The following is a 57,671-nucleotide window of genomic DNA, read 5'->3' as shown; positions in this document are numbered from 1 at the left end:
AGAAGTATATCGTTATTATTGTCAATTCCTCCGATTGCAAAGCAATTACGAATAATGAAAGATTATGTGCAGAAGAAAAGAGATGGTGAACAAGGCATTCCTGGAGGTGAAGATTCTATATTTTTCGATATTACCAATTACCGTGCGCATGTACAATATTATAAAGTCCAACAAAAAGCATTCTTATATTTAGATAAGTATATAAGTAATCATCTTTCTGATGCTAAGGTAAAAGCAGTAAAACAAGGACTATACTTACCGTCATTCGAAAGTAGAAATGTCAAGATTGATGGTAAATGTGCAGGAATAACCCGAATGGTATCACAGGGTTTATTTTTTGGAGGTATAGAGGATTATGGAAGGGCACATAAATTATTCCTAAACAACCTGAAAATTTCAGTAGAACTATATGAGCGATTGGCACAAGGAAAGCAGATATCTGAGAGGGAAGAGAAAGAGATCTTTGCATTAAGTCGATTACTTGATAATGCTGAACAGGAATTAACCTCACCTACAAGTAGCTTACCTTCAACTCTTAGCCATATCAAAAGCTATAAAACACTTGATGATCTATCTCATTATGTAAGTGGACTTACTGAAGACTTTGCTATTCATTTAGTGACCAGTAATCACGTAGTTGCAATTTACCGCACTGGTGACACTTACACATATTTTGATAGTAACGTTGCGCTGGTGTCTGATTTAAAGAGTGTTGATCAACTAATGAAGGTTGTAAAAAAAGGAGTAGCATATGCTGGATACGCGCTGGCTGAAGAAGGATTTTTAGTAGAACATTTTGATGTTACAGAAGCGAATAATGCATTAACAACTGAGCAAAAAGAAATCTTAGAAAGACCAATACAAACCGAACGTCATCTTCTTTCTCTACAAGATCAAGAGCATGGTTTGATCGATGTTGATGGTGAGAAGATATCTCGAGTAACATTGTATGACATGGGAGCTAAATTGTATTCAGATGGTAGTGCCTCTGTACTTATTAATTCTGAAATGAGTAGTGAAGATTTGGCAGAAAATTTAAATTCAGGAAAAATAAAGATCACAGCTCGTGAGTATCTGCAAAGCCTTAAAGGTAATAAGAAGGAAATAATACAAGGCTTAGTACAAAAGACTTCTACTCTTTCTTTTGATGGATCAATTGGAGAAATTAAAGATGCTAAAACGGTTAAGGATTTAGTTCTCTCTGAAGATGGCCAAATGTTAGATTCTTATCAATTGAATAAAATTTTGAAAGGACCAATTGAACAGTCAATTAAAGCTCTTCCTTACTATCTTGAAGTTGCAAATACTAAACACTGGCCAAATAGACTCACCAACGCTGCTGGTAGAATCAGTATGGCTAAAGGGTTATATGATATTGCTCATTGCAAATTATTAAACAGATGAAACATGGTATTTTCTTAACAAGAGGATTTGCTGGCCTGATTTCAAGTCCATTTGATATCTATGATTTAGTCAGTTCATCAATTGACTTAGCCAATAGCAAAAAAGGCACTAAAGAATGGCGAGATAGTATTGCTGGAGTTGTTTTCTCTGGCTCATCAGTTGCAACAGGTGTAGCATTTACTGCTCTTGGAAAGCCAGGAGTTGGAACTGTAGTTGGACTTGGAATCATTATTGGCCAAGGGCTTTATAGTGGCACTAGTATGGTAATTGAATATAAAAAGTACAAACTAACAACTAATCAAGAGTTTAGGCTCTTTTGGCATACATTTGCTCTACAATTACCACCTGAAGATGTTCAATACCTTGCAGCAAGAAAAGATGTAGTAAATAAGTTAGCTGAGCAAGCATGGGAATATCTGCAGAACAATACTCATGTGGCTGCGTACGGTATGGGACTTGGAGAGATTAGATTTGTCGATGATACTCATTCTCGTTCTAAAAGAATGATAGATGACATGGAGCAATCTATGACAGGTGCCAAATTAAGAAACGATGTTTATGTTCATAATCAAGAGGATCTGGAAGAAGCAATCAAAGAAATATTACCAAAACCAAAAACAGTAGTAGTTGAGCCAAGCAGTAGCTCTATTGGCATGAGTAATCCAAGTAACGAAAGAAATGGTCGAAATTTATCACGTATTGTTCCAGTATCTCCTTCTTCTGAAGCAGAAATGCTTTGTCTTCCTCAGTTTACTCACCGTGATTACGAATATGGCAACAGCTTCATTGGTAGAAAACCAGTGTACACTGTTCCTCATAGTGATTTTCTTGTCCCTCATTGGGATAGTGGGTATGGCGATAGCCCTGCATTGTACAGCAATTCTTCTACAGCTATTTATCATTGTCACAATGCTATAATAGTTGGCCGTAAGAATGATACTATGGAAAACCCAACTATGGTGTTTGATTTAAGTTTGGTAAATGGAAATGGTCTGATAGTAAGTAGCAGTAAGTATAATAATCAATTCAATATTGCCCAAGGTGGAACAAAAATATATGGCAGCAATCATACCAGCAATGTCTTTACTTTAACCGATGATAATTTCTTTGGTAGGGTTTCTGGTGGCACAGCAAATGCAACTAATGTACTTGATGTGAGCCAGTTAAAAAGTAAAGGATTATCTTATGAAAATAATATCGTCACCACTCAAGAAGCCCAAATGACTGCTGAAAATATTAATCATTTTATTGGTAGAAAGGCAGAAGCAGAACATGTTGATTGTCAGAACATGAATAATAAAATAGTAATAGATAGTCGTGGTGGTAATAGTGGAAATAGCGATGTTGTAAGTAACTGCAGAAAGGTGATAGTTACAGGAAATACTAAGGTAGTAAGTAATGAATCTGACAATACTTTTTACATTAAACCAAGTGCTGGTCATGCTGAAATAAGGGGTGAAGGCAAAGGATTTGTAATATTTTCTGATACTGCATTATTACAAAGAGCTTCAAATATTAGTTATTCATCTACAAACAATACGTTATCAATTGAGATTCAAGGTAATAGTGGAAATAGTGGTACATTTACACTTGATGTTCAAAATTATTTAGATAAAGAGAATAATCATCATTATCTACTGATCGATAAGTATGGCAGTGTTATTGAACCTATCATTCAGCAAAATTCCACACATTTCAATTTAAAAGCAGAAATTAATTTGACCAATAGAGATGATGTTGCTCAGCGCTACCAAGAAATTTCCCAGGTTAATGGCAACTACACAGTCTATGGAGTAGTGAGAGATTTAGCAGGAAACAACATGATCTTTGGCTCTGAAGGTAGTGATGTAATACCGCTAACTCAAAATGTCACTTTTGCTCAAGGTAATGAAGAAAGTGATGTTTATAGTCTGATTTCAGGTGAGAAAGCTAATGTTACAATCAACAACTACGATGAGAAAAAAGCTCTTGATATACTTTACTTACCTACAGATTCAATTGAAACCAATAGAGTTGAAGATGATTTGCATATAGCTACAGGCAACGTAACAGCAAATATCAAAGTAGAAAATTTCTTTAGAAATAGCAGTTATAGACACTTAACAATAATAGATAAAGACAAAAACACATTTTTACCATGGCCAAGTAAACAGTCTTATGTGCAGCTAGTACCTTTCTTCCATGCGACAAAAGGTCAGTACATGTTTTTATTATCGGCAGAAAAGGTGCAAAATAATCCAGAAGTTATAGTGGACGCTAAGCTAGATGACATAAGGTTTTATAGATATGGAAATGACCTCATGTTAATGGATGATCAACCGCTAATAGTTAAGGTAGAAAACTTCTATGGCAACCAATATGGAAACTTTACATTAAATTTTCGTAGTAAAGAAAAGCTAAGTTCTAAGCAGTTATCTGAATTAGCCAAAATTGCAATAAATTATCAAGATGAGATAAGAAGTAGCTATTATGACAGTTTTAGAGAATATAGGATGTCTACTTTTAACTCTACTATTTATCACAACCAAAAGTTTGTTAATGGTAGTTTAACTACAGTAGAGCCAGATGATAAACGAGTAGGAATATTGCTACTTAAAGACCCTGCAGATATTGAGGTGTCAGCTGATAACAATGATCTTGTCTTTGCTCAAAATAATGCCACGTTTGTCATAAAAAATTGGAACGAAACAGATCATAGAATTTCAATGTTGAGGTTTGGTCAGGAAGATAAATCATCAATAGAAGTCAGAAAATTAGATAAATTTGATTTGTCAGAAGTTGCAGAAATTCAGGCTGTAATCAACAAAGCTGCTCAAAGTAATGCTTTGGATGAACAATTAGAAAAGTTAAACGGCAAAATAGTAAATGGCCTAAAATACTTATTTGCAAGTAATGGAATAGCAAATGGTATTGATACTTATAGCTGCCTAGGTTTTGATTCAATGGAAGATCAACAAGAGTTTGTTGCTGCGTATTCTACTCTTTATAACAAAGAGAAGTTAAAAGAAGTTTTACAAGATAGTCAGGTAGTAGAAGCGCTGACATGGCTAATAACAAAAGGCTACACTAATTTATCATTAAAAAATCCTGATAAAGAGAAATTAAACGATCTTGATCAATGTTTTGGCGCCAAAGATAATTTTACGATAGAGAATAGGAATAAAGTTTCTGTACTGAAGTTTAACCAAACAATAGAGGTAGATTTATCAGAAGTATCAGAGATTCAGCATTTAATAAGTAAATATGGTATAACCCAGCTAGAAGAATTAAGTGACGAAGAAGAATTTAAATACTTACTTGTAGGCATGGACATAAGAAATGGTATTTATAGTTGTGTAGCAGAGAAAGATACGCAAAAGATTTATAATCCTTATTACTATGAATGGATTAATTGGAATTTAATAAAAGATCTTATCGAGGAAGATAAATTTGATGTAAACAGAAAAGCAAATGACGGAAATACAATACTACATGAAGCAGCATCTTCTCATAATTTGGGTTCTAGTAAATTAGATGTAGTAAAATATCTAGTAGATGAGAAGAAAGATGATGTAAACAGTAAAGCAAATGATGGTAGGACTCCTCTTCACCATGCTGCATTTTCTGGAAGTTTGGATCTAGTAAAATATCTGATAGATGACAAGAAGGCTGATATTAACATAAAAAGCAATGACGGTAAGACTTCTCTTCACTATGCTGCTTATTCTGGCAATTTAGACCTAGTAAAATATCTTGTAGAGGAGAAAAGGGTTGATGTAAACACTAAAGACAATTATGGCAATACTCTTCTACACGAGGCAGCATCTTCTGGTAATTTAGATCTAGTAAAATATCTTATAGATAAAGGAGCTGATGTTAATGCTAAGACTAATGGTAATTGGACATCGCTGCATAAAGCTGCTGAAAAAGGTCATAAGGAAGTATCCCTAGCTTTATTGGACGAAGGTGCTGATATTAATGCGAAAACTAATGGTGGATGGACAGCTCTTCATTGGGCGGCATACAAGGGTAATACAGAGACAGTTTTAGCATTACTGAATAAGGGTGCTAATGTTAATGCTAGAACTGATAGTGGTGAGACAGCTCTTCATATGGCAGAACAGCACGGTAGAAGAGAAATTGTTGATTTATTAAAAAATACTACAACACATCAACGCAGCCGTCGTGCTATTAATACAAAAACTATTACAAGTAGTAATGTATCAGATGATCTTGAGTTTTTTGCTGCCCAAAATAATGCCACTCCTGTCATGGAAGATGGGAATCATAGTGTTGAGGAGAAAGCTACAAGCAGTGCTATAAGAACATCTTCGTTGATAAATGATTTATTCGGTTGGGTAAAAGGTTCTATAGGTGGGTTATTTAACTCTCGCACCATAGAATCAGAAAAAACATCCAGCTCTACAGCTAAGGACCTACCAAACATATCACAAGTAGATGTTGATGGTATAATACTGCTCTTGGATGTATTTATAAGAAAAATTACAGGTAAGAAGCCTATCTCTACAGAAGGTAAGTCTATGTTCTTACTAGAAGCACAGGGCCATGCATTAAATATCACTACAAAGTTCGAGCAAGTATTAAATGAAACAGCTGTTAAGTCAGGTATATCAGTAACGAATTTAAAGTTTAATCAAGTAGCCACAAGTTCAGCTATAGTTGGACAAATAAGAAATGGTAATTTTTCTGAAATATCAAAGACCTTATACTCATCTGCAAAAGAAGCTAGTCCAGAGTTTAAACAAACTGATAAATTCTTAGATCGTTTAAAGAATAACATAGAAGAGGTCTTGGCTGAAAAAGAAGTTGAATTGCTTGTAGGAAAACAAAAGCCAATAAATGTAGATAGATTACCTAAAGCTAAACCGGTACTTCAAGAAGATAAACCAAAAAGCTTATTGAGTGATCTAGCAATAGAAAATTCAAGTGCAAGGAGAATACAGTAATGGGGAGAAAATTCATTTTTATAAATAGATTTTTAAGTGAGGTATAAGATGCCTAATGGAAGAAAGTTTACACGAGAATTCAAGCTAGCAGCTATAAAATTATGTAAAAATACAGGGAAAACAGTTACGAAAGTAGCAAGAGAATTGGGTGTTGATTCTAGTGGACTGTATAGGTGGATAAGGAAGTATGACAAAAAAGAGTCAGCAGCACGAGATAATAGTAATGTGGCTCCTTGTGACAAAGAGAGATTTGATTTAAAGACAGAGTAAGGTACGGAAAGCTATATGGTCCTTTCTTTCTGTAGTTCCTTTACCTTGTCAACAGAGAGACCTGTTATTTGAGCTACAATATCCACAGATATACCAGCCTTAAGTGAATTTCTTGCTACTTCAATTTTCCCTTTCTCCGCACCTATTTGGATGCCTTCCTCTCTGCCTTCCTCTTTACCGATTTGTATGCCCTTTTCAGTAGCAAGATCAAGTTTATATTCTAGGATGGCTGCTTCTTTCTGTATATCCATAATTCTCTCTTCGTAAGCTGCTAGATCTTTTTCATTCCAGTGAAACTTATCTAACTCATCATATGCGAGCTTTATAATTGGTGCTTGTTCTGCAATTTTTTTTAGGTCTTCATCTGTAGTATCCTCTGCATACCGAAAGAAATAGCACCAACGTTCTATAGTGTTCTCTAGTTGATCTACTGTGCTTTTAAGAAATTTAGGCAATTCAATGAAAACAAACTGAAAGTCTTTTAAGTAATGTCCATTGGTTTTGATATCACGTATATTATGAGTGGAAATATAATGAACATCTATAGGAAATAAATTACAATTAGAAATGGCGATGAAGTAAACTTTTTGTAAATCAAAATAACTGCATGACTGTCTAGAATAAGCTTTAGCAGCATATAGTTGGGCACGTTTTTCAAAGCCTTTGTCTCTAGCGACCTGCATCTCGATTACGAATCTATTACCAATAGAATCTTTGCAAAGAATATCAACTATACTTTGTTTGTCAGAGGCAATCTCAGGATCCATGATAGTACTGAGGAATTCTACTTCTTGTATTGCACTTTTCTCAGTAAACCCTAAAATATCATTTAGAAAGTGGATAAGAATATTTTGATTTTTCTCAGTACCAAAGATTCGTTTGAACGTTAGATCACATTTTGGGTCTAAAAACTTGGAAATAGCCATAATTAAGACGTCTAAAAAAGCATTAGTGATTATACATTATTAGTCATCAAAGTTCAATTTTTTTATTTTCCAACTGCAATAGAAATCAAAAATCAATATATTCACCATTATTATTAATAAAAAAATATCAAAAAATATTCAAAAAAGATTTGACTTACTGAAAAATTGATGGCTCTATGTGCACCACTGCCAAAAAAGCAGAGTAAATAATTGAATTTGTTTAGTCGTTAATAAATAGGTAATTTTATGAATAATAGTGAAAACAAAAGAAAAACAGAACTGGAAAAAAGAGTATTAGCAAGCAAAGGTAGGTCGTCATTACTTGATCTTGAGCTGGTGGAGCTTATTTTATATTCTTCATTTAATAATGGGGAAAATAAAGAAGTTGCAGAAAGATTATTAGAGCTGTTCAAGAGTATTGGTAAGGTGATTAGCGCTGACTTTCATGAGCTGAAAAGTGTAACTGGTATGAACGATTCAGCAATAGCAAGTATTATGTGTGTGAGGGAAACAATTGAAAGAATGCTCAGAGAAGATCTGGAAGAACTGCCAATAATTGAGAATCAGAAAAAATTGATAGAATACTTAAGAGTAACAATAGGCCAATTAAGTATAGAAAACTTTCGTGTTATTTATTTGAACAAGAAATCTCGTATTATCGATGAGTACACTCAAGAGGGAACAGTAGATAAAACACCTCTATATGCGAGAGAAGTAATAAAAAGAGCACTACTAGTAGGAGCAACTGCAATGGTTATAGCACACAACCACTTAGGAAGTGCAAAACCATCACAGCACGATATAAGTTTAACCAAAATCCTATCATTAGCGTGCAGTAGCATGGAGATAGAGTTAATTGATCACATAATTGTGACAGAAAAAAATTACTTTAGATGATATGAATAGTTATTGCTCGGTTGAGAGCATGAGAAGATAATAACTTCTCAGAGTGGATAGGTAGCAGGTTGGGCAAAGCTTGAGGCTCCCTCTGCTTTTATATGCAGTGAAAGAAGACCTCGTACTTTAGATTAACCGCACCTGCCACCGAAAACCATCGTGCGGCCCATAAAATTCGGTGACCGCGTATAGGAGTTTGGATCAACCGGCAATATTCTACTCTGATATATTATTATGCAATTGGAGGAAAAAGTATGCGTTACATTGGAGTTGATTTACATACAAATAGCTTCACTGCCTGTTATTTAGAGCAAGAAAAACCAGAATATATTCGCACGTTTCGCTTGCAGGATATAAACAATTTTATTGAGAATCTTCAGCCAACAGATGAAGTAGCTTTAGAAGCAACAGGTAACAGCTGTTTCTTTTATGATGAAGTGTTACCTTACGTCAAGCGTGTGGTAATAATTGCTCCTTTGCAATTCGAAGTTATTCGCCGTTCTGTACACAAGACAGATAAGCATGATGCAAGAGCTATTGCTTTTTTTCTAAGCAAGGATATGCTGCCTGAAGCAAGATGCAAAAACACACAATATCAGCAATTAGTTTCTCTTCTTAAAACAAGAGAACAGTTAGTAAAATCACGGATATCTTTGATTAACAAAATGCACAGTCTTTTTAATTACCACGGAATAAAAATTAAAAAGGAAGCACTGACAACCAAAACGGGGTTTAAACGTGCTATTCAAAAACATAATTGGTGTCATTTGGAAAAAGTTGAAATTGAAGTGATCAGCTATCACCTAGAAGCTATACGAGAAAGCCTCAAGAAACTTGAAAAGGAAATTGAAACTTTTGTTAAACAGCTTCCTGGATTTTATAATCTCATTAGCATTAAAGGCATTGGTGTAATTTCTGCAGCTGTTTTTATTACAACAATTGGTGATATTAATGACTTTCGCGATCCTGAAAAACTCACTGCTTATTTTGGAGTTGTACCATATGTTTCTCAATCTAATCAACAGTGCACGATTGGAAGGATTACCAAACGAGGGTCGAAAATGGCACGCACTGCTTTAATACAGTGTACTTGGGTTGCTCATGGTTAGAATTAACTGCACCTAAGTCCAGTCGATATTCGGGATACGCTACTATTACTCATCCATTCCATCCATGGAAGGGGAAAAGTTTTCAAATATTATCAACAAAAAACTTTAATAATCGGGATATATTTAGTTTGAAAACGTTGACGCGTGGTACAGTAGGCATTCCACGTGATTGGACAGACAAAGCAGATCCTAATCTTTATCAAACCCTTACTGATTTATCGCCTATTTTATCGTTTTCCCATCTTCAGCAGTTAGTTAAATTAGTTACCAATCTTGATCAAGCTAAAAATAGCAAAGAGGTTGATTAATGACTAACACAGAAACGATTATAGGAAAGAAATTATGCCATTGGAAGGAAAAACCTCCGTAATATCAGTAGATGCTACCAGGATAGCTATTTGTATAGCAAACATGTTGCATGAGTATTTAATAGTGGAACAACAATTGATTAAAACGGAGGATATTAATAATGACAGCACACAAAATTCAGAACCACCATATATTAAAACCAGCATACGTTTATTTAAGGCAATCAACAATGGGACAGGTAAGGCTCAATCAGGAGAGTACTGAAAGGCAGTATAAACTGAAAGATAAAGCGCAACAAATGGGATGGTCTCAGAATGCCATAAGAGTTTTAGATGATGATTTAGGGATTTCAGGAGCTCAAGCTAATAATCGAGAAGATTTTAAAATATTAGTTGCTGATGTATCAATGGGAAAAGTAGGAGCCGTGTTTGTACTGGAAGCGTCGAGATTATCTAGATCTTGCAGTGATTGGCATAGATTACTGGAATTATGTGCTTTAACAGATACATTGATTATAGATGAAGATGGTTGTTACAATCCTAATGACTTCAACGACCAATTGGTACTTGGGCTAAAAGGAACGATATCACACGCAGAGTTGCATTTCATCCGTGCTAGACTTTTAGGAGGTAAGGTAAATAAGGCTAAGAAAGGAGAGCTTCGATTTCCTCTCCCAGTAGGATTTTGCTATGATGATGAAGGTAATACTAGATTTGACGATAATGAGCAAGTAAGAAGTGTGATTCAATTATTGTTTAAAGTATTTAAAGAAAAGGGCAGTGCTTATGGAGTAGTACATCATTTTGGTAAGAACAAAATACAGTTTCCAAAACGAGCATATGGTGGTATTTGGAAAGGAAAGTTAATATGGGGAGCACTGACACATTCTAGGGTATGTTCAGTATTAAAAAACCCTTCTTATGCTGGAGCTTATGTTTATGGTCGCTTTAAATATCAGAAAAAATTATCAAGTACTGGATTGGTCAAGACAACAGTAGTTCGCCTACCGACAGAAGCCTGGCATACAATGATAAAAAACCACCACGAAGGTTATATAACGTGGGAAGAATATGTAGCAAATAAAAAGGTTTTAGCAAATAATCAAACCAGTGGAGAAGAGAATATGCTACCTACAGCAGTACGAGAAGGATTGGGATTATTGCAGGGATTATTAATTTGTAGTTACTGCGGCTGTCGTCTTACTGTAAGGTATAAGAGCAAAGGTGGTGTTCTTGCTGTTTATGAATGTAATTGGAAAAAGAAGTGGGGAGAAGATAGTAAGAGTTGTTTTTCTGTTTATGGAAATCCTCTGGATGAAGCTATCGTAAAAAGAGTATTGGAAGTCATGGAACCTGCGCAAATTGAGATTGCCGTAAAAGCATTTGAAGAATTGGAGCAACGAGGTCACATGCTAGATAAACAATGGCAAATGCAGATAAAAAGAGCAGATTATGAAGTACAACTGGCACAGAGACGTTATGAAGAAGTAGACCCATCAAATCGCCTAGTAGCTGGAACATTGGAGAAACGTTGGAACGAAGCTTTAATAGCATTGGAAGAAGCACAGAATCAATATGATGAATATAAGAAAAATGATGTACTTACAGCTACAAAACAACAAAAAGAGAAAGTGTTGGCACTAGCTCAGGACTTACCACGCTTATGGAATGCAGAATCAACAAGTGCAAGAGATCGAAAGCGTATTTTACGACTTCTAGTTAAGGATATTACTGTTGAAAAACTACGTAGTGAACAAAAAGCAGTACTACATATACGCTGGCAAACAAATGCTATAGAGGACTTAGAGGTGCAATTGCCAAAAAAATCCTATGACAGATGGAGGCATTCAGATGATATAATTGATCGGATAAGACAGCTATCGAAAACAATGACTGATGAACAAATTATTAGTTTGTTAAACCAAGAGGGGCTGACAACAAATAAAGGTAATCCTTTTACTATAAAAAGTATGAAATGGATTCGATTTAAACATAAGATCCCAGCACTATGTAATCAAAAATCTGAAGAAGAGTTATCAGTGAAACAAGTTGCAGAAAAATTCAATGTCAGTCATTACGTAGTACGTTATTGGATTGAACGTAAGTTTATTAATGCACGACGTATTGGTGAAAGGTTCTGGATATCGATAAGTTTAGAACAAGAACTGGAGTTAAAAAAACGTATTGAGAGCTCTTCTAAAATAGCAATTGCAAGGTTGAAATCACAAAAACAAATTGAAGGAGGTGTATTATGAAGTTATCGTGCCATCAACAGAGGACAAGCTGGTACAGATAATGCTAAAGAAGATATTGGAAAATATTTATGAAGCTGATTTTCTGGACAACTCATATGGTTTTCGCCCTGGTAGAAGCTGTCATCAAGCGGTAAAAGCACTAGATAAAGCAGTTATGTACAAACCAATAAACTACATTGTAGAAGTAGATATAAAGAAATTTTATGATAGTGTACAACACAAATGGCTAATGAGATGTTTAAGAGAAAGAATAGCTGATCCAAATTTACTGTGGTTAGTAAAGCGATTTCTGAAGGCAGGAGTAGTCGAGGCTGGACATTATGAAGCAACCGAACTAGGTGCGCCACAGGGAGGAATAGTAAGTCCTATACTAGCGAATATATACTTACATTATGTATTGGATTTATGGTTTAAAAAGAAATTTAAACCACGATTCAATGGATATATGGAGCTGGTTAGGTACGCAGATGACTACCTGGTATGCTGCGAAAGCGAGGAAGATGCTAAAGAATTTCTAGAGTCAATGAAACAACGGTTAAGTAAATTTGGTTTGGAAGTATCTGAAAATAAAACAAAAATAGTAAAGTTTGGTAAGAAGGAATGGCAGCAAGCAATAAGGGAGAAACGAAAAACAGAAAGCTTCAACTTTCTAGGATTTACGCACTATTGTGCAAAAAGTCGGCATGGCTGGCTAATTATCTTACTATTACCCACAAATATGTGGTACATGAGCGAGCCTCCATCCTTCTGCTAAATCAAAGAGACGTTTCCACCCTTTCCAAAGAGCAGAAGGTCCTGGTTCTGGATCGTGTTTTCTTGCTAAGTAACCTCCTAATTGGGCAATCCATGACACAGCTTCTTTTATGGTAGGTGCTATATTTGGACATGGTTTTCTGTGTATTTTAACATATAAAATCTTCCATTCTTCTTCAGCTAATAAAGTAGTACATGGTAATGTTGGGTTAGTTCTTGCAATTGTTGTGATAAAGAAAATTCTCCAAGCAATAACACTCATAACTGTTAAATATCGCATTAATCTTTCTGCTGTTCCAAGTCTACATTCCTCAACTTTAAAACCAGATTTTAAAATTTTATGGAATATCTCTATTTTCCATCGAAGACAATACCAGCCAACTTTTTCAACAGCTTCATCAAAGGTATTGACTGGAAGATTTGTTAAAAGCATCCACTCTAGCGGATCTGTTTCAGTGGAAGAGTCTTTTTCAACAACATAAACTGCATACAATTGTAGATCAGGTAGTCTTTCTGTTCTATATCTGATGTTGTTTCTAGGTGGATTCATCATAAATTTTCCAAACCTAACCTCTAAACATGCTGTCCTCTTTGGCTTGTTATCTCTAGCAGGAATTTCAAGATCTATTGTCCCCATGCAAGGAAAGCCTTGAATAAGCTTCCATAGTTTTTGTTTGTTCTTTTCAGAATATCTAGATTTTTTATTTATTTCTCTATCTTGGGCGGCTCTTACTAAAACTGCTGAGTCAAGACTATGTGCAAGTTCAAAAAAATCATAAATATCTGCTTCTCTGTCACATACAGTTATAGCTTCAGTCTGAGTTGAATCTATAATACTGTTTGTTTTCTTTAAAGCTTCCAACCACTTTATGCTTTCTTTATCTTCAATACAAACAGCAATGCGATGGCTTCTTTTTATTAGATTTTTAATTTCTTCAGAAATAATTGGTCTAGAATAAATCTTTTGGTCTAATATTCCAAGCGCTAAACCTTCTGTACTAATAGCAAAAGCTGTATGCATTAAGCTAAACTGAGAGGACACTTCAACTACTTTGGAATTAGTGGAAACCATATGTGGTTGAAGAGATTCTACTATCTAATTGAAAAGCTAGTGTTTAAATGGATAAACCGACGTAGTCAAAGGAAAAGTATGAATTGGGAACAATTTAGACACTATCTACGAGTTAATCCATTACCAAAGCCAAAAATATGTTTTTCTTTGTACACATAGGAGCAAATATTGTGAACACTATTATTGGAGAGCCGTGTGCGGGAAAGCTGCATGCACGGTTCGTACGGGGAAGTTATAGAAATGAAACTCAATCGCGAGGATTAGGACTATGACTTCTACCAACCAGGCTTTGGAAGAGAGGGAAGATAAGTACTTTTCTAAAATTGCTGATGAGCGGCTTGCAAATGATACAGTAGTGCCAGATAGTGAGGTTGACTGGGAAAAACTTCTTTCTTCGCCTAGCACTAAGAAAAAACCTAAGAAAAAATGTCAATCTTAACACAATCAGGAAGAGCTGCTATTGCTGCAAGTATCAAAGAACAGCCTATTCATCTTGCTTGGGGTAGTGGTAATGCAAGCTGGGAAAGTAACCATAAAATCGAGAAAGTTTTTGTTGAGGGTGAAATCAAGCTTGATCACTATCCAGTTAAAGATGTGAAAGTTTTTCAAGGGCAAACAACTTATCAGCCAAGCGTTGATTATATAGTTGATAGCAATACTGGTGTTGTCAAATGTGTCGAAAATAGTGCTATTCCAGCTAATGGTACAGTGACGATAGAATACATCAAAAGCACACCACCAGAACTCATAACTTCTACAAAGCTATTAAAGGAAGTCGGACGTCGTGTTGTTGATGAGGTTCTTTTCTGTGCAGGTGATGAGAACGGAGAGCTTATTACTCCTTCCGGAAGGTTTAAACCCTCAAATGTACCAACCAATAATCTCTATCTCAAGTTTAACTTCGATTTCACGGATGCAGCAAATCAAGTGATACGGGAACTAGGAGTTATGGTTGGTACAAGGGTAAAAGAAGAATTGCCTGAAGGACAAAGATATTTTGAACCACAAGATATAGAGAGGCAAGGAATTTTATTAGTATTAGAGCACACTGTACCATTAATTAGAACTGCTGCAACCCGTGAAACATTCTCGTTTGTAGTTACGTTTTAAATGTAATCTTTTAAGATATAAACCTTTATTTAAGTAAAATGACATTAAATAGTTATTATAACCGCTTCAATCCTGACAAAAAGTACGAAAGAAGTTTGTTCTTAGCTGGTAGAGGACTTCAATCTGCAGAATTAAATGAAATGCAAGATTATGCTCTTTCCAAGCTCAAAGGGATAGGAGATGCAATATTTAGAGATGGTGATGTTATAACGGGAAGCGATTGTATTATAGACGTTGAGACTGGTAAAACCACACTTGAAGCGGGAAAAATCTATCTTCGTGGTGCAGTAAGAGAAGTGAAAGGGGAAAAATTTGTTATTCCAATTAATACTACCGTTCGTATAGGTGTTTTCTACGCTGAATCAACTATTACAGAGCTAGAGGATGACACACTTCGAGATCCTGCAGTTGGTACCAGAAATTATCAAGAAGTGGGAGCTGCAAGACTTAAGAGCACAATTACCTGGGGTTATCAGGCAGAAGGAATAACTACGATTAATCCTGAAAACGGTGAATTTTACCCAATTTATAACGTTGAAAATGGAGTATTAATTCAGCATTCTGCTCCCCCTCAGGCCAATTTAGTTACGACTGCCTTAGCTCGTTATGATCGTGAAGCTAATGGTTCTTATGTTGTAGAAGGCTTGGAAGTAATGTTTCTACACACTGAAGAAAAAGAAAGTCAAAAGAAACAGGTTTTTGTGGTGAATGAAGGCAAAGCTCATGTTGATGGTTATGAAATTGAGTTACCACACAGTCTTCGTGCTTATTTTGATGAAGACCCAGATATAAAATCAGTTGAATCAGAACCTCATACTTTTCAGCCAAATAGTCAAAAAATAATGGAGCTCAAAGTTAATGATTTTCCAATTAAAGAAATTAAAAAAGTAGATATCACGGTACAAAAAACTATCACTATTACTCATGGTTCATACTCTGGAGCTGTTGATCCTATACCTGATTCTGCAGTGCTCGAAATCATTCAAATTAAGCAAGGTAATGTTATTTATGAAAATACTGCAGACTATAAATTACATGCTGGAACTGTTGATTGGTCGCTACCTGGAAAAGAACCTGCGCCTGGAAGTAGTTACCAAATAACATATCGCGCTCGTACTCGTGCAACTCCAGAAGATATAAGTCAGCAAGGATGTAGGGTAAAAGGAGCTGTTGATGGTACTTTGGTCCTTGTTGATTATGATTGGAAAATGCCTCGCTATGATTTGATCACAATAGATGCAAAAGGCACAGTCAGAAGGATAAAAGGCATAGCTCACCCATGGCAACCATCAATGCCTAAAGCTCCAGCTGGACAATTGCTACTTTGTTACATTTATCAAACATGGAAAGAAGGGAAGGTGGGAAAAATTATAAATAATGCTATTCACGCTGTCCCGATGAATGATTTAGAAAGCATGAAAAAAGGAATAAATGATCTTTATGCTTTAGTTGCTACAGAACGTCTCCGTAATGATGCAAATTCAAGGGATCCAACTAGCAAAAAAGGAGTATTTGTTGACCCATTCTTTGATGATGATATGCGTGATCAAGGTATTTCTCAAACTGCAGCAATTGTGAATAAAGAGCTTACCCTACCAATTAACGCTACAGTTGTTGATGTTGATAAAAATAGTAAAAAGCCTCAACTACTCCCCTATGAACTTGAGCCAGTACTTGAGCAACTTTTACAAACCACAGAGATGAAAATTAATCCTTACCAAGCTTTTGATCCTATTCCAGCTAAAGTTACTATTAATATGAATGTTGATCATCGTGCAGAAGTAAAAACTAATTGGTCAAGTCCGGTAACCAGAGAGTTCAGTACTACAATGAATTCACAAACTTCTGAGCTTTTATCAACAACATCTAAAGATGCTGCATTTATGAGAGAAGCCACCCAAAACTTTGAGATTGAAGGTTTTGCAGCTAATGAAAAACTTAAGGAATTAAAATTTGATGGGATTGTTATTCAGCCTGCAGTTTAAATAAATATAAGTTTATAGAAAAGGAAATAATGTTGATTGCTGATCAAAATGGGAAAATAAAAGGAAGATTTACTGTACCAAGAAATATTCCTGCAGGGACAAAACTTGTGCAATTTTTTGGTGATAATGGAAGTTATGGCGAAGCAACTTATACTGGTAAAAAAACTATTAACATAGAAGAGCGAAGAAGAGTCTTTTCCAGCAAACGTATTGATCCTTTAGCACAAACATTCACGTTAAACGAAAATAGACATATTGGTGGTATAGATTTATGGTTTAGTAGTCGAGGTAAAAAACGTGTTGTTGTGCAGATTCGTGAAACAGCTATTGGAATGCCTTCCCAAACTGTTATTGCTGAAAGTCATATTGAATCAAACGACATCAATGTAAATGGTACAGCAACACGTATTACTTGGTCTCCGGTCTTTTGTGAAGCAGGAAGAGAATATGCGATTGTTTTACTTACAGATGATTCGGATACTGCAGTCAAAATAGCAGAACTTGGCAAATATGATAGCGTAAACAGCCGTTGGGTTACAAGTCAGCCTTATCAAGTAGGGGTATTACTTTCATCAAGCAATGCAAGTACTTGGACTCCTCATCAAAATTTGGATTTAACTTTTAGGCTTCTTGCTGCAAAATTCACTGAATTTTTTCACGTTTTTGACATCGGTAGAGTTACAGCTAGTCACACATCAGACTTAATTGTGCTGGCAAATGTCGAAAAAGCAGGTTTTGATACTAACGCTGAATTTATTTTAACAGATACACAAGGAGAAGAACATTTCCTAGCTGATAATTTGCCACTGGCGTTACGCTCAAGACTCTCTGGAGAATTAACAGTAAAAGCAGCTTTAAAAGGGTCAGAAAAAAGAAGTCCAGTGCTTTATCCAGGAATACAAATAGTTCTTGGTAATATTGGAGAAACCGCAGACTACATAACAAGGAGCATTTCAGCTGGTTCCAACACTAAAATCACAATTACATATGACGCTATTATTCCTGGTACTGCAGATATTAAAGTTTATGTACAGAAAAAGAAAGAAGAGTGGCAATTAGTTAATTTAACATCAGGAAAACCAATAGGCGAAGCTCTAGTAGAAAGAACTCATGTACTGACAAACTTTAATGCCAATGAGACCAGGGTAAAATTAGTGCTTAGTGGAACAGTTGTTTATCGCCCTAAAGTTAGAAATTTAAGAGTAATAGTAACTTAATTTTTAAAAAGGTAAAAAAGATGCCAAATGATAAAACAGAACGAGGATACCCTTTGCCTCATCCAGAGAATATTGCTGCTGAAGATGTTGTTCGTATCCGCAAAACAATTGAAAAAGTAGATGAGGATATTACTCAAAGAGAAAATGAACATATTCATCTTAAAAAAGCATTTGAACGGCTTAATTTTGAAACTTTTTTGAATTTTTGGGGAAATCAATGAGCATTACTAAAGAAGTAATTGATGCTTTACACCAAAGGATTAAAGATCTAGCTGCAAATAGCACACCTGACCAACTAGCATACCTTACGAAGTCACTTGAATCAATAACGGATAAACAGTCAATTTCCAACATTGTGCAAATGACTACAGTAAAAGAAATAATTGATGTTTTGCAGAGAAGACTAAAGGATTTAGCGGAAAATAGCACACCTGATCAGCTTGCATACCTTGCAAAATCACTTGAATCAATAGTAGATAAGAGTGCAGTTTCTGATATTGTCCAAATGACTGATGGAAAGTTAAGTGAGCTTCTGAATGCTGCAAGATCGCACTTAAATGATATAAATACTAATAAGACAAATTCCATCTCAGCGATAACTGCGACAAAAACAGAATCTATAAATGAAATCAATACACTAAAGACTAATTCTTTAAATGCTTTAAAAACCTCATCTGACTCACATATATCGGTACTTGATACCAGAAAAGATGCCAATATTGCTGCAATAAATAGTATTGGTAGTGATCATACTGAAGGTCTTAAAGGTTTAGTAGATAATTTTCGTACTGTTAATGATGTGCCAAATGGTTCTTCAATTATGAAAGAAGTAAAAAATCGAAATATGATTGAGTCTGGGTCATTACCATTTTTATTTGGTGTGCTAAGTAGAAAAAATAATTACTTTGGTCATGGAACTTTTACAACTGAGCTTGGTGAGTGGAGCAGTGATATAACAAAAACAGATTACATGTTGCAGCTACTTGCTGGTAGCCATACATACGATACAAGTTATGTTAGCTTTTATCGACCACGACAGTTGTGTTTCATAGAAGGAAACAAAGGCACATTTATCTACGGTGAGTCATATCCAGTATTCATATACGGTGGTTTTACAAATAATCTTCTGATACACAAGCACCCTTATGCTGCTCTTGGAGTAGTGTTTGTAAAAAATATTACCAATTTAAACATAAGTAAGACGATAAACTTTGTTGGATCAGCAGGAGAAGATGAAAAAGCAGGATTATTTATTGGAACGCCTGATAACACCAATGCAAATAAGTCAAGGATTTCAAGAATTACTTGGAAAAATACTTACAAATACACAAGTAAAAGTAATGAATTTGCAGCATCTGGTAATGTAGAAATTCCAGCTGGAAAAACAGTAGCAATATTGCTTTATACATCATCTAATCTACATTCTGGAGGTATGACAGTTGGTGAACCTCCTGAGTTTTTTCCGGAAGATTATATATATCACATGATCTATGGTCAATTTATACAGTGGGGTATTTATAACTTCCGTAGCAACTTTTTAACCACTGGACTTGTGGTTGACGTGGAGAGAACACTTAAAGCTTGGCAATGTCCAGGATTAGATACTACGTACAAACTTTGGCATTAAACAATGAGGGAAATCATGCCTGTATATATTCGTTTTGAAAACAACAAGCAAGTAGAAACAACAACTCTAGAAAATAAGCCAGGGGAAGGAAATTGGCAAGAAGCTCCAGAGGATTTTGACTGGCAAAAAAGTTATTGTCTAATTGAAGGAGGAAAAATTGCTGAGCGTAGTGAAAAAGATATTCAAGACGAGTTACTACAAAATACGAAATCTTCTGCACTTTCTGGTCTTCATATTTATTTTAATAACTATACTTACAAATACACAGGCCATTCTCATCAAAAGGCTAAGTCCTACGAAATCCAAGCCAAAGCCTCAGAGAACATTTTAGCTTCAGAGCCAGATAAATTAAACGAAAAAGATACACAGATTATTGAGCCGCTGGCAAGAGTACGTAATATTACAGTTATTGAAATGGCAAAACTCGTTCAAAGTAAAGCACAAAAAGCAGTAAAAGCAATAGCAAAGTGTGAAGAATTAGAAGATTTAGCTAAAAAAAGAATAAAAGAAGCAAAAACTCAAGAAGAACTGAAAAACTTTTTAGACAACTTTGAGCAACAAATAAAGAATTCTTTAGCCAATTTGTAAACAGCAGAAACACAGAAAGCAGCAAGAACACTTTTAACAAGAAATAAAAATTATCTAATCAATTTATATGACAGGAAAATTTCTCCATGGAGTGAATGTTATTGAAATAACCTCTGGCCCAAAAACAATCAGAACAAGTAAATCATCAGTAATTGGTGTGATCGGTACTGCTCCTGAAGCTAATGCGGAGAAATTTCCACTAAACAAACCAGTATTAATTGCAGGAAGCCTAAAAGAAGCAGCAAAACTAGGTAATAAAGGAACTCTTTTGCAAGCAGTGAATTCAATCTTTTCACAAATTGGTGCAACAGTAGTAGTTATCAGAGTTGAGGAAGGTGAAAATAGTGACCCAAAGCTAAAAGAAGGTGAAACAGTTAAAAATATCATCGGTGGAGTTGATTCGGAAACAGGCGAATACCAAGGCATAGAGGCTTTTTTAAGCAGTGAGAGTATAATACATGTTGCCCCAAGAATACTTATCGCACCTAATTTTACTCATCAGTTGCCTGAAACAGAGTTGGATGCTGAGAAGTCTAGAAATCCAGTGATTAGCGCTCTAATTCCTATAGCAGAGAAGCTGAGAAGCATAATAGTTGCAGATGGACCAAATACCAATGATGAAGAGGCAATCAAATGGAGAAAAAGTATTGGTAGTTCTCGTGTTTATACGGTTGATCCATGGGTTAAAATTTTTACGAGTGGAAAAGAGGAAATTTTACCTGCGAGTCCCTTTGTTGCTGGCTTAATTGCAAAAATTGATAACGAGCATGGATTCTGGTGGTCACCTTCAAATCAAGAAATTAACGGTATTGTTGGCACGAGTAGACCTGTTGATTTTACTCTAGGTGATGCAAATTGCCGTGCTAACTATTTAAATGAAAATGAAGTGGCAACAATTATTCATCAAAAAGGCTATCGTTTATGGGGAAATAGAACTTGTTCAAACGATGATAAATGGGCTTTTTTGTCAGTTAGACGTACAGCAGATTTAATTAATGATAGTCTTCTCAGGGCACATCTCTGGGCAGTTGATCGTAATATTACCAAAACCTATATAGATGATGTTATAGAGGGAGTGAATGCTTACCTGGCAAATTTACAAGCTCAAGGAGCAATTATTAGTGGTAAATGTTACGCATCACAAGGGCTAAATACTCCAGCTAATATTGCAAGTGGAAAAGTGTATTTTGACTTTGAGTTTACACCACCTTATCCAGCTGAGCAGATTACTTTCAGGTCTCATTTAATTAACAATGAATTAGTGTAAAAAAGGAGCAAAAATGTTACCAAAAATCCTAAAGAACTTTAATGTATTCGTTGATGGTCGTGGTTATGCAGGGAAAATTGATGAGATCACTCTGCCAAAGCTTACCATAAAAACAGAAGAATACAGAGCAGGAGGAATGGATATTCCAATTAGCATAGATATGGGGATGGAAAAGCTTGAAGCTGATTTTACTTTTGCAGAGTATGATTCAGAGCTATTTAGACTTTTTGGACTCATAGATGGGAGTTCAGTTTCTTTAACGCTCCGTGGTGGGATGCAAGGAAGTGGTAGTAATGATATTGAAGCAGTTATTATAAATCTCAGGGGAATATTCAGAGAATTTGATTTTGGTAGCTGGAAACCTGGCGAGAAAGCTACATTAAAATGTTCAGTTGCTGCTCACTATTATAAATTAACCATTAGTGGCAATGAACTCATTGAAATTGATGCTGAAAACATGATTCGCAGAATTAACGGTGTTGATCAAATGGCTTTGTTACAGACGGTGTTGGGAATATAGGCAATGGAAACATTTTGCCCAAATAACCCAACTGACCTAGCAAAACAAATATGGCAAGATGTGTGGAGTGTAAGTGGAGCGACACCAGAAAATTGCTTATATACTTTTGTTGAGCTATTTATATTTAAATATTTAAGCGATTTATCAATTTTGAAGGGAGATTTTGGCTTCGATGAGTTACTTAAAAAATACAATAACAATGAAACAAACGATGTATTGCAACATTACGCAAATATCATAAGACCAAAAATAAAGGAGTTATTTCCTGAAGGAGATGATAAAACAACTATCATAAATGGAACTATATTTATTAGTAAAGAGCAAAAAGCTGTAGAAGGGTATGGTACAGTTTTTAAAAAAGTTTTAGAAAAATTTAGAGATTATGGGAAGCTTGAACATATAGATCATGATTTTAAAAGCAAATTATTTGAGAGCTTCTTAAAGGAAAGTATAAGTAAAAAGAATTGGGGGCAGTTTTTCACACCAATTAAAGTTGTACGTGCTATAAACGAAATGGCAAGCAGTGAGCTCAAGGAAGAAATGATAGTTTGCGATCCAGCTTGTGGAGTAGGAAAATTTCCGTTGGAATTCATAAAGGATAAACTTGATAAGTTATTTACAATTGAAAATGGTGTAATAAACCAAAAAATTAAAATAGTAGGGTTTGATAAAGGATTTGATAAAGATGAGCAAAAAACCATTATTTTAGCGAAAGCCAATATGCTTATTTATTTTTGTGAGCTTATAAAAGATAATGTGGGGCTGACAAAAGAATTTGCAAAAATATTTAATGAGAGTTTTATTTTAAAAACAGATTCAATACTTGGCACGCTATCTGAGGCCTGTGAAGAAAAATATGATTTAATTTTGACAAACCCTCCTTATGTTACAAGTGGTAGCAGCAATTTAAAAGAAGAAATCGCCAAAACAAACCTAAAAACCCATTATAAGGTTAACGCAATGGGCGTTGAAGGTTTGTTTATGGAATGGATTATAAAAGCGCTGAAAAAGGGAGGAAAAGGTTTCATAGTTGTACCAGATGGAATATTTAACAGGTGGAATGATAAAAATTTAAGACAATATATATTAGATACTTGCTATATTAACGCAATAATTTCACTACCGATTAAGACATTTTTTACAACCCCAAAGAAAACGTATATTTTAGCAATAACAAAGAAATATGATATATCTGAAGAGCAAACAGACCCAGTATTCACTTATTTAGTAAGCGAAATTGGTGAAAGCCGTGATGTTTATAGATTTGATATTGAAGAAGATGACTTAAAAGAAGCAGTAAGTTTATATAATGCTTTTAAAGGTAGTAAAAAGTATTTTGCAAAAATAAATCATGATAAAAGATGTAAAATACAGCCCATAGAAGTTTTTAAAGCTGAAATTGATTGGTCAATTGAAAAATTATGGAACGAAAATGAGCGATTAGAATTGGGTTTGTTAACAAATGATAATGGCAATTCTCTTCAAGACTTTAAAAGTAGCGTGCAAAATCTTCTAGACAAAATATCCTCTATTTTATCGGAAATAGACGAAATAAAATCGGAACCAAATGTAATTTATAAAAAATTTAAATTAAGTGAGATTTGTACTCTAAGTGCAGGTAATGCGAAATTACAAAAAAGCTATTTAGAAGAGAACAAAGGCACTTATCCAGTTTATTCAGCGAATACGAAGCAGAATGGTATTTTTGGCTATATAAATACTTTTGACCACGATAACGAGTGTATCCAAATTACAACAAATGGTGTGTATGCTGGAACGGTTTTTTATAGAGAAAAGCATAAATTTAGTATAAATTCTGACGCTAGAATATACATTCCAAGAGATGAAAATATTGATTGCTTGTACCTTTCTTTCAAATTGCAAGAAATTTTAAACAAAAACAATTTTAACTGGGAATATAAACCAACAATTGAGAGAACAAAAAATTTAGTAATTAAACTTCCAACAACTAAAACTGGAAAATTTGATTTGCATAAACAAAAAGAAATTGCTGCAAAATACAGTAAAATTGAGGAAATAAGAGAAACTATAAAAACAGGATTTGAAAAAATTGAGAACATTAGAATTGATGTAGAATTGTAAATTTCAACTACTCAGAGAAAATTTGGCAGTTGGAACCCTGCAGAAAAAGCAACCCTAAAATGTTCCTTAGCTGCTCATTATTATAAACTTACCATTGGTGATAAAGAACTTATAGAGATTGATGCTGAAAATATGATTCGAAAGATAAACGGTGTTGATCAGATGGCTTTATTACAAACTGTACTCGGAATCTAAAACTTATTTGAAATTTTATTTTTTTAAGGAGAAAAAACTTATGCAAACAATAACGCTTAACAACCCAATAACAGTTGATGGAGTTTCTGTTTCAGAACTCACTATTAGGCGTCCAAAAGTTAGAGACTATCTGGCAATGGAACGTTTAAGTGGTAGTGATCTGAGTAAGGAAGTAGCATTAACTGCAAATTTAACATCTGTCACGAAAGAAGCAGTCGAAGAACTTGATATTGCCGATTATGCTAAAGTACAGGAAGTGTTAAAGGATTTTTTTTCACCGGTTATCCAAAAGACATAAGGTTAGAAGTAGTTATGCTCAGCTCTATTGTAGGCGGTGGGGTTGAGTCTTTACTTGATATGGAAATTAGTGAATTTATCTTATGGTGTAAAGCAGCGAGGGAAATAAAATGTCAACGTTATCTATAAAAATTGGAGCCGTATTAGATGGCAGTTTTAATGCTGTAATAAAGGGAAGTAGTGGTCAGCTCTCTAGTCTTGGTGAAAACATCAGAAGGCTTGATTCATCCTTAAAATCAGTATCTAAGTTCAAACAATTGGGTTCTGATGTTTTGGCTAGCAAGAAATCCTGGAAAAGCTTTGAAGATCAGGTAAAGTCCCTAGCTAAACAGATGAAAGCAGTAGAAAAGCCAAGCAAGACTTTAAAAGCAGAATTTGATAAGGCTAAAACTTCAGCAACAAAGGCAAAAGATGCATACTTGAAGAAGAGAGATGCTTTGCATTCATTCAATGAAGAAGTGAGGAAAAGTGGAAGAAATATAAAATCTTTAGTCAGTGATCAACATAGACTTGGCTCATCTATTGAAGCGTTAAAAGGTAAGTACGGTAAACTTGGATCTGTAATACAAAAACAGCAAAGCATGCTAGCCAAAAAAGCACATTATAAATCACAAGTAATGGAGACTATAGGCCTTGGACTGACACTTGCAGCTCCAATTAAAGTTGCTATTGACTTTGAGAGTGCTATGGCTGATGTGAAAAAAGTGGTAAATTTTAACAAGGAAACAAAGGAAGCTGATGAATTTGCTCAGAAGTTAAAAGAGATGTCACGTACTATACCGCTATCAGCAGGAGAGTTAGCTAAAATTGCTGCAAGCGGTGGTCAGCTAGGTATTGATAAAGAGAAACTCCTCTCGTTTACAGAAGTAGTGTCTAAAATGGCAACAGCATTTGATATGTCTGCTGAGCAGGCAGGTGAGTCTATAGCCAAACTTTCTAATGTTTATGGAATTGAAGTAGAAGGCATGGAGAATGTAGGTAATATTATAAACTACCTCTCCGATAACACCGCTGCTAAGGCAAAAGATATGGTTCAAGCATTAGCAATAGTTGGTGGTACTGCAAAACAATTTGGCTTAGATATTAAACAAACAAGTAGTTTAGTAAATGCTTTCATTAGTCTAGGTAAACAACCAGCAAAAGCAGCAACTGCAATTAATGCTCTACTTTCAAAACTTCAAACTGCAGAAGGACAAGGAAAAGAGTTTAAGGCAGCATTAGAAGACATTGGAATAACTGCAGAAGAAATGGCACAAAGAATAGGTCAAAATGGCCAAGAAGCACTGCTTTACTTTTTTGAAACTCTAGAAAAAGTAGATAACCAAGAGCGTTCTCAAATCCTTATGAAACTCTTTGGTCAGGAATATCAAGATGATATCGCACTACTGGTCGGAAGCTTAACAAAGTACAAAGAAGCAATAGCTCATTTAGCTGATGGAGAAAAGTATAACAAATCCATGGAAAAAGAATTCAAAAATCGTGCAGAAACTACAGCAAATAATTTACGATTACTTAAGAATACAATAGCAGAATTAGGAATGAACTTGGGCTCAGTCATGCTACCTACTTTAAATCGGATAAGTGGAGTTTTGAGGTCTGTATCCACAGGTATAGCTTGGTTTGCAGAGAAGTGCCCCATTTTGACTACTGGAATTATGAGCATAATTTCACTTCTTATTCTTGGCAAGATTGCGATGGTGAGTTTTGGTTATGCAATTGCTCTTGTTAAGGGCGGAGCTGCAACTTTATCAGTTATTTTGCATGGACCACTTGGATCAGCACTAGTGGCATTATCATCATATGTGATTCCTGCGGTAGTTACGGGCTTCAGAGTATTAACAGCAGCAATGATCAGTAATTCCATAGGAGCTGTTATCGCTTTACTTTCAGCCGGTGCACTTCTTGTTGTTACCAATTGGCAAACAGTAAAAGATTTCTTCGCTAGCTTTTGGGAATATGTTAAATCAATCATCAAACCCATTGGAGAATTTTTTGCATGGATTGGTGGTGGTATATATGGAAAAATCTTTGATGATAGTCCACTGAAAGAATTTGAGAAAAGGGAAAGTGTTGTTTCATTAACCGATGGACAAGTTGGTAGTGTGCTTTCTAAAAATAGTGTTTTTAATGGAGGGAACCATTTATTAAATAATAGCATTCTTAAGGAAATTTCTGAGAATAGTAAGAATAATATTGAAAATTCTAAAATCAAAAGTGTTATCGAAGAGAAAAGATCTGTAGAAAGCAATGATGATAAAGCATTCAAAGATTTTGCAAAAAATAAGTGTGAGAATAAAACTTTTAATCAAACTCAACATATTAACATAAGCATACAAGCAGCACCAAATCAAGATGTTCGTAGCCTTGCAGATGAAGTAATAAAAAGAATAAGAGAAAAATCGCGAGACGTTCTGTTTGATACTATGGATTCCATTTACTAATGTTATCCTTTGGGCCATATAAGTTTTCCCCGATAAGTTTGAGATATAGCAAGGAAAAGCGTTGGGGTATAGTTGAGTGTATTGGAAAAATTCCATCGCTTCAAAATATTGGACAAGGGGTGGAAAACATAGATTTAGAGGGAACTATTTACCTTCACAATTTTAACGGGCTAAACCAATTAAAGAATATGAAAGAAGCGGAAAAAGATCAGGTGCAACATACTTTGGTGGATAGCTTGGGCAATGTTTTGGGACAATTTGTGATTACACGATTAGAAGAAAAGCAGATGTATTTTTCTCCCAATGGACTACCGAAAAAAGTTGAATTTAGCTTAAGTTTGAAGAGGTATTCATGACAACATACTACACAACAAAGGAAAATGAAATGTTAGATTATATTTGCTGGAAACATTATGGTTCTACTGAGGAAGGAATAGTAGAATTGGTACTTGAAACCAATACAGGGCTTGCCGAATATGGTAGCTTCCTACCAGCAGGATTGAAAATTAAACTGCCTGTAATCCAAGAGCCGTTAAAAAGATCCACCTTAAAGATTTGGAAGTAAATGAAACCAGACTTTGATATTGAAGGAAGCAAGCTAATAAAGAACAACCTAATATCATTGCGCCTTACCGACGAATCTGGAACTATAGATGATGTAGTTGAGGTATACGTTGATTATAAAGATGAAAATATAGATATTCCAGATGAGCTAAATATTGCTTTGGGTTACAGAGAAACTGGAGTAGTACCAATGGGCATATATACGGTTAATGAGGTTACAATACAGAGCCCACCTAAAACTCTTCTAATCAAAGCCCATGCAACAAATTTAAAATTATCGCTAAAAGAGACAGTATCTAAGTCATGGGATCAAATAACTCTGGGCAACTTAGTTAAAGAAATAGCAGAAAAACATGGATATGGGTATAAAGTTGCAGAAGAATTTGAAAATGTGCTGATTTCACATATTAATCAAATTGAAGAAAGTGATATTAGCTTGCTAACAAAAATAGCAATGGAACGTGAAGCAATGGCAAAGCTAGCCGGCGGATATATAGTATTTATTCCAAAAGGTAAAGCAAAGTCAGCAACGGGAAAAGTGCTAGGGACAACAACAATTATACCTCAAAACGTAACAAATTGGAAAGTACACTTTACCGTTAGCAGATACAACTCAGTGATTGCAAAATGGCATAGCTATGACAAAGCTGAAACCATATCAGAAATAGCAGGTTCTGGTAGCCCAAGTTATACTATACAGACGCCTTACTCGAATGCAGAATCAGCACTAAGTGCAGCTATAGTAAAGCTAAAACAACTGAAGCGAAATAATGCAACACTAGAAATTACTATGCCTGGTAATCCTCAAATTTTTGCAGAAGCAAAACTCAACTTGTTAGGATTCCATCAAGACATAGATGGTGAATGGGTAATTGATAGAGCAGAACATATATTAGATAGTTCTGGTTATCGTACCACGTTGTCTGCTTCAATAAGCAAGTGATATTAGGAGAAAATTAAGCAAATTACTTATTTAATATCGAGAAAAATGTAAAACATGAATAAGTTAGATCAGGATGCGAGAGATAAGCTACATTTTTTGTGGTTTATAACAGTAGTAGTATGTGTTATCATTACGTATTATTATCAAAAATCTAAAGCAATTGATAATTATCAGAAAGTACTACAAGTAGCAGCTAAGAACTGTAACTTAGCAGTTGTGGAATTTTCAGTAAAACATCTCCTGGATATTAATGCACAAATTCCAGAATTAACAGCACTACATTATGCATCTGGAGCAGGGTGCTTAGAGGTTGTTAAATTTTTGGTAAAAGAAGGGTCTGACATCAATACTGCAAAATATGAAAGATGGACAGCATTACATGCAGCTTCATATAAAGGTGACCTAGAGATAATTAGGTTTTTGTTAGACAAAGGTGCAGATCCTAGAATTAGAGATAGAGATGGAAAAAACCCTAGAGATGTAGCTGTAATAGAATCAAGACATGATAAACAGAAACCATATAGAGAAATAATAAAGCTACTTGCTAAAGCAGAGGACCAGTACAAGTCAGAGAAGTAAGCTGTTATCAGCAATTATTCATAATAAATTTACATCTATGCAAGACCAAAAAATCCCACTTACAGTAATTGTTACGATGATAATACAAACCGTAGCAGTCATATGGTGGTTGTCCAAGCTTGATTCACGGGTACAGCTTCACGATAGGCTCATTGAACATGGGTTAATGGAGAAAGTACTTGTGCTAGAAGAACGTGTAAAAAACCTATCGGAAGAGTTAGATGAGTTTAAAACGCAAATTTTGAGTAGTAGGTTAAAGTAATCATTCTTCCACAGGTTTATAAGGATTAGATTGCGATTGGCGATCATACCAATTTTTTACGTATTTTCCAATTAACGGATCACTATTTTCGATAATCAGCAAGTTCTCAGTATTTCTAAAACTCGCGGAATAAGTGAAGTTGAAGGAACCAGTTATTACTTTTTTGTTGTCAATTATCATCACTTTGTTGTGAGCTATAGCTGGTTTGTAGTCAATCCAAATCGGTATTTTCTCCTCAAATAGCTTATTAATCACACTATATTCTGAGTTAACCTGTGTTTCGTCAATTATCACTTTAATGTCAATACCACGTTCTTTTGCCCTAATTAAAGACTTTGCGATTGGCTTAGAAGTAAATGTATATGCTTGAACATATATAGATTTTTGAGAGTGATCAATTTCATCGATTATCTTAGCAGCACAATTTTCCTGAGGAGTAAAACAAACTCTAACTTTTGTACAGAAGCAGCCAGATAAAGAAAAACACGTAAATAAAATTAATAAGTATCTTAGCAATGACAAAATATATCCTATCGGTTGACGGTGGCGGAATTAGAGGCATTATACCATCAATCATTCTAGCCGAAATAGAGCAAAGGACAAGAAAACCAATTTCACAAATCTTTGATTTAATGGCAGGCACTTCTACCGGTGGAATAGTTGTTGCAGGACTCTGTAAAAAGAATGATGAGGGAAAACCACAGTACTCAGCGAATGATTTAGTTAATTTTTATCAAGAGCATGGTCCATATATCTTTAAATCCTCATTTTTTAGAAGATCAATATTTTCATGGCTAAACGGGGCTCAGTATCCATACAAAAATATAGAGAACGTATTACACAAGTATTTCGGTGATGCCACTCTTGCAGACGTCTCAAATAATTTACTACTTACTAGTTACGATATTCATAACAACTATCCTTTCTTTTTTAAGAATTGGAAAGAGGATAGAAAATTCATTAAATTAAAGGACGCATTAAGAGCAACAACTGCAGCACCAACATATTTTGCACCTAAATATCTAAAAATCAATGACGTTGAAAGGGTTTTGGTGGATGGAGGCGTATTTGCTAATAATCCAGCCGCATGCGCATATGCAAACAGTAGGAAATTATTCCCTGACGATGATATAGTACTGCTTTCAATTGGAACGGGCAGATCAAGTAATAGCATAAAATACAGCAATTCGAAAAGATTTGGCAAAATAACTTGGGTAAAACCGCTATTAAATGTGATGTTTTCTTCTAGCCTTGATGTTGTCAATTATCAGATGGATCAAGTTATTGATAATAAATATATGAGAATTCAATCACACCTTACAATTGCATCACCTGAAATGGATAATGTTACTTATAAAAACATCAAATACCTAAAGCAAGAAGCACAGATGGCGATTGAATATAATCAGAAAGCAATAGACAATTTTTGTCACACATTTTCTAATAAATAAATCATTATATGCTAAATAATTATCTATTCTTATTTTAATCTTAATAGCTGGATATTAAAGTTCTTGCGTAAAGAGAAGGCTATTATACAATACTCGCAAAAGTTGCATATAGAGTTAATAATCCAGAAGCATTTATCGCTATAAACTCTAACAGTGCCACATTTACTAGAGGGTTATATGAATACTGGCAAATCTTTAATGTTAGTGAATAACAAAATTAATAGGTATAAAAGATTCAAGCCTTTTCTTTATTTATTCACCACTAGTGCGCTTGGTTCAATATGTCTACGTTTTGCTGCTAGACGTGGTTATAAGGAAATGCTTCAGTTTTTTATTGAAAATTTCACAGACGTAAATGCGCAAAGTATTAAGCTTAATTCAGCTGTTCACCTTGCTGCTAAAAATGGTCATAAAGAAATCTTGAAAATTCTTATTAATAGTGGTGCGAATCTTAACGTTCAGAACATTAATAATAGTACTCCACTCCATTGTTCTATAAAACATGGCCTTGAAGAGATCGTTCAAATTCTTTTAAAAAATAAAGCAAATCCTAATCTCGAAGATGTTAATGGTAGTACTCCATTGCACCTAGCTATTAAAGGTTGCCATGATGAAATTTTAAAAATGCTCATTAGGTGTGGAGGAGATGCTCGTATTATTGATAAGAGTTGCAATACACCTCTACACGTAGCAGTTCTTTCTAATGATGAACAAGCTGTAGAAATCCTGTTGCGAAATCGTGTAGATGTAAATGCAACTGACATGTATGGCTGTACTCCTCTTCATGCTGCAATAATGGAAAAAAATATAAAAATCACGGAGCTTTTATTGCAAAAAGGGGCAGATGTTCATTTAAAAGTCGGTGTTCTAACTCCATTAGAGATTGCTAAGGCAAAAAGTAACAAAGAAATTGTGCAATTACTTCTACATTACGGGGCTAAATTAAAGTGAGGGAATTATGTTTGTAACAAAATGGAGTGATAAAAATAAAGCAAGAGCAGAATTATTGAGCGTTATAAAAGGTATTATAAAGGCTAATAACTGGACGCAGGCAAAAGCTGCAAATGTGCTTAAACTTGACCAGCCAAAAATATCTTTGATCAAAAATTTGAAAGTTAAGGAATTTAGTTTGGAGAGAATTTTTCTGCTTTTATCTAGGTTAAATTGTGAGGTAGAAATTATGGTAAAAAGGAAAGGAAATTTGGATAAAAGCAATTATTCCTAAAATATGGAGCTAATTCAAAAGCAGTGAAGAGCAAAATGACATCTTTAATATTTCAATAAAATTAACTATAAGTTTTACAGGATTTAGCTTTTCTACGTTCATATTTATGACTTAATGCTTGTACTTCAACTTTTCGGTGAATTTTTTTGTCATTTGCAAATAGATCTTTCACCAAAGTTTTTTCTTGAGACAAATCATACGGAGTTTTACCTTTTTTGTTCTTTATGAAAAGGTTTGCATTGTAGGCCAGTAATAATTTTATAGCAGCTATGTTTTCCAATAAGACTGCTTTGTGTAAAGATGTATTTCCATTGCTACTACGTTCATCTGGGTCAGCTCCGTTTTCTAATAATGACCTTATTCTACCTAAATCGCATACATTACTTGAAATAGCTTTATACAATTCACACTCAAAAAATAGTGTATCACTAAATTTACCTATAGAAATGCCTTTTAATGTTCTTATTATTCTCTTTAACTTTTTTTTCCACATATTATAGGATACTCCATTTATAGTATTTTTCTAATAATTTATTATAGATTTATATAAAATTTCTGCTAATTTAATATTAATTCTGACATAATAATAAGATGAAAGAAATATTGATACAAATGATAAATAAAGCAATAGATGATAATAAATGGAGTAGTAAAAAAGCCGCATATATACTAGAGACACCTCTTGCTGACATTTCTCGCATCAAAAATTTAAAACCTGCAAACTTTTCCTTGGCAAGACTTTTAATTTTTTTAGTGAGGCTAGATTTTAAAGTAAGGATTTTAATAAATAGTAATGAGGAAATAGAACAAGATATATCATTTGAGTATGTAATCTCAGCTTCACAGTGCTAGAAAACCATGCAAAAATGGAGGATTTACTTACCGGGCTTTTCAACAGGATTACAGACTTACTTTTACCCACAAATATAAAAAAGCTAGTAAAATAGCAAATTCATATATTTGATAAAGGGTTTAAAAATGTACGGAGTAAATACAAATACGCAATATACTGATAGCTTAGGGGACAAATGGCTAGAAAGAGAGTTGAGACATGTTAATCTGGGAGATATAAGGCTTAATAAGAGGCTTATTACAACAAGTTATCTTATAGAGCGTAAGGCATCTGGATCAATTAATCAAAGTTGTGGTGGATGGAAAGAAGCTAAGGGCGCGTACAGGTTGTTTAGTAATGAAAAGCTTGAGGCCGAGAAAATTTATTCTTCTCATCATAAAGAAACAGCGGAAAGGATAAAAGGAAATAAGCTTATATTTTCAATCCAAGATACTAGTTATTTGGATTTTGACTCTCATATAAATACCAAAGGGCTAGGCAGTATTTCTAAAGCTTATACAAAGCATAAAAAGGGTTTGCTGCTGCATAGTGCCTTAATGGTCAGTAAAGAAGGATTACCTTTAGGTTTATCTTCTCAACAGTGCTGGGCGCGTCCCGCTAGAAAAGAAGAAACAGCAAAAGAAAAAGCAAATAGGAAATACCGTACTTCTATAGAGGAGAAAGAAAGTTATAAGTGGATAGCAGCACTAAAAGAAACCATAAATAACGTTTCCAAAGATGTACAACTTGTCACTCTTGGTGATAGGGAAGCAGATATCTTCAAATTTTTATGGATAGCTGAATCATTGGGTAGTTTTTATGTAATCCGTAACCGAGCTAATAGAAAATTTATCTGTACTGAAGAGGGAAAAACAGATTTGCAAACACGCATAGCTCAACTTCCGGTAAAAGAGAAAATCGTCTTGGAAGTTGCTAAAAACGGGCACCAGAAGTCAAGAAAAGCAAATATTGAAGTAAAATATATGAAAGGCTATATACCTATCAGAGCGCCTTACATTTATGGGTCAAAAGATACAGCACATAAAATAAGTGATAAAGTCGCTGTATATGTGGTAAGCGCAAAGGAAATGGATCCTCCTAAAGGAGTTGAAGCTATCGATTGGACTTTGTTAACTAATGTACCAGTTAATAGCACTTTAGATGCCATAGAAAGGATAAATTGGTATAAGCTACGATGGAAAATTGAAGAATACTTTAGAATTTTAAAATCAGGATGTAAAATAGAAAGCTCTCGTTTAACTACAAAGGAAAGGCTACAGAAATTAATTGCTATAAAGAGCATTATTACATTTAAAATTTTATATTTAACAAAAGTGGCTTTATCGCATCCTATGGAGGCTTGCACTAAGGTTCTAAGCAATGAAGAGTGGAAAGCTCTTTACATACGTGAGCATCAAGTGGCCACATTGCCCGAAGAACCTCCAAACATAAAACAAGCTATTATTTGGTTAGGAAAATTAGGTGGGTTTATGAATAGAAAAGGTGATAATTTACCAGGAAGTATGACTCTATGGCGAGGCTATGAAAATCTTAGAGAGAGCATGGTTATGCTTCACATAATAACTTCTCAAAGTTATGGGTAAAAGTAAGCTGTTGGTGTTGGTGTTGTTGGTATGTCTGTTGTTAAGGCTGCTGGTATAGTTGGTGCTGCTGCTGCTGCTGTTAGTACGGCTTTTGATATGGTTTCTACGGCTGCTGCTGTTGTTGATTCTGCTGTTCTTCATAGTGGCATTAATAGATAGTTCAGAAAGGGAAATAGCTTTAAGCTATTTCCATTTTCTTAATCTTATTATTAACTAGAATAAAATAATTTAACTTTGAGGAGAGTAAAGCATGGTAAAAAAGAATAAAAAAAATAACGTACCCTATTATATATTGGGTGGTTTAGCTATCCCATCAGGTATAGCGTTTGGAATATTAGCTGCATCCCCTAGTCTTGCGTTCTTGGCTCCAATTGCAGGTTTTGCTGTAAGCCTTGGCACTCCGCTAATCGGAGCTTTGATTATAGCTTCATTTGGAGTTGCTATGTTTTCAAGTGCAGCAATTATTATAAACTACACTCGTTCTAAACAAGAAGCTAAACTAGCTGACAAAACAAAAGAAATAGAAGGTCTAAATAACACTATTTCTAAAAAAGACGCTCAACTAGTTCAACAAAGCAGAGAGATAAAGGCTAAGATTGAACACATTATTAATTCTGATGAGTATAGCACATGGATGCACGAAGAACGTAAAGCAAAAAGAGCAGCAGAAGACGTAGATGTTGGTGATATGCATCTTGATAAATTCTTTGATGATGCTTTAGTTAAACCTGCTATAGAGACTGATACACAATCCCAAGAAACTATATTAGTTAATGGGAAAGCAAAAAATAAACCTAATGGACCTAAAAGAAAAAAAAATGCGTCTAAACAAAAAGAAAGTGGATGGTTGAGTAAAAAGCAAAAAGCTGTAGCTGTAATTGGATCTGTATATGGATTGGGAGCTGTAGCTACAATATTACCTTATATTCTAAATTTATTTAACCCTGCTAACAATAATGTGCATCTTACGAGTAATTCTACTGGTGTTGGTAATGCTCGCGGTGGTTATGCTCCAAGTTTATTACCTATTCTTCCTGACAGCCCGAAAGATGTTGTGCAAAGTGAATTAGATATAGCATTGAATATGTTTAACGCTTTCCATGAGAAAGAGAAGGTAGGCTTTGGTATTGCAAATCCAAGCGAAGAATTTGGAAGTACATCGATTAGTTTGTCGATGAAAGACAGGTTTTTTAATCTTTTTCCATGGAAAAGTACTACAGCACATTATGTTAATGGTATAGCTTATGAAGCTGCTTCAAAAGCAGTTAATGGTACTATTGAAGCTGTAGTTGATGAAGATGCAGTTGAATCTATTCGAGTACTATTTAATGAAACTCTTGCAACACAAACCAGTGACACGGTAGCAGAAGATATTGCAGTGTCAGTTGATAAAGCGGAGAAGGAATCCACCCCAACATCAGTTAGTCAAAATGATCCTACACATGGTTGTACTGTATTTAATGTCAGGAAGTATGATAATCAGACATTTGCGCCAAATCCTTGCCATCTTAGTGATTATCGAGTACCATTACATGATTTGCAACATGTGGCAATTTGCTGCCCATTAATACAAGAGGAACCTACTCCAACATCAGTTCATGAAACACCAGAGGAAATTGCTGCAACATCAGTTGATAAGGCAGTGAAGGAATCCACTACAATACTAACTAATGGTTATGGTATAGGTACAGCACTTAAGTCTGTAGCAGTAGGTGTAGTTGGGGCTATAGGGGGAGCTGGTGTTGTGGAAGCTGTGAGAGTTCTAGGAGATCTAGCAGATGTAGTTGTGCGAGCGGGTGCTTATAGATGGTAGTTCAGAAAAGGGAAATAGCTCTAAGCTATTTCCCTTTCTTTCTTGCATTATAAGAGATCGTTGTTGGGTTTAATTTTATCCTTCACTTTATCTAACAATCCGTTGATAAAACCAATTTCGCTCGGTTTATCAAGTAGTTCAGATGCAATGTTAGTATATTCGTTAATAACAACTGGAACTGGTGTGTCATAATTAATCAACTCACATACTGCAACACGCAAAATAGATAAACTTATAAGATTTAACCTTGACAGAGACCAACTTGAGTGCAAGTGAGACTCTATTATTTGATCGTATTCTTCACTATTAGTAATGATTTTATCTGATAACTCATTTAAGAATTTATGGTCAAACTCCTCGCACTCGAATACACTAATCAACTTATTTACGTAATTATTTAACTCTAAGGAGTTTTTACTATAATCTATTAATATATTTGAATAAGCAATTTGTACTGCAAAAAATCTTGCTGCACTTCTTTTTGTGCGCAACTTTTTATCTACAGGTTTTTCCTCCATTATCTTAATTTATTGTATAAATCTATCATATGTAAAACAGTTGAGGCTGCATGGCCGCCAACGTTCTTTTTATCTTTACTTGCTCTAATTAGTGCTTTATCTTCGCTATCTGCTGTAATGACTCCCATACCAAGTGGTATTGCATAACGCATAACAACTCCATTTAAACCTTCGATCACTCCTTTGCAAACATATTCATAATGATCAGTTTCACCTCGAATTACGCATCCAAGGGCTAAATAACCATCATAATGAATCCTCCCACTAGACTGCTTTCGAAACTCTACTTCTGTGGGCAATTGCGTTGTTGCTTCGGTGCTCAAATCCTCATGTATATCGAATACACTCCGGTTTTCCGTTCCGTGTGCTCCTAGCACTTGCCTCTCACAAGCGAGTTTCGAAAAAAGTCTACTTTTAGCTGCAAAAAGAATTGCAGAGGGTATTTCAAATGCACCAGGGACTTCCATTATATCATAATCAATGTTATTTTTTTTGAACTTATCAACTGCACCTTCAAGCAAAAGATTCGCTATTTCAGTATAATAAATTGAACTAACTATTAGTATTTTCGACATTCGCTCCCACTTTTCTCGTTAAAGACAATTTTATTAATGATTGTTGTATTAATGTGATGATATTACTGAATATCCAATATATCACTAATCCAGCAGGAAGGGAAGAAATGAAAGGAACAGCAATATAAGGTAAAAACTTCATACCATTTACTTGAATATCATCCTTTTTGACTTGATCTTTTTCACTTAACTTTTGTTGAATTATCATAGTCACTCCATAGATTATAGGTAAAATGCCTATAGAAATAGGAAAATTGTAATTAAATAGCCCAAATAATGTAAAAATGTTTGTTGGATCAGAAGCTGAAAGATCTTTAATCCATAAATAAAAAGGTGCATGTCTCATTTCTATAGTCACAAACAATACTTTATATAGAGCAACAAACACTGGAACCTGTATTAATATAGGAAAAATGTTCGATGTTAGGTTTATATTGTTTTTCTTGTATAACGCAATAGTCTCTTTATGTTGTTTCATACTATCATTTTTATATAGCTCTTTTATGCGAGTTAACTCAGGATGCAGGCTTTTCATTTTAAACATTGAAACATATGACTTATTAGATAAAGGAAGCATAAGAAGTCTGGTAACCAAAGTTAGCAATAATATTGCAAGGCCAAAATTCTTTAAAACGAAGTTGAAATATTCAAGTAATAGAAATACAGGCTTTGTTATGAAATAAAGAACACCAAAATCTATAGCTTTGTCAAATAAAGGTATATTTAGGCTATCCTTATAAGAATCCAGTAATTTCAACTTTTTTGCACCAGCGAAAAAATGATTCACATTAGAAGCACTTGTGCCAGGGAGTATGGTCTTATAAGACTTAACAAAGTCTGCTTGAAATTTATCAACATCATTAACATTTGTATGTTTAATGCTTACATTTATTTTCTCAGATTTGTCGGGTATAATAGCTGTAAGCCAATATTTATCAGCAAAACCAAACCAATTTTTTTCACTTGTACTTGCTTTTACTAGATGCTTCTTGGCAATATTCTTGTATGTCCACTCCTCTAATTTATTATCAAATGCACCCAGCACTCCCTCGTGCGATATCCAAAAAGATTCATTAATATTATCACGTTTGCGGTTAATTCTACCGTAAGGAACTAAAACCACATTATCTTTCGTATTGTTTTCAATAATTTGCTCAACTTTAAACATGTAGTTATTATCGAGGCTAATTTTCATTTTAAATAAAATTCCATTCTTATTATCCCAAAATAAATTTACCTCTTGTTGATTAGTGAGCTGAGATCTATCAGCTTGCCAAACTGCACTGGAATCTGGAACTTTAATTTTATTACTAGGATCAAGCCAACCAAACTCTGCGAAATATACATCTTTTGATTCTGCAGGTGATAGCAGCACTACTTGCGGAGAAGAAGAATTCGGTTCTAAGTGGTAATTAGTTAAAATCAAGTCATCAAACCTTGCACCTTTTAAAGAAATTGACCCTTTAAGTGTGTGATTATACAAACTAACCCTTTGTTCTCGAGTGGAATTAATAATTTCGGAACGATCTTGGTGTATTATAGAAGGAAGATCATTAAAAGATTCTATATGCTCAATATTTTCGATTGATGGCTGGTTTTGGTCTACAGTAAGAAAGTTATCATGAATGATACGCCAAAAGACCATAATTAATATTGAGAGGATAGCTGCCAAGATTAGATTTTTTGCTTCTGACATAAAATTTAAGACGAATATATCTTCTTAAAGTATATATTAGATATTGCGCTAAAACAATAAAATTTACTTATTATTAATAACAACTTTTAATGCTAGTCTTGAAAATTTATTTTAATAGCTTCAAATTTTAACAATATGAACGCAGCAAAAAATCTAGCTATTTGGTTGCTAATAATAGTTATTACTGCAATGCTGATTGATTCGCAAAGAGATAAGTTAAATCACAGATTTCTCAGTACTTTTTTACCATCTAAAGGGAGAATTCAAAATAGCGGAAGTGTTGAATTCACAAAATCGTATGACGGGCATTTTTATATTCAGGCTCAAGTTAATGACCGCAATATAACGTTTTTACTTGATACTGGTGCGAGCGATATTGTTCTTTCGCAAAAAGATGCATTACATGCTGGTATTAATCTAAAAGATATTCAGGATTTCAAAATATACGAAACTGCAAAAGGCCAAATACGTGCCGGAGTAGTACACATCCCTCAGGTTAAAATAGGAAATTTTTTCATTAACGATGTACAAGCTAGTGTGAACACCCATTCTATGTCTCACTCTCTACTTGGAATGAGTTTTTTGAGGTATTTTCACTTCACTATAAAAGACAATAAACTAATACTATATCGTGGTTAGAAATTCCTGAAATGAGTTTCAAAATTAAATATCCACATCGTGCACATTGAGCGCATTGTTGTTAATAAAATCACGGCGTGGTTCGACTATATCACCCATCAATATCGAGAATATGGAATCAGCTGCTTCACAATCTTTTATCTCAACTTGTAGCAAAGTTCTAGCTTCAGGATTTAATGTAGTGTCCCACAGTTGATCAGCATTCATTTCACCAAGACCCTTAAATCTCTGCAGGGTTAATCCTTTTTTACCGTAATCCATAATTAATTTTGCAAGCGCACTCGGAGATGTAATTTTTATCTCAGTTTCTTGTGATTTTAAAAACGAGTCACCATTAAACAAGCCAATTATGCCATCAAGAGAGCTGAGTATATTTTGTATTTCTTTACTTTCAAGCATGCTAAGCGCAAAGATATATTTGTCCGCCAATCCTTGAAACAATTTAGAAATGTGAACCTCTCTTTCTTCATCTTTTACTTCAACTTCCCAAGTGTATTCACCATACATTAACATTAAATGCTTTGATATCTCATCAGAAGATAGGGCATTCTTTCTGCTTAAAATTATCAACGACTCCAACAAATTTTGTGGTATTTCTCTGTCATAATTTTTACTAATATTTGAAATATCTAGGCATTTATTCAAAATGAATTGCAAATCGTCGAATCCAGCCGCTGCACCAGTCAGTGTTAGCCTCTTAACTGCTGAATTTACTATATAATCATTAAAACTTTCATCATCTTTGATATAAGTATCTTTAGCATTTTTTGTAACTTTATAGAGCGGCGGCTGCGCTATATATAAATATCCCTTGTCAATTATTTCACGCATATGCCGAAAGAAAAATGTTAGAATCAAAGTTCTGATGTGTGATCCATCAACATCTGCATCTGTCATTATAATAATCTTGTGATATCTAACTTTTTCAACATCAAAATGTTCACTTCCTATGCCAGCGCCAATTGCAGTAATCAGAGAACCAATTTCTGCAGATGAAAAAATACGGTCTAAACCTGCACGCTCTACATTGAGAATTTTTCCTTTTAAAGCAAGTACAGCTTGTGTTTTGCGATTACGACCCTGTTTGGCGGAACCGCCTGCTGAATTACCTTCTACTATAAATAACTCTGATAATGCTGGAGATTTCTCCTGGCAATCAGCAAGCTTTCCCGGAAGAGTTGCAATATCAATACTGTTTTTACTTTTTACTAATTCACGTGCCTTTCGTGCAGCTTCTCTACCTTTTGCTGATCTAATTGCTCTTTCTACAATGCTTGCTGCCAATTTTGGGTCAGTTTCAAGCATTGTACCTAATTTATCAGAAACGATACTTTCCACGACTGCACGTGCTTCTGAGCTAACCAGCTTGTCTTTTGTTTGTGAAGAAAATTTAGGATCAGGCATTTTAATGGATAAAACACAAGTTAACCCTTCTCTAACATCCTCTCCAGTTAAACTTACTTTTGCCTTCTTCAAAAAACCTTCGTTAGTTGCATAATTATTGATACACCGAGTTAATGCAGATCTAAACCCTGCAAGATGAGTGCCACCATCGCGTTGCCGTATATTATTTGTAAAACATAGCATATTTTCATAGTAGGAATCATTCCACTCCATTGATATTTCTAGGCTTATACCAAGATCTTCTTCATTACCTTTTATGCTTGCAATTTTAGTTACATGTGTTTTATTTTTATCTAAATACTGTACAAAATTTGCTGTACCAAAATTTCCCCCAGATTGGTCAGTCTGATTGAAATGAGATTCTGTAGGTGGTTTATTACGCAAATCACGTAAATTAATACTGATATTCGAATTTAAAAATGCTAATTCCCTTATGCGGCCTTCAAGAGTTGAGAAACTAAAGTTAATGCCATTAAAAGTTTCAGTTGATGGCATAAATGTGACTTTAGTACCACGTTTATTTGTATTTTCATTTACTATTTTTAAAGGCTGCATAGAATCACCATTTTCAAAACGAATGAAATGTTCTTTCTTATTACGCCAAATAGTGAGCTCTAACCAGCTTGATAGTGCGTTCACAACTGAAATTCCAACACCATGCAGACCACCGGAAACCTTATAGGTATTGTTATCAAACTTACCGCCGGCATGGAGTTGAGTCATTATCACTTCTGCTGCTGATATTCCCTCTTCTTCATGAATATCAGTTGGAATGCCACGACCATTGTCACTCACAGATACTGATCCATCCTCATTAATGCTAATTTCAATTTTATCACAATATCCAGCTAAAGATTCATCTATTGCATTATCAACAACTTCATACACCATGTGATGCAAGCCAGATCCGTCATCAGTATCACCGATGTACATACCTGGACGTTTTCTTACGGCATCAAGGCCCCTTAATATTTTTATCGAGTCAGCATTATAAGTATTGTTCATTCTGATTGTTTTATTTATAGATATTAACTAAATATTACATTCAGATATACTTATTAGCAACCTCTTTAATAGAAATAGGCGAAAACACTTCGGCTTGAGATTTTACCGGAATTTAAAATCTGGAATAATAAACATTAGGTTTTGAAAGAGATTTAGTCTATCTTGCTTTTTTCAAGATTTTAAACATGTTCTGGAATGCTTAGTTATTAATATATTAACAATATTGCATTTTTCTCATAATTGTGTCATTATTAAATCAGCATAATTATTTAGTGAGGTATAGATAATGGTTGATATAGTGTCTATTGGCGTACACTCAGTTATTGATCAAAATTATAGAAGAAAAGTACAACTAGGTTTGTTCGGGCTATTTTTAGCTGTATCCATAGCAACTGCTGTCTGGTTTATTTTTCCTGCATCACAGAGCGTTCTCACTCCATTTTTACTTCCTGCTATATTTTTACTGTTCACTCTATCTATGGGTTACTATACATTTCTACTTGGTTGTGATAAAAAATCTGTAATAAATAATATTCTAGGGATAACAGAACCTGCTGAATCAGTCAAGAGAGTGCATTGCCAAGAAAAAATACAATCTTTATTGGGAGAAGTAAGAAGTATTACGAGAGATAAGTTTTGCGATACGCTTGTTGATCTTTGTTTTGAAGATCGTAAAGAAGCACATAAACTTGCGTTATATGTAAAGGAAATTGAAGGTATTATATCCACAATAACAAATGAAGATCTTTTATGCTATTTTGATCAATTTTTTACTATGATTGAAATCAGTGATAATAGAGGCAGAGGCGCACTGGTTGAATTTGCAAGAGAATGTAGGAAAATAAGTGAAATAGTGCCAAATTTTGCACAAAAATTTGTCGCTATGCAAGCTAAGTTTCACCCTGAAGGTTACTTATGTGGATGGCTTCCTAAGCCAGCAGAAATTGTAGGTTATGGAGCACTAATATCATTAATACCTTCTCAAATTAATAGCTTTCTAACGCAGGTTTCAGAAGTAAATAATGACATTAGACTAATCACTTAAATTTTGAAAATAGTTGATATTCTAAGAAAAGAATCCCTCTTTCTCATCATATAAATATAACTTATCCATTCTTACAACATCGAAGTTATTTTCCTCAAATTTGATAAGTACATTATTTACATCACTATTCGTAATATTTTGTTTTGTGTCAGCAATAAATCTGCAAGTAACCTGGTCACTGACAACTTTTGGATTCCCTGGCCAAATAGCTAGCCCTTTTGAATATATTGCTATGATTTGCATTTTATCTGACCCAAATAATTGAGCTACTTTGTCAAAGTTGCTAGATCTGTTCCAGGCAATAGTTACATCACTACCCACTAATTTTTTAACCTTATAATCTTGCTCGTAATTGTCTTCTACTTTATTGATTTTATCATTTAAATCTTTGCTGATTATAAGTTCAGATAATGTTTTAGGCTTTTTCCCTAAATTATCTATGACAGCTTCTGCAAATTCTTTTGTGCTAACTTTTCGTTTGCTCTTTCCTTCTTTATATAAATCAGCAGTGTGTGTTCCATCTTCTAGAGTTTTTAGCCATGCATCGTAAACTAACTTTGCCGTGTCAGTTTGACCTATGTAGATAAGCATATGTACTGCAGCGTTTAAAAGCCCAGAAGGATTGGCAATATTTTTTCCTGCAATATCAGGGGCAGAGCCATGAACTGCTTCAAACATTGCGTATTCAGTACCAATATTACTGCTTCCAGCAAGCCCAACAGATCCAGAGGTTAATGCAACGATATCTGACAATATATCTCCATATAAATTTTCAGTTACTATAACATCAAAAATTTCAGGTGCAGTTGCAACTTTTGCCATCCCAATATCAACTATATAATGTTCTGCCTGTATATCTGGATAGTCTTTTGCAACATAATCAAAAGCTGCATGGAAAGTGCCATCAGTCATTTTCATGATATTATCCTTAGTCAGGCAAGTTACTTTCTTCCTACTATGTTTTTTTGCATATTCAAAAGCATACCTGCATATTTTCTCTGAACCAGATCGAGTTATAATTTTAGTGCATTGGTAAGAATCACCAGTTAGTCTATGTTCTATTCCAGTATAAACGTCTTCTTCATTTTCACGTACTATCACAACATCAAACTTACCAAATTTGTTATCTATGATAGGAGAATATGATATACATGGACGTATATTTGCATATAATCCCAAATTTTTTCTGAGTGCTACATTCAAACTTTTGTGACCTTTACCCTGTGGAGTTGTTGTAGGGGATTTTAGTAATATTTTTGTTCTTTCAATAGATTCCCAACCACTTGGAGAAATTCCGTGAGACCATTCTTTATTATAAATACGCTCACCTATTTCAATGATATCTATTGATATTTTTGCTTCTGCTTCGCGTAATATCGATAGCGTCGCTTCCATAATTTCTGGGCCGATACCGTCACCATATGCAACTGTAATTGGTGTAGACATAAATTTCCTGATCACAAATGACTTAATGTTAATTTAAATAACAAAGTGACACAAGCAATCAATTTTACGATTATTTAATTGTTGATGTGGTATATTAGATAATCATATATGGAGGGTATATGGATGTTAAAGTAAATTATGTTGGAATTGGAAGACGTACTGTAGCGGCTCTAATTGACTATATTTTGTGGATGGTAATAGCAATTGTTTTAGCATTTTCTCTATCCGCATTTCCTGCATCATCAGACAATATGGACAGTTCTTATGATTACTTACTTAATTCTGAAATAGCTCGGGACATAGATGCAACAGCAACTACCAACGCAGCAATTTTTATCGTAACATTATTTATATTATATCTAGTATTGAACATATTAATGATAATGAAGTTCGGTGGTACTCCAGGAAAACTGTTGTGCGGTATGTATATAAAAAACGCAAATACATTTGAAAATGTTACTCTAATGCAAGCAGTAGCAAGAAGTTTTTCTTGGATAGTTTTCTCTTTTATAGTTTCTATATTGTCTAGTATTTCTGGTTTGTTTTCAATTTTATCAATCTTGATTTTATCGCTTGCGATATTTGACCAACGCAAACAAACTTTTTATGATAAAATTGCAAAAACAGTAGTGATAAATTATAAACCTATTCCTATAGCCCAAGAGAGCGATAGCGTAAGTTAAGTATAGCTTCACTACGAAACAATTATTTTGATGATAGGACAAAATATAAACCCTTAATCATTAATAATATTTATTAAAATAAACACCAATATTAATCGATCATTAATATCTTGATCTTAATATGGTTAATATGTTAATGATTGAGGATTGAAAATGCCTAAAAGTACAAATAGTGAAGAAGAGGGTAAAAAAACTGGATTATGGGGAAGAACAAAACAAGTATTAAAGGTAGGAACGGCAATAACTACTACTGCTATTGCTGGAGTTCTTTGTGGACCTATAGGTGCTGCTGTGGCCATAGGAATTTTAGCATATGGTAGTCACAAATTGGATGAAAGGAATACTAAGAAGAATCCTAATCAAGATAATAGTGAATCTCATGATAAAAAGAGTACAAAAGAAAACACAAGACCAAAACTTTGGAAGAGAGCTTTGTTTATAGTAGGCTCTATCGCACTTGGGTTTTCGATCGGAGGTCCAGTAGGTATTATAGCTGCTGCAGCTCTTGTTATTGCTGATACAGTGTCAAAAGGTAAACTTACTGAGTGGTCAGAGAATGTTTTAAAGACCCCTGTTACGCTACTAAAAGAAGGTTATTCAAAGATGAGAGAAGCTCAACCAGAGCTGTCAAAAGGTGCAGTAGTAGAAAAAGCACAGGAAATAGTGAAAGGAACAGGGCAAGAACACAATGGACCAAGCATTCCAGGTGAAACTGGACAGCAGCAAAGTAGCAGCATAACAAGTTTAAATTCTGGAACACAAAAACAAGCGCCAAAAGAGGGAGCACCATTAGCGAAAGCAGCACCTTCAAGTGAAGGAGTTACTGAGAAAGCAAATACTGGTACAAAACCAGTTCTTGGCCATTTTACTGGAAAAAAAGCTGAAGAAGATGCACAAAAAGATCGGGCAGGAAGTGTTGGGAGAGGTAGTATTAGCCACTAAACTAGCATGTATGTAATCAATTTTTCTGAAAAGAAATTATAACCTTGCTAGTCTCTTGATCTATTAATTCAAGGTTATTGAATTTGTTGATTCGAGATTTAATTAGTATAGGAACCTTATCTTGATTTAAATAAAAGCCTTGTTTTGATTGTTTGTTTATGCGTAATTTTATGTCTCCATTTTTCCAAGCTAGCATTTTATTTACTTTAGGCTTTCCCTTACAGTCGTTATTTGCTTCGTTTATAAAACCCAAGTATTCATCTTGTGTAGAATATATTTCAATTCTACATGTTTTGTAACCTGTCCAGTTGCCTAGATATGGGTCTGTATTATCACCCTGATAAAGAACGAAATCTTTTTGAACATATTCCCATGGAGCTTTTGCACCATCTACTCTTTTTAAAAAAAGTACTGCTTGGTCAAAGTTTGTTACAGTATAAGGAATGTAGACATCTTTATCTTTTTGTATAGTTATTTTTTGGCTTTTAGTTTTGTTATTTTTTGTGTCAAGTATTGTTACACTTTTCTCATCTGGTACTGTTGTTTTAACATATTTTTCAACCTTTTGCATATTTTCAAAAGATGCTATTATTATATCTGCTCCAACCTTTTTGCCGTATTTAATGTAATCACCAGCTGCGTCATACTCAGCTGTAAATGATGACTCACCTATTATTAAAAAATCATTGAATAATAAATTGTATATATTATGTACATTGTAACTTGTGCTTATATAGACAGGCTGTCTGCTCGATTTAGCATACTTCTCTGGTGCATAATTAACATATGCATTTTCTATTAAAGAATAAGTGCCACAACTAGCAAGTAAAAAAGACAAGCTAATTAATAATGGAATTTTGTTTAGTATTTTTAGCATAATATATTTCTATTCTAAAAATGGTATCCTATTTTTCTGAATATTTTATTAAAATAATAGAAGATAATGTAATATTGCCTTACGCATGATTACTCCAAATTCTACCTGCTCTAAAATAACATCATCTGCTATATCATTGCTAACCTCAACGCCTCTATTTACTGGTCCTGGGTGCATAACGATCGCACTTGATTTTGCGTATGATAGCTTTTGCTGATCAAGTCCATATAAATGGAAATATTCTTTCTCTGAAGGAACAAAACAACTATTATTCATACGTTCTTTCTGCAATCTGAGAAGCATAATCACGTCAGCATCCTTTATACCTTGAGTTAACGAATAATGTATTGAATCTACTTCAGGAAAATTCTTGCAAATCAAAGTTGGTGGGGCAACTAAGCTTATTTTCGCTCCGAACATTTTTAGCAATCTTATATTTGATCTTGCAACCCTGCTATGCAGAATATCGCCGCATATCACAATTTTGAGGTCCTTTATTTGCTTTTTATGACTGCTAATTACGAAATAATCTGCAAGCGCTTGAGTTGGATGTTCACTGCTTCCATCACCTGCATTGATTAACGAGCAGCTAACATGCTCAGCCAGTGTGTTAATAATACCACTACTTTTGTGCCTGATTATTATGTAATCAGGATTCATTGCATTTAATGTTTTTACCATATCCTTTAGATCTTCTCCTTTGCTCATAGAAGAAGATTTTACTGGCAAAGTTACAACGTTTGCTCCAAGGCTTTTGGCTGCTATTTCAAAAGATGCGAGTGTACGTGTTGAATCTTCAAAGAATAAATTTATTACTGTTTTATTTTCCAAGATATTAGCATTTACCAATTCTTTGGTAAGATACTGATTAGCCAGCTTAGTTATATTTTCTACATCATTAATTGTAAGATCTGAGATGCTTAACAAATTCCTTTTGCTCTTCATATCTTCTTGTTTTTTATTAACGTGTAATTATTACTCAATCACTTGACTCTATTCTACTTTATTAATGTTGATTTAGGTAGAGAATACTTTCTATTGTTGTTTCTTTTTTTAATAAAGTTCTGCAATGGACCTGTTTATTAAATCTTAATATATTAAACATATATTTTAATATATTAGAAATATAGTGAATATGACTGAAAAAATTAATCCATTTAAAAGTGAAAATTATCAAAATAATCTTAATGATTTAATAGAAGCCATAAGGACAAGAAATGTAATAAAAGCTGGTAAACAATACAACAAAACAGTAGAGGAGCTATCAAAAGCATTAAAAGCTTTTTCAGATACAGATCAAACAGCAAAGAATGTAGCTAAGCATGTTATAGGTAGTGACTTAGGTAAATATAAAAGATCAATAGATAAAAAACCATCAGGCTTGGTTAGAAAGTTAATTGAGTGGTTAAAGAAAACATTAAAAATAGAAGCTTCAACTGAAAATAGTATGAATGATTTTATTAAGACTTTACCTAAAAATTCATCTGAAGTTGCTTCAGAGATCAGTAAGAAATATACAGAAATTTCTAGTAAAATTGCTGACCTAGAGCGAAGTGAAAGAGATGTTGGAATAGTGCCCACAAAGCCTCCTAGAAGTATTCAGTCAGAAATGCCTGAAGAGCAGATTTATTCAACAGTTTCTAAAGAACATAGAGAAGCAAAAAAAGAACTTAAGCAACAAGAAAAATCTAAGCCTATAATACCACCAAAGCCGTCAATACCACCACCAGTTCCAAAGAAAACTCTTGATGCTTACATTCCTCTCGAGGCGCCTAAAGTAAACTGGGCAACTTATCCAGGAGATATCAAAAATGTTCAGAAGGCAAATAAAATCCCCCCTTCACCACAGCTAAGAACACACAAGCCTAAAGAGCAAATTTATATGAATACCTCTAACAAGAGCGGTGCAGCAAATCAGATAAGTGGAACCAAGCCTCCGTTAGCGCCAAAACCTCGTACTAGCGAAGCTTCTCCAGGTACAAAAGTGAGTACAAGAGGAAATCGTGTACATAAAATGGTTGAACAATTTGAAAAACTAGCAGACCACACAAAAGGAAGAGAGTAATCATTCACTGATCAAATCCAATGATATCCTTAATTTCTTTTATATTTTGGTTTGCAATTTCTGATGCTTTCTCTGTGCCTTTTTTTAGTATTGCATTTAAATATAGTTGATCTTTTAGCAGATCATTCATTTTCTCTCGTATAGGTGATATACTACTTACAATTGAATCAGCTAATTCTTTTTTGAAGTGTTCCATGTTATGCTTGTTCATTTCTGCGCATACTTCTTTTACACTTGTATTGCTGAGTGCAGAATAGATGCTTATCAAATTACTTATTTCTGGACGATCTTCCAAAGTAACGAAATCAAAGCCTAAAATTGAATCTGTTTTTGCTTTTTTTATCTTACTAAGAATTAAATCATCCGAATCATCAAGGTTAATGCGTGAATTATCAGAAGGATCAGACTTACTCATCTTGCTCGTACCACTCCTCAAACTCATTATTCTTGATGCATGGCTTAAAATTAAAGCTTCTGGTACAGTAAAATAATCTTGCCCATAGTGATTGTTAAAAGCTGATGCAATATCGCGCGCAAGCTCTAGGTGCTGCTTTTGATCGTCACCAACAGGAACGCATTTAGTTTTATATAACAATATGTCTGCAGCCATAAGCACTGGGTAGCTATATAACCCGAGAGAGGCTTTTTGTTTATCACTTCCAGCTTTATCTTTAAATTGAGTCATCCGGTTAAGCCAGCCGATAGGTGTGTAACAACTAAGCAGCCAACTGAGTTCTGCATGCCCACTAACTGTAGATTGATTAAAAATAATAGATTTTTCTGGGTCTATTCCACATGCGATATAAGCTGCTGCTGTTTTGAAGATATTGTTTTTCAATTCACTTGCTGGAAGTTTATTGGCTGTGATTGCATGCAAATCAACAATACAAAAAAGGGACTTATATTTATCCTGTAAATCCACCCACTGCTTGATTGCACCAAGGTAATTACCAAGGTGCAATATACCGCTTGGCTGAACACCTGAAAAAACAATAGATTCTTTGCATGTCATTGTCATCTTAGTACCGCTAATTTTATGTAGATATAAATACGGTAAGTGAAATGTTAAGTAAAGGAAAGTATGTACTTATGAAACTTGACAAACGTTAATATTTTTGGTAAAATTATTATATGTATTAGTCATAATACCAAAATAGGAGAGAATATGGAAACAAGAAAATTTGAAGTGCTTATAACAAACAGTAATCTTAGTGAATGTAGTAAAAATAACATTTTACAAGAACATAATGACACGCCTACCTTTAAAGATGAAGACAAAAAATCGCTCGAGTTAGCTAAAACTATTTTAGATTCTTGGTATGATATTAAAAATAAATCAATTGCTATTAGGAATATAATATATTTCAACAAAGTAGAAGAAAGTAAATATATTGAAAAATTGAAAGAGCGTCTTTCTGTAGTGCAATATCTTATCAATATTCCAAACATAAAGCACATAGGGCTTGATGAGCGCTTCAATTGTGAAACGGTGATTAGAATTGCTGGAGATTTATCAGAGGAAGGTGTGACTGAATGCTCACTCGAAAAAGTAAGGGCCAATATGATTTTAACATCACTACTAATAGAGCATGGTATTATCAATCCTACAAGTGTTGCCCATGTAAAAAGGCAAAGATGCAACAGTACAGTAGAGCTTAAAGAGTATTTACTAAATAATGAAATGGTTATTGAAGATATTACAAAAGATGTAGGTACAATGCAAAAACTCTTGAAAAATGAAACCTTCATAAATTCAATGATAGAAAATCCAGAGCTTGCTAAAAAATTATTAAAAAACGAAATCTTTATAAATTCAATTATAGAAAATCCAGAGCTTATTAAAGAATTATCAAAAAATGAACACTTTATAAAAGTAATTTTAAAAACAAAAAATTTATCTTTTTTAAAAGCAAAAAATTTATCTGCTTTAGAAATAAAAAATTTATCTACTTTAGAGATAAAAAGTTTATCTGTTCTGAGTAAACTATTGAGTGGGCTATTGAGTAAGCTATTAAGAAATGAAGATTTTATCATGGAAATTTCAGAGGTTTTAAGATCGGGAACTCAGAAAGAACGAAAAGAGGTTTTGGATTATGTAGTTAATATACTAGAAAGTGCAGATCTTGAAGAAGCAGCGTATACACTCTGCAACTTTGAATTATCCATACCTACTACAAGTAATGATAATATAAAGAAACTATGGACAAAATCTTTCAAGGCAATGTTAGTCAGTGCACTAGATATACTTCAATCTAGAGTTAATAATGTAATCAAAGAACATCAACAACAAAGAGTTGAAGCAGAAGCGTTACCACAGGAAAAACCAAAAGTTGAGCAACCTCAACAAAAGCCTGTAGTGCAAGAAGCACAGCAAGAACAAGAGAAACAACCTAAAAAATCTCCAGCAGAAGTGTTACCACAGAAAAAACCAGAAATTAAAAGCCCAAAACAAAAAATAAACCAAGATCTAGATAATGAGATTTTAGCAAGTGTAAGAGAGTTGTTTCATGAGACAGAACAATCTAAAGCACCTATAGAAGAGAAGAAACAACCGGAACCAGAGGTTAAAAAACCACAACATGAACCTGTTGTGGGAGTAGAGGGCACTTCAAGACCTACTATTGAATCACATGTAGAAAATCCAAAACCTGAAGAAGTGCTTTCTGATGGTGTTATTTCTCTTGATGGAGCTGATGAAAAAACTACTCAATCTGTAACAGAGGATAGTGAACAACCAAAACCTGAAGCATCAACACTTCCTAGGCCTACTGTTGACAAAGAAGATCCAAAACATAAAAGCAACAGTAACTACTCCTACATAGGCGTTTGTGGAACAGCTGGTTTATGTATAGGTTTTGTGATAGGTTGCGTCACGGCATACTTTTTAGGAGCTGCTTCTTTAGCTCCAATGATTACTATTACAGTATTTACTGCAGCTGCTGTGGCGGGTATGTTAGTTGGTGCAGTGTTTGGTGCTGGAATAGGTTATTGTGTGAGTAGATGTTTTGATAATCCTAATGTGGAAGAACATAAGCAATTATTGATTTTATCCTAGTAATTTAGATGTCACATAATGCTGAATTTTCTGCTCAGCATGCTTATTTGTCAATAGACTCTTTAAAGAAAGCTTGCATACAAATTTATCAAGGTGTAAAATTACAGTTATTTTAAAATAAATAGGTTAGTTATGAATCTTATAACAAAGTCTGCTATTGATTTTACGGCTCCGGCTGTGCTCTCCGGCGGGAAATTTGCCGATGATTTCTGCCTTAGCAGCCAAATAAAGGATAAGTACGCTGTTCTTTTCTTTTATCCACTTGACTTTACGTTTGTCTGCCCAACTGAATTAATATCGCTGAATAATAAAATAGGTGAATTTACAAAGCGCGGTGTTGAAGTCATAGGTATAAGTGTAGATTCAAAATTTTCACACTATCACTGGCGTAAAACTCCAATTAATGAGGGTGGTATTGGTGAAATTAGTTACCCTTTGGTGTCTGACATAAAGAAGTCAATATCAAGAGACTATGGAATCTTGCATGATGATTCAATTGCTCTTAGGGCAACTTTTGTCATAGATGACGCGTTTATTGTGCGACATCAATCTATAAATGACTTGCCTTTAGGACGTAGTATTGATGAGATCATCAGAATTATTGATGCGATTAAACATAATAAAGAACATGGCGAGGTATGCCCAGCAGGATGGGAGAAAGGTAAACCAGGAATGCAAGCAAGCGATGAAGGGGTGGCGGACTTTCTTAACTCACATAGTGAAGAGCTATAGATGCAGTTACTCAGTACAAAAGTTCTAATCATTGGTTCTGGTGCAGCCGGTTATTCTGCTGCTATATATGCAGCGCGTGCGAATTTAGAGCCAATTGTAGTGACGGGAATGCAACCTGGTGGCCAGCTTACGATTACTACAGATGTTGAAAATTATCCTGGGTTTTCCTTGATACAAGGTCCGGATTTAATGGAGCAAATGAGGCTGCATGCAGAAAATGTTGGAACACAAATAATAGAGGACGAGATAAAAAGCGTTGAGCAACTTGTAAAGCCTAATGAATATCAATTTCAGTCCTTTGGCACTTTTAATAATTACTACTCTAGTGCAGTTATAATTGCAGCTGGTGCACAAGCAAAGTGGCTTGGCCTTGCAAGTGAAAAAAAATTCCAAGGTTTTGGAGTTTCAGCATGTGCAACTTGTGATGGTGCATTTTTTAAGAATAAAGTTGTAGCTGTGGTTGGTGGCGGAAACACTGCAGTTGAAGAAGCAATATTTTTAACTCGATTTGCCAAAGAAGTTATACTGATACACAGACGTGATAAATTAAGAGCAGAAAAAATAATGCAAGATCGGCTTTTTAAGAATGATAAAATAAAAATCATGTGGAATTGTGGTATTGAAGAAATACTTGGAGAAGAAAATCCAAAAAAAGTGACTGGCATAAGAATAAAATCAACTGAAACTGAAAATATTCAAGAAATACAAGTGGATGGGGTATTTGTTGCGATTGGACATGCACCAAATACAGGTATTTTTAAGGATTTTGTTGAAATGGATGAACATGGCTATATCATTACTAAGCCAGGAGCAACTTTAACTAGTAGGGCAGGGGTGTTTGCTGCAGGTGATGTTCAAGACAAAGTATATCGTCAGGCAGTAGTTGCAGCTGGGACTGGGTGCATGGCGGCACTTGATGCAGAAAAATTTTTAGAAACTTAAATTATACTTCTTGCATAACTGTTATTTGAGTAAGAAATTAGCATCTTGGTTCGATGTCATTCGAGTAGCTGACACTGGAATCCAGCAATCCATAAGGTGTCATCCCAGTGCGTGACACTGGGATCTAGCGAACTTGCTTGCAAGTGAGCATATAATGAAAAGGATAAAAGTTTTTATGCTAAGATACAGTGTTTAATGGAATTGCACTGCAAAATAGATCCCAGATACTGTCTTTGATGTCAAACAAATTATCCAACTAAATTACAATTAAATGGTTGATTGTTTTTAAGAATACCAAAAAAGACATGCATTAATTTTCTCATTAACGCAAGGACTATGACTTTTGGGCATTTACCTTTACTTGCTAGACGCTGACAAAATTTTTGAAAATGATTATTATGGTTTTTGACTACTATAGCTGTCATATAAAGGGCTTTTCGGACGCGCTCAGATCCTATTTTACATATGCAACTTCTCTTACTTACAGACGATCCAGATTCATAATGTCCTGGATTTAGGCCAGCAAAAGCTGTAAATTGCTTAGCATTGTCAAAATTATCAACCGCTGGCATTTCTGCAATAACAGCAACAGCAGTAAGATGTCCTATACCTTTTATAGTCTTGAGGTTTTCTACCATATTTTTTAGATGTGGATAGTGATTTATATGCTCATTAATTTCTGTTTCGAGAACAATAATTTGCTCCTCTATTGCCAAAATTACCTTAGATATAGCTTCTTTGCAGCTGGAATGCATATTTTCATTTTCCAAGCGGTTCATCTGTTGCAATTTATCATTTGTTGCAATTTATCATTTTTTAGCGATTGCATACAACGGTAAAGATCTCTTAAATGCCTCATTTCAGGTGCAATTGGTTTCCAAAGAGCAGGTTTATTCGCAATACAAAATCTAGCTATCATAGCTGCATCTGATTTATCTGTTTTATTTCTGAGCAGCTCACTTTTGCCAAAAGCCTTGATTTGAGCCGGGTTTACTATACTAACATTATGCCCTAAATCGTGCATAAAAGTAGCCAAATCTTCCCCATACCAGCTAGTTGCCTCAAGACACAGATGAATAAGATTTGCTCCATGGCCATTGGGCTTTGTTGCATAGCTAGTTGGTAGCAGGCAGTATATGATAAATTCATGAGGCTATCTCAAATTTAGCCATACCTATATCGGTAAATTTATTCAGCAAATAGCACTTGAGTAGCAGTTCTTTTTCACGATTCACCTCTGATTTTTTCCTAAAACTAAACCCAAATATACTTTTCAGTCGCCAGAAGAAAACTTCTACATAAGATCTTTTTCCGTAATTCACCTCTCTTTTCCATGGCTTTCGCCCATCCTCGCCGAGCTCATTATATGACTCTATTAGCCTAATAGCAGCGTTTCTTTCGGCCATACAGGCCAATTTCGGATGCGGTATGGCGTCCTTTTTTGGCTGGATTTTCGTTTTTATCCCAAGTTTATGACATAACTGATAGATGTGGCGCGTATCGTATGCTCCATCTGCGTACAAAACGGACACATTATTGACTTCTTCCAATAAATCGTGCGCTCCACGGCAATCAGAATAAGTTCCATTGGTGTACTTTGCATCTATAGCCTTTTTGCTATTTACATCCAGCATCAGATGAAGTTTTCTTGTTTGGTCATGGTGACGATATTTGCGATCTTTACTGTTTACTCCGCTGTGTTTTGGAGTATTGTTGTAAATGCTAATGCCCGTGCTGTCTATAGCAACTTCGATATTTTCCATATCATTCTTATCTATTCTATTATCATTAATTTTTATGTTAAGTTTTTTAAATCTTCTTGAGGCCTGTGAATAGCTTATGACAGATAGATTCCTTCCTATTTGTTCGAGGTATCCTTTTATAAATCCTACCGTTTGCCTCAGGCCAATCCTAAATAGATAAGTTATTATATGAACTAAAATCACAACTTTATCGCTGTAAATATTATTCCCACCTGCCACTTTTGGGCTGCTTTCGTACCAATTTTCAATGGCATTGTTGATATAATGAAAAATATTTCCTCTTTCTTGCAAAAATTTGTTATATTCGTTTTGGTTACTGACTTTCATTTTGACTGGCATTTTTTTCTTTAAGCAGTTAAATGCCTGTTTTATAATGAATTTAGTCAGTAACTTCCAGCCTTTTTCTCCATAGCTATGCAACAAAGCCTGGCCATTGCACCAAACCACAAGCTTTGCAAAGCCATCCTGATTATTTTGAAAGACTTTGTGTCGTTTTTTATTGTCCATCAGCAAACAAACATCAAATTTCTTTTTTGAAATATCCACACCCAAAATAGCATTTACTTGCATAAAATTACCTCCAAGACTATAAATAAACTGAGAGTTTAGACTAACCTTGTAATACGGGATATAATTCCAAAGATACTGTTCAGTCTTTTAACTCTATGGGAGGGGAGCAAAATCTGGAATTCGGCCTTATTGGCGTTAGTGTCAAGTCGGCTTCACCCTTCCTGCGTGGTATTTTAGCTCTAATGCCTCACATCATAAAGATACAAGTGTCACGCACTGGGATGACACGATGAGGAGCATTCGGATGATACCAGTAGTTGATACTTAATACAAGACCTATCGCTTTACGGGATGTTTGTACAGTTATGTGTGCGATACTAGAATCTACCTATTTTCTTGCTGGATCCCAGTATCAAGTACTGGGATGACAGGAGAAGTGATACTTGGATGATAGCAGGAGAAGTGGTACTGGGATGATAGATGGTTTTGTAAGAAGCCAGCACTAGCTTCTTACTTTAACTTATTTTTATTATGTGTATGGGGTATAAATAATCTGTAAGTCTGTTAATATGCATAACCATTAAATAATATCATCACAGAATTGATATTCTGGGCATGTTGACTCATTAAGATTAGAATTGAATGCTACATGATTTCCACTCATGGTAGGATCATCCATCGGGCTCATGAGCACAAAGCCATGTAATATTTCAGGACCATAGTTTGTAGTAATATCCTCTGGATAAGTAATAACCAACTCACCATCTTCAAGCTCTGCTGAGTGATCATTAAAAGTTAGAGAGTCATCTTCTTCACTTTTTACTCTATCTTCATTTTCAGAATATTCACCTAGTACTTCTCTACCATAGTCTGTAATCCACATATCACTATCATTTAGTTCTATATGCAAAGAAGCATTATCACTATCAGTAATAATAAACTTTCCATCTTCAAGCGTTACTGAAATAGACTCCAAAGAAATATTATCACTAGGCCTATGTAAATTTTCAGCAGTGTTAAGTAAATATTTATCACTCTCAAAACGATCACTCTCAAAATTAAATTTTGAATCTATCCTATACTCTAAGTATTTGGCCGTAGCAATTTCCTCTCCTGAGTCATCAATTATTTGCAACCAAAATTTGGTATTAATGATCTTGCCATTATAAAAAACATCAGTTGTTATATGCTTCCCCTTTATAAGTTGATAT

At 34.5% G+C, this 57,671-nt stretch carries 51 protein-coding genes and 7 pseudogenes (2 of these 58 only partly in view); 41 read left to right on the top strand and 17 right to left on the bottom strand.

Annotated features, from left to right (window positions below):
* The 3 genes in view from ASM33_RS05020 to ASM33_RS05010 are tightly spaced (at most 48 nt apart) and all read left to right on the top strand, a layout consistent with a single transcriptional unit that may run on beyond the window.
* On the top strand, positions 1 to 1,404 hold the 3' end of the coding sequence (locus tag ASM33_RS05020; protein WP_110410115.1) for an ankyrin repeat domain-containing protein. It extends 8,925 nt beyond the left edge of the window; 1,404 of the gene's 10,329 nt are visible here — the last part of the coding sequence; its start codon lies off the left edge, out of view; its stop codon occupies positions 1,402 to 1,404.
* Positions 1,401 to 6,350, top strand: a complete 4,950-nt coding sequence (locus ASM33_RS05015; protein WP_157956383.1) for an ankyrin repeat domain-containing protein — start codon at positions 1,401 to 1,403, stop codon at positions 6,348 to 6,350. The genes ASM33_RS05020 and ASM33_RS05015 overlap by 4 nt, the downstream gene beginning before the upstream one ends.
* A gap of 48 nt (positions 6,351 to 6,398) precedes the next feature.
* Complete coding sequence (locus ASM33_RS05010) at positions 6,399 to 6,620, top strand: transposase (RefSeq protein ID WP_218937012.1); 222 nt, start codon at positions 6,399 to 6,401, stop codon at positions 6,618 to 6,620.
* A gap of 11 nt (positions 6,621 to 6,631) precedes the next feature.
* On the opposite strand, the gene ASM33_RS05005 is transcribed toward ASM33_RS05010, so the two are convergent.
* Complete coding sequence (locus ASM33_RS05005) at positions 6,632 to 7,546, bottom strand: Rpn family recombination-promoting nuclease/putative transposase (RefSeq protein WP_110410118.1); 915 nt, start codon at positions 7,544 to 7,546, stop codon at positions 6,632 to 6,634.
* Positions 7,547 to 7,792: 246 nt separating this feature from the next.
* Between ASM33_RS05005 and ASM33_RS05000 the strand changes: the two genes are divergently transcribed.
* The 5 genes and pseudogenes from ASM33_RS05000 (at position 7,793) to ASM33_RS04980 (ending at position 12,869) form a co-directional block, all read left to right on the top strand.
* Entirely contained in the window at positions 7,793 to 8,443 is a 651-nt protein-coding gene (locus ASM33_RS05000; RefSeq protein WP_110410049.1) for a JAB domain-containing protein, read from the top strand.
* 254 nt (positions 8,444 to 8,697) lie between these two features.
* Positions 8,698 to 9,543: pseudogene (locus tag ASM33_RS04995) on the top strand (IS110 family RNA-guided transposase); the annotation flags it as partial.
* Positions 9,468 to 9,860, top strand: coding sequence for a DUF5372 family protein (locus ASM33_RS04990; protein WP_338063652.1), 393 nt, complete (start codon positions 9,468 to 9,470; stop codon positions 9,858 to 9,860). The pseudogene ASM33_RS04995 and the gene ASM33_RS04990, both read left to right, overlap by 76 nt.
* Before the next feature lie 161 nt (positions 9,861 to 10,021).
* Complete coding sequence (locus ASM33_RS04985) at positions 10,022 to 12,115, top strand: recombinase family protein (protein ID WP_110409269.1); 2,094 nt, start codon at positions 10,022 to 10,024, stop codon at positions 12,113 to 12,115.
* Positions 12,105 to 12,869 (top strand): reverse transcriptase domain-containing protein, encoded by a 765-nt coding sequence (locus tag ASM33_RS04980; RefSeq protein ID WP_237342883.1) that lies wholly within the window; start codon positions 12,105 to 12,107, stop codon positions 12,867 to 12,869. Before ASM33_RS04985 ends, ASM33_RS04980 begins: the two co-directional genes overlap by 11 nt.
* On the opposite strand, the pseudogene ASM33_RS04975 reads toward ASM33_RS04980, so the two are convergent.
* Positions 12,822 to 13,904: pseudogene (locus ASM33_RS04975) on the bottom strand (IS4 family transposase); the annotation flags it as partial. The gene ASM33_RS04980 and the pseudogene ASM33_RS04975 overlap by 48 nt on opposite strands.
* 304 nt (positions 13,905 to 14,208) lie before the next feature.
* Between ASM33_RS04975 and ASM33_RS08385 the strand changes: the two are divergent.
* From ASM33_RS08385 to ASM33_RS04885, 18 genes and pseudogenes are all read left to right on the top strand, one after another.
* On the top strand, positions 14,209 to 14,379 hold the full coding sequence (locus tag ASM33_RS08385) for a hypothetical protein (RefSeq protein WP_157956382.1): 171 nt from the start codon (positions 14,209 to 14,211) through the stop codon (positions 14,377 to 14,379).
* Positions 14,367 to 15,050 (top strand): hypothetical protein, encoded by a 684-nt coding sequence (locus ASM33_RS04965; RefSeq protein ID WP_110410119.1) that lies wholly within the window; start codon positions 14,367 to 14,369, stop codon positions 15,048 to 15,050. Before ASM33_RS08385 ends, ASM33_RS04965 begins: the two co-directional genes overlap by 13 nt.
* Before the next feature lie 38 nt (positions 15,051 to 15,088).
* The gene (locus ASM33_RS04960) at positions 15,089 to 17,035 is read left to right on the top strand and encodes a DUF4815 domain-containing protein (protein ID WP_110410120.1); all 1,947 of its coding nucleotides are present in this window, start codon (positions 15,089 to 15,091) and stop codon (positions 17,033 to 17,035) included.
* Between the two features lie 29 nt (positions 17,036 to 17,064).
* Positions 17,065 to 18,252 carry a hypothetical protein gene (locus ASM33_RS04955; RefSeq protein ID WP_110410121.1) on the top strand — a complete coding sequence of 396 codons (1,188 nt, stop codon included), beginning with the start codon at positions 17,065 to 17,067 and terminating at the stop codon, positions 18,250 to 18,252.
* Between the two features lie 20 nt (positions 18,253 to 18,272).
* A complete protein-coding gene (locus ASM33_RS04950; RefSeq protein WP_110410122.1) occupies positions 18,273 to 18,473 on the top strand; it encodes a hypothetical protein in 201 nt (66 codons plus the stop codon).
* Complete coding sequence (locus ASM33_RS04945; RefSeq protein ID WP_110410123.1) at positions 18,470 to 19,879, top strand: hypothetical protein; 1,410 nt, start codon at positions 18,470 to 18,472, stop codon at positions 19,877 to 19,879. The genes ASM33_RS04950 and ASM33_RS04945 overlap by 4 nt, the downstream gene beginning before the upstream one ends.
* Before the next feature lie 15 nt (positions 19,880 to 19,894).
* Positions 19,895 to 20,467 carry a hypothetical protein gene (locus tag ASM33_RS04940; protein ID WP_110410124.1) on the top strand — a complete coding sequence of 191 codons (573 nt, stop codon included), beginning with the start codon at positions 19,895 to 19,897 and terminating at the stop codon, positions 20,465 to 20,467.
* Positions 20,468 to 20,534: 67 nt separating this feature from the next.
* Positions 20,535 to 21,734, top strand: coding sequence for a phage tail sheath subtilisin-like domain-containing protein (locus ASM33_RS04935; RefSeq protein ID WP_110410125.1), 1,200 nt, complete (start codon positions 20,535 to 20,537; stop codon positions 21,732 to 21,734).
* Between the two features lie 13 nt (positions 21,735 to 21,747).
* Positions 21,748 to 22,254: a phage major tail tube protein gene (locus ASM33_RS04930; RefSeq protein WP_110410126.1), complete on the top strand. Its 507-nt coding sequence runs from the start codon at positions 21,748 to 21,750 to the stop codon at positions 22,252 to 22,254.
* Positions 22,255 to 22,257: 3 nt separating this feature from the next.
* Positions 22,258 to 24,357, top strand: coding sequence for an N-6 DNA methylase (locus ASM33_RS04925; RefSeq protein ID WP_110410127.1), 2,100 nt, complete (start codon positions 22,258 to 22,260; stop codon positions 24,355 to 24,357).
* A 21-nt stretch (positions 24,358 to 24,378) separates the two neighbouring features.
* Positions 24,379 to 24,552 (top strand): annotated as a pseudogene (locus ASM33_RS04920) (phage major tail tube protein); the annotation flags it as partial.
* A 40-nt stretch (positions 24,553 to 24,592) separates the two neighbouring features.
* The gene (locus tag ASM33_RS04915) at positions 24,593 to 24,850 is read left to right on the top strand and encodes a phage tail assembly protein (RefSeq protein WP_110410128.1); all 258 of its coding nucleotides are present in this window, start codon (positions 24,593 to 24,595) and stop codon (positions 24,848 to 24,850) included.
* Positions 24,851 to 24,959: 109 nt separating this feature from the next.
* Complete coding sequence (locus ASM33_RS04910) at positions 24,960 to 27,290, top strand: phage tail tape measure protein (protein WP_110410129.1); 2,331 nt, start codon at positions 24,960 to 24,962, stop codon at positions 27,288 to 27,290.
* A complete protein-coding gene (locus ASM33_RS04905) occupies positions 27,290 to 27,646 on the top strand; it encodes a phage tail protein (protein ID WP_110410130.1) in 357 nt (118 codons plus the stop codon). Before ASM33_RS04910 ends, ASM33_RS04905 begins: the two co-directional genes overlap by 1 nt.
* Complete coding sequence (locus tag ASM33_RS04900) at positions 27,643 to 27,855, top strand: tail protein X (RefSeq protein WP_110410131.1); 213 nt, start codon at positions 27,643 to 27,645, stop codon at positions 27,853 to 27,855. Before ASM33_RS04905 ends, ASM33_RS04900 begins: the two co-directional genes overlap by 4 nt.
* Entirely contained in the window at positions 27,856 to 28,797 is a 942-nt protein-coding gene (locus tag ASM33_RS04895; protein WP_110410132.1) for a phage late control D family protein, read from the top strand.
* 54 nt (positions 28,798 to 28,851) lie between these two features.
* Positions 28,852 to 29,376, top strand: a complete 525-nt coding sequence (locus ASM33_RS04890; protein ID WP_110410133.1) for an ankyrin repeat domain-containing protein — start codon at positions 28,852 to 28,854, stop codon at positions 29,374 to 29,376.
* A 37-nt stretch (positions 29,377 to 29,413) separates the two neighbouring features.
* Complete coding sequence (locus ASM33_RS04885) at positions 29,414 to 29,638, top strand: hypothetical protein (RefSeq protein WP_110410134.1); 225 nt, start codon at positions 29,414 to 29,416, stop codon at positions 29,636 to 29,638.
* Here the strand turns inward: ASM33_RS04885 and ASM33_RS04880 are convergent, their stop codons facing one another.
* Complete coding sequence (locus ASM33_RS04880) at positions 29,639 to 30,154, bottom strand: phospholipase D family nuclease (protein ID WP_110410581.1); 516 nt, start codon at positions 30,152 to 30,154, stop codon at positions 29,639 to 29,641.
* Between ASM33_RS04880 and ASM33_RS04875 the strand changes: the two genes are divergently transcribed.
* The 3 genes from ASM33_RS04875 (at position 30,154) to ASM33_RS04865 (ending at position 32,314) form a co-directional block, all read left to right on the top strand.
* Entirely contained in the window at positions 30,154 to 31,089 is a 936-nt protein-coding gene (locus ASM33_RS04875) for a patatin-like phospholipase family protein (RefSeq protein WP_110410135.1), read from the top strand. The genes ASM33_RS04880 and ASM33_RS04875 overlap by 1 nt on opposite strands.
* Positions 31,090 to 31,266: 177 nt before the next feature.
* Positions 31,267 to 32,040, top strand: a complete 774-nt coding sequence (locus ASM33_RS04870; protein ID WP_110410136.1) for an ankyrin repeat domain-containing protein — start codon at positions 31,267 to 31,269, stop codon at positions 32,038 to 32,040.
* A gap of 7 nt (positions 32,041 to 32,047) precedes the next feature.
* Complete coding sequence (locus ASM33_RS04865) at positions 32,048 to 32,314, top strand: helix-turn-helix domain-containing protein (RefSeq protein ID WP_110410137.1); 267 nt, start codon at positions 32,048 to 32,050, stop codon at positions 32,312 to 32,314.
* Positions 32,315 to 32,375: 61 nt separating this feature from the next.
* Here ASM33_RS04865 and ASM33_RS04860 read toward each other — a convergent pair whose 3' ends face one another.
* Entirely contained in the window at positions 32,376 to 32,807 is a 432-nt protein-coding gene (locus ASM33_RS04860) for an ankyrin repeat domain-containing protein (protein WP_110410138.1), read from the bottom strand.
* A 98-nt stretch (positions 32,808 to 32,905) separates the two neighbouring features.
* Between ASM33_RS04860 and ASM33_RS04855 the strand changes: the two genes are divergently transcribed.
* From ASM33_RS04855 to ASM33_RS04845, 4 genes are all read left to right on the top strand, one after another.
* Complete coding sequence (locus tag ASM33_RS04855; RefSeq protein ID WP_110410139.1) at positions 32,906 to 33,166, top strand: XRE family transcriptional regulator; 261 nt, start codon at positions 32,906 to 32,908, stop codon at positions 33,164 to 33,166.
* A 108-nt stretch (positions 33,167 to 33,274) separates the two neighbouring features.
* Positions 33,275 to 34,750: an IS4 family transposase gene (locus tag ASM33_RS04850; protein ID WP_157956338.1), complete on the top strand. Its 1,476-nt coding sequence runs from the start codon at positions 33,275 to 33,277 to the stop codon at positions 34,748 to 34,750.
* A gap of 30 nt (positions 34,751 to 34,780) precedes the next feature.
* A complete protein-coding gene (locus ASM33_RS08830; protein WP_257790991.1) occupies positions 34,781 to 34,909 on the top strand; it encodes a hypothetical protein in 129 nt (42 codons plus the stop codon).
* Between the two features lie 91 nt (positions 34,910 to 35,000).
* Positions 35,001 to 36,563, top strand: coding sequence for a hypothetical protein (locus tag ASM33_RS04845; RefSeq protein WP_110410140.1), 1,563 nt, complete (start codon positions 35,001 to 35,003; stop codon positions 36,561 to 36,563).
* 47 nt (positions 36,564 to 36,610) lie between these two features.
* Here ASM33_RS04845 and nusB read toward each other — a convergent pair whose 3' ends face one another.
* The 4 genes and pseudogenes from nusB to yidC form a co-directional block, all read right to left on the bottom strand.
* Entirely contained in the window at positions 36,611 to 37,081 is a 471-nt protein-coding gene (gene nusB / locus ASM33_RS04840) for a transcription antitermination factor NusB (RefSeq protein WP_110410141.1), read from the bottom strand.
* Positions 37,081 to 37,341, bottom strand: a pseudogene (locus ASM33_RS08880) (6,7-dimethyl-8-ribityllumazine synthase); the annotation flags it as partial. The gene nusB and the pseudogene ASM33_RS08880, both read right to left, overlap by 1 nt.
* Positions 37,342 to 37,488: 147 nt before the next feature.
* A pseudogene (locus tag ASM33_RS08875) lies at positions 37,489 to 37,656 on the bottom strand (6,7-dimethyl-8-ribityllumazine synthase); the annotation flags it as partial.
* Positions 37,634 to 39,352, bottom strand: coding sequence for a membrane protein insertase YidC (yidC, locus tag ASM33_RS04830; protein WP_110410143.1), 1,719 nt, complete (start codon positions 39,350 to 39,352; stop codon positions 37,634 to 37,636). The gene yidC and the pseudogene ASM33_RS08875, both read right to left, overlap by 23 nt.
* 135 nt (positions 39,353 to 39,487) lie before the next feature.
* Here yidC and ASM33_RS04825 point away from each other — a divergent pair, with 135 nt between their 5' ends.
* Entirely contained in the window at positions 39,488 to 39,991 is a 504-nt protein-coding gene (locus ASM33_RS04825) for a TIGR02281 family clan AA aspartic protease (RefSeq protein ID WP_110410144.1), read from the top strand.
* A 24-nt stretch (positions 39,992 to 40,015) separates the two neighbouring features.
* On the opposite strand, the gene gyrB is transcribed toward ASM33_RS04825, so the two are convergent.
* A complete protein-coding gene (gene gyrB / locus ASM33_RS04820) occupies positions 40,016 to 42,400 on the bottom strand; it encodes a DNA topoisomerase (ATP-hydrolyzing) subunit B (RefSeq protein ID WP_110410145.1) in 2,385 nt (794 codons plus the stop codon).
* Between the two features lie 286 nt (positions 42,401 to 42,686).
* Here gyrB and ASM33_RS04815 point away from each other — a divergent pair, with 286 nt between their 5' ends.
* Positions 42,687 to 43,445, top strand: coding sequence for a hypothetical protein (locus ASM33_RS04815; protein ID WP_237342881.1), 759 nt, complete (start codon positions 42,687 to 42,689; stop codon positions 43,443 to 43,445).
* 21 nt (positions 43,446 to 43,466) lie between these two features.
* Here ASM33_RS04815 and icd read toward each other — a convergent pair whose 3' ends face one another.
* Positions 43,467 to 44,891 carry an isocitrate dehydrogenase gene (icd, locus tag ASM33_RS04810; RefSeq protein ID WP_110410146.1) on the bottom strand — a complete coding sequence of 475 codons (1,425 nt, stop codon included), beginning with the start codon at positions 44,889 to 44,891 and terminating at the stop codon, positions 43,467 to 43,469.
* A 119-nt stretch (positions 44,892 to 45,010) separates the two neighbouring features.
* Here icd and ASM33_RS04805 point away from each other — a divergent pair, with 119 nt between their 5' ends.
* Positions 45,011 to 45,574, top strand: coding sequence for an RDD family protein (locus tag ASM33_RS04805; RefSeq protein ID WP_110410147.1), 564 nt, complete (start codon positions 45,011 to 45,013; stop codon positions 45,572 to 45,574).
* A gap of 153 nt (positions 45,575 to 45,727) precedes the next feature.
* On the top strand, positions 45,728 to 46,516 hold the full coding sequence (locus tag ASM33_RS04800) for a hypothetical protein (RefSeq protein ID WP_110410148.1): 789 nt from the start codon (positions 45,728 to 45,730) through the stop codon (positions 46,514 to 46,516).
* Positions 46,517 to 46,532: 16 nt separating this feature from the next.
* Here ASM33_RS04800 and ASM33_RS04795 read toward each other — a convergent pair whose 3' ends face one another.
* Together ASM33_RS04795 and ASM33_RS04790 are read right to left on the bottom strand one after the other, a co-directional pair.
* Positions 46,533 to 47,393, bottom strand: coding sequence for a hypothetical protein (locus ASM33_RS04795; RefSeq protein WP_110410149.1), 861 nt, complete (start codon positions 47,391 to 47,393; stop codon positions 46,533 to 46,535).
* Positions 47,394 to 47,441: 48 nt separating this feature from the next.
* On the bottom strand, positions 47,442 to 48,338 hold the full coding sequence (locus ASM33_RS04790) for an aspartate carbamoyltransferase catalytic subunit (protein WP_110410150.1): 897 nt from the start codon (positions 48,336 to 48,338) through the stop codon (positions 47,442 to 47,444).
* Positions 48,339 to 48,528: 190 nt separating this feature from the next.
* Between ASM33_RS04790 and ASM33_RS04785 the strand changes: the two genes are divergently transcribed.
* Entirely contained in the window at positions 48,529 to 49,458 is a 930-nt protein-coding gene (locus tag ASM33_RS04785; RefSeq protein WP_110410151.1) for a hypothetical protein, read from the top strand.
* Positions 49,459 to 49,462: 4 nt separating this feature from the next.
* Here the strand turns inward: ASM33_RS04785 and trpS are convergent, their stop codons facing one another.
* Entirely contained in the window at positions 49,463 to 50,470 is a 1,008-nt protein-coding gene (gene trpS, locus ASM33_RS04780) for a tryptophan--tRNA ligase (protein WP_110410582.1), read from the bottom strand.
* A 153-nt stretch (positions 50,471 to 50,623) separates the two neighbouring features.
* Between trpS and ASM33_RS04775 the strand changes: the two genes are divergently transcribed.
* The 3 genes from ASM33_RS04775 (at position 50,624) to trxB (ending at position 54,187) form a co-directional block, all read left to right on the top strand.
* On the top strand, positions 50,624 to 52,513 hold the full coding sequence (locus tag ASM33_RS04775) for a hypothetical protein (RefSeq protein WP_110410152.1): 1,890 nt from the start codon (positions 50,624 to 50,626) through the stop codon (positions 52,511 to 52,513).
* A 132-nt stretch (positions 52,514 to 52,645) separates the two neighbouring features.
* Complete coding sequence (locus ASM33_RS04770) at positions 52,646 to 53,245, top strand: peroxiredoxin (protein ID WP_110410153.1); 600 nt, start codon at positions 52,646 to 52,648, stop codon at positions 53,243 to 53,245.
* Entirely contained in the window at positions 53,246 to 54,187 is a 942-nt protein-coding gene (trxB, locus tag ASM33_RS04765) for a thioredoxin-disulfide reductase (RefSeq protein ID WP_110410154.1), read from the top strand.
* A gap of 248 nt (positions 54,188 to 54,435) precedes the next feature.
* Here the strand turns inward: trxB and ASM33_RS08955 are convergent.
* From ASM33_RS08955 to ASM33_RS04745, 4 genes and pseudogenes are all read right to left on the bottom strand, one after another.
* Positions 54,436 to 55,286, bottom strand: a pseudogene (locus ASM33_RS08955) (IS110 family RNA-guided transposase); the annotation flags it as partial.
* Positions 55,287 to 55,332: 46 nt separating this feature from the next.
* Positions 55,333 to 56,289 carry an IS5 family transposase gene (locus ASM33_RS04750; RefSeq protein WP_110410583.1) on the bottom strand — a complete coding sequence of 319 codons (957 nt, stop codon included), beginning with the start codon at positions 56,287 to 56,289 and terminating at the stop codon, positions 55,333 to 55,335.
* Positions 56,290 to 56,379: 90 nt separating this feature from the next.
* Positions 56,380 to 56,520: pseudogene (locus ASM33_RS08950) on the bottom strand (IS110 family transposase); the annotation flags it as partial.
* A gap of 520 nt (positions 56,521 to 57,040) precedes the next feature.
* Positions 57,041 to 57,671, bottom strand: partial view of a hypothetical protein gene (locus tag ASM33_RS04745; protein ID WP_110410156.1) — the 3' portion only. The gene runs 14 nt beyond the window's last position; 631 of the gene's 645 nt are visible here — the last part of the coding sequence; its start codon lies beyond the right edge, outside the window; it ends in the stop codon at positions 57,041 to 57,043.

This window comes from Wolbachia endosymbiont of Folsomia candida, from assembly GCF_001931755.2.
Taxonomy (GTDB): Bacteria; Pseudomonadota; Alphaproteobacteria; order Rickettsiales; family Anaplasmataceae; genus Wolbachia.
Note: the sequence above shows the minus strand (reverse complement) of the source record. Positions and strands in the feature narration are given on the sequence as shown.

Coding starts and splice junctions, on each gene's coding strand:
- ASM33_RS04915 (WP_110410128.1), top strand. CDS start 24,593: ATGCAAACAATAACGCTTAACAACCCAATAACAGTTGATGGAGTTTCT.
- ASM33_RS04815 (WP_237342881.1), top strand. CDS start 42,687: ATGGTTGATATAGTGTCTATTGGCGTACACTCAGTTATTGATCAAAAT.
- ASM33_RS04985 (WP_110409269.1), top strand. CDS start 10,022: ATGACAGCACACAAAATTCAGAACCACCATATATTAAAACCAGCATAC.
- ASM33_RS05000 (WP_110410049.1), top strand. CDS start 7,793: ATGAATAATAGTGAAAACAAAAGAAAAACAGAACTGGAAAAAAGAGTA.
- ASM33_RS04900 (WP_110410131.1), top strand. CDS start 27,643: ATGACAACATACTACACAACAAAGGAAAATGAAATGTTAGATTATATT.
- ASM33_RS04805 (WP_110410147.1), top strand. CDS start 45,011: ATGGATGTTAAAGTAAATTATGTTGGAATTGGAAGACGTACTGTAGCG.
- ASM33_RS04925 (WP_110410127.1), top strand. CDS start 22,258: ATGGAAACATTTTGCCCAAATAACCCAACTGACCTAGCAAAACAAATA.
- trxB (WP_110410154.1), top strand. CDS start 53,246: ATGCAGTTACTCAGTACAAAAGTTCTAATCATTGGTTCTGGTGCAGCC.
- ASM33_RS05005 (WP_110410118.1), bottom strand. CDS start 7,546: ATGGCTATTTCCAAGTTTTTAGACCCAAAATGTGATCTAACGTTCAAA.
- ASM33_RS04785 (WP_110410151.1), top strand. CDS start 48,529: ATGACTGAAAAAATTAATCCATTTAAAAGTGAAAATTATCAAAATAAT.
- ASM33_RS04965 (WP_110410119.1), top strand. CDS start 14,367: ATGTCAATCTTAACACAATCAGGAAGAGCTGCTATTGCTGCAAGTATC.
- ASM33_RS04960 (WP_110410120.1), top strand. CDS start 15,089: ATGACATTAAATAGTTATTATAACCGCTTCAATCCTGACAAAAAGTAC.
- ASM33_RS04935 (WP_110410125.1), top strand. CDS start 20,535: ATGACAGGAAAATTTCTCCATGGAGTGAATGTTATTGAAATAACCTCT.
- ASM33_RS04790 (WP_110410150.1), bottom strand. CDS start 48,338: ATGAAGAGCAAAAGGAATTTGTTAAGCATCTCAGATCTTACAATTAAT.
- ASM33_RS04890 (WP_110410133.1), top strand. CDS start 28,852: ATGAATAAGTTAGATCAGGATGCGAGAGATAAGCTACATTTTTTGTGG.
- ASM33_RS08385 (WP_157956382.1), top strand. CDS start 14,209: ATGACTTCTACCAACCAGGCTTTGGAAGAGAGGGAAGATAAGTACTTT.
- ASM33_RS04885 (WP_110410134.1), top strand. CDS start 29,414: ATGCAAGACCAAAAAATCCCACTTACAGTAATTGTTACGATGATAATA.
- nusB (WP_110410141.1), bottom strand. CDS start 37,081: ATGGAGGAAAAACCTGTAGATAAAAAGTTGCGCACAAAAAGAAGTGCA.
- ASM33_RS04905 (WP_110410130.1), top strand. CDS start 27,290: ATGTTATCCTTTGGGCCATATAAGTTTTCCCCGATAAGTTTGAGATAT.
- ASM33_RS04775 (WP_110410152.1), top strand. CDS start 50,624: ATGGAAACAAGAAAATTTGAAGTGCTTATAACAAACAGTAATCTTAGT.
- ASM33_RS04750 (WP_110410583.1), bottom strand. CDS start 56,289: ATGCCAGTCAAAATGAAAGTCAGTAACCAAAACGAATATAACAAATTT.
- ASM33_RS04865 (WP_110410137.1), top strand. CDS start 32,048: ATGTTTGTAACAAAATGGAGTGATAAAAATAAAGCAAGAGCAGAATTA.
- ASM33_RS04955 (WP_110410121.1), top strand. CDS start 17,065: ATGTTGATTGCTGATCAAAATGGGAAAATAAAAGGAAGATTTACTGTA.
- ASM33_RS05010 (WP_218937012.1), top strand. CDS start 6,399: ATGCCTAATGGAAGAAAGTTTACACGAGAATTCAAGCTAGCAGCTATA.
- ASM33_RS04770 (WP_110410153.1), top strand. CDS start 52,646: ATGAATCTTATAACAAAGTCTGCTATTGATTTTACGGCTCCGGCTGTG.
- ASM33_RS04895 (WP_110410132.1), top strand. CDS start 27,856: ATGAAACCAGACTTTGATATTGAAGGAAGCAAGCTAATAAAGAACAAC.
- ASM33_RS04845 (WP_110410140.1), top strand. CDS start 35,001: ATGGTAAAAAAGAATAAAAAAAATAACGTACCCTATTATATATTGGGT.
- ASM33_RS04950 (WP_110410122.1), top strand. CDS start 18,273: ATGCCAAATGATAAAACAGAACGAGGATACCCTTTGCCTCATCCAGAG.
- ASM33_RS04860 (WP_110410138.1), bottom strand. CDS start 32,807: ATGTGGAAAAAAAAGTTAAAGAGAATAATAAGAACATTAAAAGGCATT.
- ASM33_RS04870 (WP_110410136.1), top strand. CDS start 31,267: ATGAATACTGGCAAATCTTTAATGTTAGTGAATAACAAAATTAATAGG.
- ASM33_RS04855 (WP_110410139.1), top strand. CDS start 32,906: ATGAAAGAAATATTGATACAAATGATAAATAAAGCAATAGATGATAAT.
- yidC (WP_110410143.1), bottom strand. CDS start 39,352: ATGTCAGAAGCAAAAAATCTAATCTTGGCAGCTATCCTCTCAATATTA.
- gyrB (WP_110410145.1), bottom strand. CDS start 42,400: ATGAACAATACTTATAATGCTGACTCGATAAAAATATTAAGGGGCCTT.
- ASM33_RS04800 (WP_110410148.1), top strand. CDS start 45,728: ATGCCTAAAAGTACAAATAGTGAAGAAGAGGGTAAAAAAACTGGATTA.
- ASM33_RS05015 (WP_157956383.1), top strand. CDS start 1,401: ATGAAACATGGTATTTTCTTAACAAGAGGATTTGCTGGCCTGATTTCA.
- ASM33_RS08830 (WP_257790991.1), top strand. CDS start 34,781: ATGTCTGTTGTTAAGGCTGCTGGTATAGTTGGTGCTGCTGCTGCTGCT.
- ASM33_RS04825 (WP_110410144.1), top strand. CDS start 39,488: ATGAACGCAGCAAAAAATCTAGCTATTTGGTTGCTAATAATAGTTATT.
- ASM33_RS04910 (WP_110410129.1), top strand. CDS start 24,960: ATGTCAACGTTATCTATAAAAATTGGAGCCGTATTAGATGGCAGTTTT.
- ASM33_RS04795 (WP_110410149.1), bottom strand. CDS start 47,393: ATGCTAAAAATACTAAACAAAATTCCATTATTAATTAGCTTGTCTTTT.
- ASM33_RS04940 (WP_110410124.1), top strand. CDS start 19,895: ATGCCTGTATATATTCGTTTTGAAAACAACAAGCAAGTAGAAACAACA.
- ASM33_RS04930 (WP_110410126.1), top strand. CDS start 21,748: ATGTTACCAAAAATCCTAAAGAACTTTAATGTATTCGTTGATGGTCGT.
- ASM33_RS04875 (WP_110410135.1), top strand. CDS start 30,154: ATGACAAAATATATCCTATCGGTTGACGGTGGCGGAATTAGAGGCATT.
- ASM33_RS04945 (WP_110410123.1), top strand. CDS start 18,470: ATGAGCATTACTAAAGAAGTAATTGATGCTTTACACCAAAGGATTAAA.
- icd (WP_110410146.1), bottom strand. CDS start 44,891: ATGTCTACACCAATTACAGTTGCATATGGTGACGGTATCGGCCCAGAA.
- trpS (WP_110410582.1), bottom strand. CDS start 50,470: ATGACATGCAAAGAATCTATTGTTTTTTCAGGTGTTCAGCCAAGCGGT.